The following is a 57,671-nucleotide window of genomic DNA, read 5'->3' as shown; positions in this document are numbered from 1 at the left end:
ATTGTGTCGTTGTCCCAGCTAATTTAGCGCGCACTTTTAGCGTTTCATTGAGCATATTTGGTAAACGTAAAGCCTGAGATTCTTGTAGGTTAAACGTTCCACTTTGCGCGCCGCTAAATTCAAAGTGCAGCTGTGTTTCACTGCTTGGTCGTTCTATTGCCGCCATTGCCAACAGGTCGCTATGTTCCGCTAAGTTAACTTCACCCAACTCGACACTGCTCTCTGTGCTAGTAAATCGCGCAGCTTTCAGGCGAAAGCTTAAGTCTCTGTTTTGATGTGGTGTCCAAGTAGAGGCATTACTAGAAGAAAGCAAGACACCAACTTGATACGGCTGGCTGGTAACCCAACCGCTGTTTCGGTCAAATTTGCCGAGCTCCGCAATAGCCACTTCATGCGTCGCATCATCACTCAAAACAACAATTGCATATTCCTGACCTGCATTTAGTGATACAGGCGCAAACTCAAATAAAGTCGGCCCACTGGCCTGTAATTGACTCACAGACAAAGATGTTTCAGCAATTACCGTATCATTTGGTAAACCAAGGTCAGTTTCTCGGATCTGAACTCGAACAGCTTTCTCGCCTATTTTCTTAAACCACAGCTCTACGCCAGCAATAAAGCGTAACTCTGGTAACGTAAAGGTTTGCGCAAGTGGGTCAAAACGCCACTGCAATACGTTATTTACTCGACGTACTGTTTGCGTACGGATTGTGCCACTACCTGTATAAGTGGCCTCCCCTCGTGAGCCTTGTGCACCAGTAAAGCGAACAGACTTACTGCCCACAGGCACATTGCTAGGGATATAAAATCGGCCAGATAATCGGCCTTGCGCATCGGCTTTTATGGTCATTGTCCCTCCGGAATAACTGTGATGCCATCAAATGTGAGTTGCTCTAATGCTTCGTCCTTGTCAAACCCTGAAATGGAGAAGTTAACCCAGCGTCTTCTTAAGAATTCAGCTTGGCGTGTTGAACTGCTTACTACTTGAGTTGTACTCACAGTTTGAGTTCGAACCCTAATACCTCGCCCGCCCCAGAATCTACGCGTAATTGAACTGGCTACATTCGTGTGCGTTTGTGTCCAATGATCTACGCTTGGGGTAAGACGGACGTCTGCCGGAATTGGCTCAAATGCCATATATGGATTAATCTTCATACTGCCCGTCTGCTTAGGCTGCTCTAAGATATCTTCCAGTTCATAGGGCAATGTCAGCGCGCGTCCATTAGGCACTTGTAGCTGGAATATTTCGGCTTGTAATGGAAGCACCAATTCTCCATCTACAACTGCTGCTGTTTGCTCAATGCCCGCATCTCGCATGTCATCATCAATAAACGGGTCAACAAAAACACCATATTTACTTGCAGGGTCTTGGCTATTGGCATCATTGCGTAAACGCTCAATAGCGAGCAGCTGATACAAATCCCCAATCTGAGTCTGCATATGCTCCAGCTGAGACATAGAGACAGCTCTTACAGCTAGGTTTTCAATCAAGGGCGCTTCACTACTTAGCCACGACTGCGTGACTTGAGCTAATGCCAAGTGATGGGCTGGCGCTTTTGGAGCAATTGGAAACTGATGTGCAGCCTGACCTTTGATACGTTTGATTTGGCCAAACCTATCAAGCACGATGAGGTCTACTCGCGGCCTATACCATTGATAGTCAATGGTCACTAAGGTGTTATCAACTATTTGACCGCCATCGGGCAATTGTCTATCTAGCTTAAAGCCATGTTCATCAAATTCCACAATGAGCTGTTTACGGTAACGGTAAGTTACTTCATATAAGCTGCCGCCCGCAGGCTCCTCACCACTGAGCTGCCACTGATATGATTGCGTAAAAAGATGAAATCAGCACCTTGGGTATATGTCGTGTCCCCTTGCGTTATACTTAAAATTTCCAGCACAGACTCATCAGGAAGTAAGTCTTCACCACCGGTTAACTGGCCACGGGTTAATTGCGTCACTTTTTCAACAGTGACGTTAACTTCATCAATTGATCTCACCGGAAAGAAATCCGTATCCATACGCATCATGCCCTGATCATCGGCTTGAAAAGTTTTTGGCTCCTCTTTGACTTCACCAACGTCAGGATCATAGTCAAATTCAGTGGTTCGAGAGGTTGCAAAGGCGACTTCATAACCCTCAATATGCGCTTTACCTTCTTCAAGGCTAAAGCTTTGTATATTTTGTTCAGCGCCTCGATAACTTAACGCCATACCCTGTACAACATAGCTGCCACCATTGGCTTCACGGTCATATCGAGCTAAAGCCTGAGTCACAGCATCTAGCTGAGGTGGCGGTTGCTTAATAATTAAAGTGCCTTGTTCTATTCGGTGTACAGGATAAAATGCTTCATCAGGACCCAGAGCATCACTGAGCAAACCCCATTGACAGATTTGCTGCAAACGCGCAGCGCCGGGCTCATCAAAGTTAATCGCATCGACTGCCGGGTCCCGTAAGCTAGGGTCTTGCTCTTCGGTGATCACTTTGTGAGTCAACCATACACCCACATCAACAGTCGCAGACATATCAAGGGGTACAACACCACTCGGTACAGGGCGTACTTGACCGGCCATGTATACATCACCTTCAGTGATCAGAGCACTCGCAGAGTCAGTGTCGACAACCAGTTCACCACCTTTGACTAAGTCACCATCTTTAAGCAAAACATCTGCTACACCTTTTAGGTGATGGCCCACTTGAGATTGTAGGTCGTTTAACTCTCTACTTTGCAGACCTTTTCCAGCTCTGAACAGCAGTCGTTCGTAGCCAGAATCCGCATGAAATTTTTCATAATAATCGTCAAGCATAAAAAACCTCTAAAAACTCACGACAAATTCAAAGCTCTCTCTCACACCTTCTTCTCGTACGAGTGGTGCACGGTGCTCAAGCAATAATAAAGTACCGGGAGATGCCACTTGATCGGGCTGCAAATAAGACAATCCATCAGGTAGTTCTGGGAGTTGTTGCGTTCCAGACATCAAACCTAACTCTCGAACCGTCTCGCCCACACCATCTGCAAAGTCAAAAGTGAATTCGCAGTACAAGTGCTGAGTTGGTTGATCGGAAAGACTAAAACGCCCCCCTTGAATATGAATATCGCCTTGATCATCAGGGTTACAAAAAGCAACTTTTCTCGCCTTACGATAGCCAATAGGTGCCGCTAGCTCAGTCGCAATAATGGGTTCAGCCGGAGGAGATTGCCACGATGAATCACCGCGTCCCCAAGCCAAATAAATAGGAGTTTGTGCAATAGATTGAGCAAACAGTGTTCGCCCTGCACGAGTCAGAATAGCCAATGTATTTCCTTGTTTTACTTAACTCGATTTAACTTATTCATGTCTTCACTAAGTAATAAGAGCAATTCAACAAGGCTGAAACTTCATATACAGCTATTGGGGTTTACCCCTGCTATTAAATTTATTTAGTGGGAGATCTGAATATTCAAACCGAATTTAGGTTAATTTATGAGTAATAATTGAATTAATCAGCGTAGCGCCTGATGAAAGGTGATGACCTGAGGGTATCTTGTTTCAGACCACGCTGACGACTGCCAATGACCAAACCACTGAGCTTGGCCAATAGTGTATGCGCGACTTGTTTGACGGCTATGTGTGTTAGCCGACTGAAAGCTATGCACGATTGAATTACTTAACTGCATAGTGCCAAGCACTTGAGAAGAGTAACTTTGCCAGCTACTATGTTGCTTGCGCTCACGCGAGCTGGTAGCTGAACCTGGTGCATCAATAATTGCTTCATGTTCGCGGCGTGTACTAATACGTAGTAACTTGCCGTTTTTAAGCCGGTGTCGATAGCCTGAATGATCGCTAAGCAATGTGCCAAAACTGCTTGCAGATAACTTAAGCTCTCTTAAATCAAGTCTATATGTGACACGCACTAACTCACTTCGCGCTGGTGCACTTAGCTCCGCTAATTGAGCCATCCGTTCAACATCATTTAGGTCAGGCATCTGATTTAAATGACACTGATAGCGATAGAAATGCCGATAGGACGTAGACTCTTCAACATCTGACAGAGAAAAACCAAGCCAATCAAAGGCCATTTCTAAGCTTTTTTGTGTACCACGGATCCTTTGCCAAGCGAGGCCTTGCTGTAAGACTTGATCTAAATCGTCGAGGTAAGGAACCAAGGCACCTAAACCGTATTCCCAAATAAGCCATGGAAGTAGGGATTGTTTAGGGTGGGACTTAAAGCCACGCAGCAATTGCACTCCCTCACCTAAAACGGCTTCAAGTTGGCCATGCTTTACAACAGCTGATTGAAGATCTGTGTGATTAATGGGGAGTAATGCGTCGCTATCAGTTTTTAAGTGATGAGACATAATTGAATTTGCCCTAGTTGAGCATATTGATTGGAAGCTATATCAATCAAAGAGTTAGGTGTATGTATTTCTACATGTTTAACACCTTCTACATGGAGTTGAGCACTAAGCCAACTCGGCGTCATCGCAACACCAAGTGCCATCGTCTCCTGCCAAGCTTCACGTAATTTGCCTTCTAATTGAGTAAACACCCAATTTGGCACATTATCTTGTAGATAAATATCCGCTTTGACATCAATCGACACCTCTTCAGCGTGATTAACCTCGACCTGATCGGTTAACACTTTAACCTGATCGCTCAATATGTGGTTTCTCACTTGCTGCAAGAGCACATCTGCATGCTCTTTGACTTGAAATAGAATTGAGACGCGTACACGCCCCGGAGTTGGACTATCCACTTCAACATCTTGGATAGTGTTAGGTGCAGCAGATAACGCTGCATTTCGGTAATGATCTTTACTGCCTGCAGTACTGGACGCCAATGTTTTTTGCCGAATGCGAAGACGGTAGTTACCGTCTTCTTCACCCTCGGCACGCGCTAGACCATAAAATACACCAAGCTGATCTAAATCACCGCCTTTAGCCGTTGCCAATAAGTTAGCATAGGCGGCTTCGTTAATTCGCTGACGCAACAATAGCTCTCGATAGCTTTCAACTTGCAGACATACTGTCAGTGGATCGCTTTCAAGCTCTAATGCATCAGCGTATTGCGGAGCGAGTGATTTAAACCTTTCTTTACGCGCTTGATATATAGTTTCATAGTCCAGAGATTCAATGATGTCCGGCGCAGGCAGCGCAGAGAAATCAAAGTACTGGGAGTTCATAGTGGGTTCTTGGGTTAGTTAAAATCTTTAAGGTTTGATGATATCGGCTACACCCTGTGCGCGCGTCGAAATTTCATCATATACACGAGTAATGTCTTTGTGTTGATAAGGGAATGTCAACTGATTAGCCAAGTGCTTATCTAACAAAGGCGCAAACATATCAGCTGATGGTTTTGCAGCTGCTTTTACTTCTTCAAGTGATGTAGCAGCCACAATTGCTTTGCTTAATTTGGCAAATTCAACGAGAAGTATATGTACTGTGTCCGAAGTTGTACCAAGTAAAGAATCAGAGTCTGCAACTGCATAATGGATACGGCTGCGTTGCGCTTCTTTTTCATATACGACGGAAGTATCTTTGAATTCAGATTCAATATTTTCAGTCATGCTTCACCTATGCTGGAATTCGAGGGTAGTTAACAACGCGGTCAATCGCAAAATTACAACTGCCACCAAATTGAATGATGTTTTGAGGCTGTTTATCACCAGGCTCAGAAACTCCGTCAGACACAACGTTGACCAATCGAACAAATAAACTGCTGTAGGTATGCAACCCAGAGATTTGCATAGAAGGAATATCTCTCACGGAAGAGCCATTCCACCAACCGCCGGTAAGTGAGACATTAATATCAACACCTTGAGATGCAATATTTTCATTGATTTGCTCGCTGGTTGCCTCAGAGTTAGTCAGAATAAACTGCATATATGTGCGGCTCCAGTCTCGCGCATACTGTACAGGAGATTCGCTATAGCCCGGCGAATATGAGTAACCCGCGACAGTATGTACTTTGGTCATTTTATTTGCCGCAGGATAAGTATGAAAGCCGCTCCAATCTCCACCATTTGGTACCCTAACCCAGATTGACTTGGACTCGTCATTAGGGTCTGCTACCAAAGCATTATCTTGTACTAAAGTATCTTTCGTATGCACTTTGCGATCATAATAATTGATACGCATATCCGCATGACTCTGCGCCAAGTTCAAAATCGCTTGGCTAATGCGACTATCCGCTGTAGAAATAGCAGTATTTACGCCAGCTTGCGCATTAGTAAGTGCCGCATCAATCGTGCCCATCTTGTCAACAACTGTACTCGTCAGTTCATTATTAGCTGTAACAAGTTCACCATTAGTGGCGTGCAGCTCGGTAATTAGCTGTTCAAGCGTTTTTGCTTGTGTAGACATCAATAAGTTTCCTTTTAAATTGTATTTTTGTTTCAATCCAAAGCTAAGCAACTCTGTGCAAGCGTTTGCTTTGGACAAATAAGGGAAAGAGAAAAGTAGCCGCTATGATGGCTCTTTTGGCCATTCAACGTCTTCGACAGATGAATAAGTTTGCGGTATTGCGCGTAGCGCTTTGCGATAAAGGGACCATTGCTGCTTCATATCATCAGAAAGGTCGATATCTGACATTTGTGTGAAATCAGACTCAGCAAGTAATTGGTTTCTTTTGGTTCTAATCGAGCTCCATTTAAGCTGATCAATTGCCTTTTCGGTTGCGGCAGAGTCGAACCCCAAAGATTTCAAATACTGGTAGTCTTCTTCGCTGTTGATTACACCAAAAACCGTTTGGCCACAAATAGTAATATCCATAAAACTATACTCCTAAGTAGTCACAACATGTAAGCTATTAAATACAGTGTGTATTTGGTTAGAAGACTCAGAGTAAGTAAATACTCCCTCAGGAAAAGTGCTTTGCCAGTTGTTTACAAAACAACTACCCGCATACCGAGATGCAAAGGCAGTTACTTTTTTACCTGCTGGTGCTTCGGCATTCTTCAACCGAAAACGACTCAACGAAATTGAAGAAATACCGCGCGCACTCGTGTAACTCCCTTGCATTAAGGTCAGGTGAGCATTGCCGGTTATATCCAAAAATGTTGATTCGTATCCACCTATATGAAGGTTTGCGCCCGCCTTTGCATACATCAGTGTTTTATTACTGGACATCGAAATGCTACCAGATGCTCCACCCCAGTTAGAAAACTGCAAGCTACCGTGGGGGGCGCAATTAAATACCGTTGTAATTTTGTCATCTAGATGGATTTCATTACCAACGAATCTAATCTCAACAGCTCTTCGGCCTAAATCAATTAGTTCATCGATCACAAATGGCGTGCTCTTGCCGTCTGGTATCAATTGAATCGTGCAAACGCAATTTTCAGGTGTGCTTTCGATTGCGCGTTTAATCGACTTAAATGGCTTTGCGCTAGTACCATCAGCTGTCACATCATCTCCTTGATGAGATACATAGTGATGAGCATCCATCATGCCATTGACTCTGCTTGGTAAAGCTTTAAGCTCTGAGTGCATGCTGTTGAGCACACTTGAAACTTCTGACGTTAGGCTGCTGACATCTAAACTGAGTTTGGTATTTGAGCTTGTTAGCTCAGCCATTCTTTGCGTAATACCAGCCATGTTAAGCTCCTACAGCCAGTAGACGTTCATTGAACTGTATTTGCCTATGATTGGATTGAACTTGAGCCGTGGCCATCTGCACCTGTGCAATTGTCATCGCTGCAAATTCATCAGCATAATAGAGGCTCAAATCGCCTGTTACATTGAAATCAAGGCTATCTGGCGGAACAGCCGACAGTAATAAATCAAACCCTTGTACAATTTTCGCTATCGGAGTCTGATAAAAAAGCACATTTTCGGGGTGAGACCACACCGCAAATAATGTTCGCTGACTTTCGTCTGCATGATCATTGAGATAGAAGCCGACCTCTTTGACTGCATATTGCTTATCATCAGTGAACTCAGCAGTCACATGAAACTGGCCGTTACCGACAACTTCTGCACCAGATACTGGTGCCGTGTTTTTTGGGCTTTTCAAAGCAGTTTGGTTTCTATCAGGTGTATAGCCTGAATCACCGACTGCAATATGACCAATTTGGATTTTAACCCCTTGTTCAAGGGCACTCACCGCTGCATTTATCCCTTGCTGGGTAACAACGGGTGTATATACATTCATATATGTACCTCAGATTAAAAATTAAGCGTAATATTTTGAATTGAAACGGTGTACGCACCGCTTGCTATCGAACTGCTAGTTGCAAAGTTTGATGTAGGATTATCTCGCATTTGAGTTTGCGACATATGTGTCGACATTGCTGTCGTAGATACAGTCACCAAGTCGGTAAAGTTTGCACTTGGCGCATCTTGAAATAGATCTATCGCCACTTGATTTGTGTGACCGCAAGTGAATACTTGTATATCGCTTAGATTGAAATCGATGCTTGGATTATCACTAAAACGTGTGACTTGTAGGTTGTTGGAATGGGCACTGGCCAAACTGCCGACATTTACAGGAGCAAAGTTAAAAATAGGTTCATCTCTATTAAGCGCGACTTGAACCGTAGCACTTTGAGCACCCCCAATCACTTGAATGTCAGCACTCAGGTTAACGCCAATTGTAAAGTCAACTTGGGTCCGCTGTGGCTTGGTCGCGACGACTGATTGCCACATTTGTGCCTGCAATTTGGGGCTTAAAAACGTATTGCCGTTGCTGTCTAGATTTTCATTCGCAATCGCCAACAACTTAGCGCTATGCGGAACACCTCCATACTGCCACCACTCCTGCAACTCAACTTTTGCGTTGAGGACATTAAGCGAATTATTAACTGCATTCACAGTCCCTTTGTATCTATGGCGTGGCACGCTATCCGCGATGACTTTTCGCTTCACGTGTTCTGGCCAGTTGCTATCCCAGACATCCACGCTCAGTGCATCAGCCAACCAAGGGAGAAAGCTCGCTGGACATTGAAATGGGTCCCATAATTGGTGGATATTCACTGGGGTCTGTAATATGCGATCACTACAATGCTCTAGTGCAAGCTCAAGTGCAGTCGTATTTCCCAGCAGAGAAAAGTTAGACATGCTCTTCCCCTAACTCGATATTGACTGAAGAGCAAAATGCCGCTTGGTGTTCTTTTATTGATATATCCCACTGCGGAGAGTGTAATTCAACTCGCTGTACCCCTTCCTGATGAAGTACCGCATACAAACCTGACAGTGAAATATCATGGCCTAGCTGATGATGTTGATTCAGCCAAGCAGTTAAACTTTGCTTTGCTTCATTGACCAATGCTGCGCCATCCATCCCAGGATAAATATGCAACGTTGCATCGAGTGCAAATTCAACGATCTCTGCCGATTTGATGTGAACCCTGTCGGTAAGCGGGCGCACATTGTCTTTATTCAGCTGCGCCTGAACTTGCTCAATAATCCCTTCCGTTGCTTGACCATTTCCTTGGTCAGTTAACAGCGTTATTGCGACATCACCGGGCATTGGCTCTGGTGGTATTGCTCCTGTCAATACATCAGGTGTTAACCCTGCATCGTTTGTACACACAAGTAGCCTTGCACTTGGGGGCAGTAAATTATTAACTTGTTCAGATAAATCAACGTATGCAAATTGCGGCGCGTCGACGAATACATCTTTAACGTGCTGCGACCCCTTCATCGCATGAAATGCATAAGCGCCTGCGGGCCCCGCGGTACTAAATCCCTCCAAAGCAAGTGCGATACGCTCGCGAAACCTCTCGTCACTCTCATACTCAGCCGTCTGAGGTGGTATTTTGCTATCGTCTGCGGGGACCAATAATACGCGCTCAACCCCAAAACGATTCCCAAGATAATCCAGTTCGCTACTTGTTGCATTTGCTAAAAGTACACTGTGGGCGCTCTCGTTAATCCGTTGACGCAGCAGTAACTCACGATAAGTAAAAGACTCCACCAGCTTTATGACCGGGTCGCTCACTAAATTCAACTCAGCGTTTGGGAATCGCGTTTTAAAATCATCTAAAATCTCAGCCCTAATCTTTTCAAAGCTTAAAGGTTCAATGAGGTTTGGCGCCGGCAAACGGCTGAGATCAATGGCGCTAAAGTTTGTCAATGACATAACTAAGCTCTTAATTAAGTATTGAGAAATACCTGACTAAATCCTAGTCAGGCACATGGGGAAGTTTATAAATTATGACTTTGGAAAGCTTGCTTTCACACTGGCTCTTGCATCTAGCCAAGCCTGTTTCGCGTCAATGGTGGCCTGCGCATTGTCACCAAGTTCAGTTAAATTAGCCATATAGTCAATAAACAAATGGTCGCTTTTTTCTTTGTATTCAAATAATCTTGATTGGGTTATTTCTTCTTCGGAATAAACAACTTCGTAATCTCCATCTGCATACCCTGCCAGCTCAGCAACTTCTTTTGCTGACTGCATGCTATGAATACCGCTCGCAACAATTTTACCTGTCGAAATTTGTTTTAATACTGCCATGTTTACTATCCCTAGCTTGCTTCTTTGACGTTGTTATTGAAAAACTCTGTAGCGTCTGTATGTGAATATGGGTGACCCACGTCGTTTGCCCAAATCATATTGTTACCATGATCACCCGTACCAACATAAGGTAAACAGATCGCGACTTTCATTCGCCCTTTGCCTGAGAACAGTGGAGAGTGGTTTCCACCCCAACCAGTTCTTGTTGAATGCTTATAAATCCAGCCTTTCCCTAAGTCACTCTTATCAACTTGAATGTTTGCTACACGGTTTGCCGCAGGATAAAAGTTGATACCATCAGAACATTCCAAAACGTTAACCCAACAACTAGATTGAGTTAAAAACTCACCACGACCCCATCCAGTGTAGGTGTCAACACCTTGACTTAAAACGAAGAAATGACCTTCATTAGGATTACTATCTCTGCCCTTGATAATCTCGACATCAAACAGTAGCACCTTGAAATTACTACCATAAAAGTTGTTTTCAGTGCGTTCGCTACCCAGCGCTCGAGTTAAAAACTCCCCTTCAGGTTTTAAACCATTTTCAGCTAGCTTGCCTACTGTCAGCTTAGTCACAGTACCCGACGCCTCAACGCCATAATCAATCCAACAGCGCCATGGTTTGCTATGTGAAGTGACCATATCTACGGCTACATTATCTTCGCCTATCCCATTAAAATACTTGGTATCAACCAATAAGTTTGGCGCTAAAGGTAATGCCTTTTGAAACTCACTTATCTTTGCATCAACCGCTTGTTCCTTAGCTGTTAAACGGCTCTCCAAAACCGCATTTTTTTGGTCAATCTCAATGGCTTTCTGTGCCACTCGATTATCAATATCTTCAATTTTTGTATCCACCACATCACTGAGCTTTTCTGCAGCTTCAACGACGCGGGCAATGTCTTGCTCTAAGGACATCACTTTACCTCCGTTTTAAAATAAAAAAGCCCACCGAGTTGGTGGGCTGAGTTTGTTTATAATTCTGTATGCTGATTAAATTACAGCGTATTTGTCTGCATTATTTCAGCAAATTGCTGACGCCATGAGCACGCGTTAGTGCTTCATCTAGCGCTGCTGTTTGACCTTTTATTTGATATGGTAATTCAACCTCACCACTGGCAACTTTTCCTTCAATTGCGCCAATGACATTTTTCAATGACTCTGTTGAGGCGCGCATTTCAGCTAGGGAGTTAGCTTGCGATAATTTGTTTACAAAGATGCTTAACTCATGGAGCAGAATATGGGAGATATCTGACGTTGAACCCAGCAAACTGCCTTCATCTGCAATTCGGTTGGTAATTTTTTGCCTCTTTGTAATTCGCTGATTTCTTTCAAGGATTTTTTGTTCATTTTCTGTCGACAACTGGTTTGCAATCATATTATCCATCATTATTGTCCTTATAATTATAGTTCTAATTCTGTGCTTTCAATGACTTCGATATCACCAGGTTTAAGTACCGTGCCATTTCCTACATACATGGAATCTACACTGAGGTTTAAATAGTATTTATCTTCGATAGTTAGTCGCAGATATATGTGACTGTCAGTGCCAACATATGAAAATGGCTCATGCGTCCCAAGTTCTTGCTTGAAACCAAGAATATTCCCTTGGTTATAGCAATACCCAACAAATGTTGTGTCCACCAGTTTGCCTTTGTGGAATTCATAGCCATTTACTTTGATATGGTACATATGATTGTCTCTATCTAGCCGATAAGGCAGTTTTAAATGAATATATGTACCACCAACTGCAGCTGAGAAATACCGAGCAATATCAATACTTCGAGTGCCTCTTCCACCGTCGCCGATAATTTGTTTACTTTCTAGTGCCTCATTCACTCGTGACACTTGCTGAGAAATTGTTGAATTTATCTCAGCCACTTTGCCATTCACCGTGCTGTTAATATCTTCAATTTTTGTATCCACAATGCCAGTGAGTTGCTCTGCTGCACTGACTACATTTGCAATGTCTTGCTCTAAAGACATAAATTACCTCCAAGTAAAAAATAAAAAAGCCCACCAAATGGCGGGCTTTACGTTTAGGTTTAAGAATGAAAATTCAAAATCAATAAGGTGTGCTCAAGACCCTATTGATACTTAGTTACTGCGCTTTAAGGACTGCATCAACGCCATTAGCACGCGCGATAATGTCAGTCATTACGTCGCTTTGACCTTTCGTTTGATAAGGGAAACTAAGTTCACCATTGGTTACTTTTGTTTCCACGCCGCCTATCGCTGTTTTGAGTGATTCCGTAGACGCACGCATTTCTGCCAGCGTTTGAGCTGCACTTAACTTATTCACAAAAGCGCTCAGCTCATTTAGCAATAGATGTACAGTATCCGATGTCGTACCAAGCAATGATTCCGTGTCTGCAACTTGCTGCTCAAGCTGAGTTCTTACTACAGCACGGCTTTGTTGCAAAGCCTCATCGACAGTCAGCTCCACTGAAAATGTACTCTCTTCACCGAAATTTTCTGCCACCAGCTGTGCAACAGCATGCTGCGGCATACTTGCATCAAAAAACTGCTCTGTAGCTTGTCCATTTACAATTAGTTTAGCCATTTAAGTTATATCTCCTTGACCTTATGCAATCACATCATGAGTATCGTCGCCAATATAGGCGAACTGACCCCAAGCTTTATCGATAGGTACATGACCAGTGACAACAGCAGGTAGTGCAACTTGTATCACACCTGTTTGATCTGCGGGTAAGTTCTTGCCTGGTACATATGGATGACAGTGTGTATAGTGATTTCGACTACTATGCCCGATATGCACACCGCATACCTTTGCAGCCTCACCCGCTTTTAACCCGGTACACCAAAACCCTGTAGGCACAACACCACGAATATGTTTCACGATTGCACCCGCCGTAATATGTGTAGGTCTTCTCAAGTATTGGTACATTAAATACGCATCGATGTGGCTGTTTTCACCACCTCGGTTTGGTGCATATTCCAACTCCCAAATATTAAAGTTTTGCGCAAACCACTTAGTATCAGAATTAATCGCTTGTAAAAACTCTCTCGCAAGAGGGGTACGCTGATTTAACTCAATACCCGTTTCGACTTTTTCTAATAAAGTCGCTTTAGTGACAAAACCGCCTGCCCAAGCCTCAGGGAACGAACCTGCTTGGTTTGCAACTAATGCTTGGTTTTTGGTAATTCGAAAATGCGATTGGCGCTCTTCATACGAATTAAGCAGCGCGTCTGCGCTAGCAAGATGCGCATCTACCTTGGTTTTAGTCTCGGCCACAGCCGAGTTCAACTTATTGGTGATCTCACTGATCTGATTGTCAACTGTTGCCGTCAAGCCTTCGGTGGCTTCAACGACGCGAGTTATATCCTGTTCTAATGACATTAAATATCTCCGCTATAAACAAAAAAGCCCACCAATGGTGGGCAAAAGCACTATCAAAAAACTAATTAGTCATGAAATTTAGGATAACGAGCTTGCACAGCCTTTCTAGCAAAAAGCCACGCTTGTTTCGCTTCATTTGCTTCCAAGCTTTGCTCACCATATTCAGCTTTGGCAGCTAAATATTTAAATGCGAGGCCATCGCTTTGCTGTTGATAACCTAAAATTCGCGCCGCTTGACACTGAGCTTGTTGCTGCAAAACCTTCGCTTCTTGCATCAATTTCAACGCTTCTTCTGCGAGCGTCTGTGCACGCAAGTTATCTTCTTTTTTCATAGACCTTCCTTACAAAATTCCTTTGTCAATTAATGCAAACTTTTGTTTTAAGTGACGATACATATTCATGATTTGAGAGCGAGCCATTTTGGCAAGCTCTGGCGCGATTAAGATATTAAAATCTACGCCTTTATCGATAATGGTAATGGCATCGCCAGGCACACCCGTCAAAGTAAGGTCAAACGCCAACAATAAATCTATGTCATTAGACTTATAAGCAATTGGCTCGTTTGCCGAGTAAACCGCAAACAATACATGACGCACTTGGCCATTAACTTCTTCTTCGGTATAAAAACCAACTTCATTGACGAAGAAGCCATCACCAGCAACTTTTGAGTCATCTCGAACAGTCAAATGTAACTGTTTTTGATCCTCAAAATACTCTGCATGGTCGATATCTAGGCGATACTTTTCATCTTTTAGGTTCGTGGTGTTTTCATCAACTTGATGAACACCAGAGCCTATTCCTATTTTTGTGATCTTGGCTTTAAAACCTTTTTGCTGTGCTCTGAACACAGCAGCAAGCCCCGCTGAGGTGATCACCGGCTGTAAAATCGTGCTCACTATTGCACTCCTTGTTTTCGAAATGTTTAGGTTGCAGTAACTGCATTTAGATACAAACGACGCACGGTCGTTTGCTTTGCACTTTTCGAGATTGCGCCAGCCATCTGGCAACTAAACTCAATAAAGCGCGAAGGCATGGTTTGCTCACTGCGAATGTATGTTCTGACAACTTGTCCGGAGCCCGTTGACAACGCAGCGCCAAAACCCAGTTTTGCGCGTGCATTCAAGCTGCGTACATTCGCAGTGCTCACACGCTGGCGACTAATCAAAGGCACTTGTTTTCGAATGACAAGGGCGCATCCTGGCTGAGATTTTGCTGTAATAGCTCGCTCTGATGAAGATGCTGCATAGTGGCGGGAAGCGGCTGTGCGATGCCCAGAGATGGCACCAGCGAGTGAGAGTGTATTGCTGCCAGCACGACGCTTCTCATGCGGCATAACTTTGGCATAAAGTCGATTACTTGCAAATCCGTGCGCTGAACTGGCAACGACGGCTTGCGACGACATTTTCATACCAACTAAAAAATCAAAATGTGCGCGCTGTGGCTTTGTCTGATTGGTCACTCTGTAAATGGCATCATAGAGTTTCTGATCTAACACCACTGCGCGGCTGGTGTAAGGTATTTCGTTTGCCCAAGCGATAAAGGTAAAAGTATAAGGCTCACCACTGTGATGTGGTGCAAGATATACGTCATCAATATCCTCAAACCATTCAAAGAATTCGATTTGCAAACCGAGCGATTGTAGGGCCCTTTTAACGGCCCCAACTGTCCCTTTGTGTTTATGGATAGAAACTGAGTGAGCAATCATTGACCGCTTAGTTTCTACTGACCATGTTTCATCCCATTCATCAACCGAGAGCGCCCACGCCAACCATGGTAACAATCCTTCTGGGCAAGTAAGCGGGTCCCACTGTGAGCCAATACTCTCGGGGATCACCCGTTCGGTATTAAATTGCGTTCTGTTTAACGCGAGGCTCTGTTCTAATTCACTTTCCAGTCGTGTTTTATTCACTGGCAATAATGACGGATTTCTCATCTTTTATGCCTCTTCAGGAAAAACTAGATCAAGGGTCAGGCGATACGCCTGATTTACACTGGGTTGCAGATCTTCTGTCGGTGTTAACAGTTTTACTTTGCGTACCCCAGGTTGATGAAGTGCATCAATGATACCCGAGTGTGGTACCTCGGCTCCGAACTTGAAATGGTTCAGAATAAATGTATCGAGCGCTTGCATGATTGCTAACTCTACCTGCGCCTTGTTAGCCCCCACATTCAAGTAAACTTGCGCAGATAATGGGATTAAAGTTGGCATGACCAAATTGACGATAACTTCATCGGTGATTGGCCTAATATCCTCATCATTGAGTCGCGCTTCTATATCACCTTTTACTTCATTCGCCTGTGCCTCGCTCATCGTATCTAACAAAGCATACACATTGACTCGACCGGGTTGTTCAGAGTCAACATAGACATCATGTACTAAATGACTGGCTGAAAAAGTATGGTATTCGTACGCCCCACGAGTACCAGCCATGCTATAGCTTTCCAGTGACATAGGGATCCGCTGTCGGTAACGCTCGTCTTCTTCGTGTTCATCCCTTGCAATACCAAACAATGCACCTAAGTGATCTAAATCATTTCCTGCGGCAAAAGCCAACATCACTGATTTGGCGGCATCGTTAATACGCTGACGTAACAGTAGCTCGCGATAAGCAGCTAACTCCAATAGCTTTATGGCGGGATCTGAAGCCAATAAACTGTGTGCGGGGATTTTTTCTAATAAAGCTTGCTCAATTTGTTGATAAATCTCCTCATAACTAAGCGCTTCAATAACCTGAGGAAGTGGCAATTTAGCTAATTCTATAGCAGTACTCAAAATTCGTCTCCTTGCTAAATTTTTTGCACACGAACGCACACTCGACTCTATCAATTAGTGCCGACTATCTTCAGTGCTTAATTACAAAGTTGGAAAAATGTAGGCTCCGTAAGAGGTTTACAGGCCGTTACGTTTGGCGCTTAATAAGGCATCAAGCTTTTCATCAATAGAGTCCAAACGTTTCTCTATACGCTTTTGGTCTTCTTTACGAATTTGTTTTAAATGTGCAAGCTCTTGCTTGTTGGACGTAATCCGTTTATCCAAATCATTTAAATACAAAATTCCAGAAACCACCAAAGCAATCGTCGTTAAAATATGGGCTAAATTTAACTCCTTTTTCATTTGCCAATTGTCAGGCTGTCTCACTTAGCGACTCCTTTTATCTTCTCAATCGTTCTCAAACCTGCTAAACCAAGCATGCCCAAGGTCAATTCAAGCATCACATCAAGTGGTAACTCTGGTGCGCCATATTGTGGCAGTACCCATTGCAAGATGGGGTTTATTACAAATGCAAACAGAAAACCTAAACCGCAAACCCACATCAAAAATGGTCTCGCCCCTGCGACAAATGCACTACGATGGCCCGCTTGGACTGAATTGATTTGCGCTTGTATTTCACTTTGCTTTGCCAGCATGCGCGCCTTTAAAACTTGCTGCTCAAGCACCTCTTCTTCACTGGTGTACAGATCGTCAATAATATTTCCGACAATTTGTAGTGGTTCGCGAACATCACTTACAAATAAGCTGGCTAACCAACTCATGACTGCCACTCTCCAGTTAACATTTGTTGAGCTAACTCTTGTGCTCGATTAGGCACTTGCTTCGCCCAACGGCTGTCCAGCATTTCTAACGCCGCTTCTTCGAACTTGCCATGCTCGACATGCCCTAACATCTTTTTAAACCCCATTACACCTTGCAGCCCAATATTGAAGGCCATATTGGTCAGAACAGCGAGGCGGGCTTCATTACAATGACTTACATTTATGCGGCGCTTAACCCCAGCTAGCGCGTTTTGTACATCTTGAGCAAGCAAATATTCTGCTTCTTCCTGATCAACGCCTTTGCTATCCAAGTTTCTGCCATACCCGATGGTCAACTTACCACCCGTGCAGTAATACGGGTAGCGCCGATACCCTTCATGCTTTTTTATTTGCTCCACTGTATTCATAATTGACATTTATTTTCCTATTCTAATAACTAAGCTCCAGCATTAATGCTCTTTCAGCTTTAATTAACCAAAACTCGGCCGAACGTTTGGTATCAAAGCCAAGCATTTTTGCGGCTTGACTTAGCTCCATGTCCAGTAAGTATTTGGCTCGTATTGCACGAATACACTCTGGTCGCAACTTAGCTATTAATTGTCCTATGAGTTCAATTTCCTCAGGGACACTCATCATATCGCTAGAAAAGTAATTACTTCGCCCACCGCCAGTTTGCTCTGTAACAGCTTGACGGCTAAACCCTTTACCAAGTTCGCGTTGACGCCAAAACTTTCCCCAACGTCTAAGTGCACTTCTGATCTGTTTAATGGTTATCTGAGTTGCTATCATTTAGCTTTCCTATTACTTCTAAAATATCTAATGAGTAAACATCTTCTACTAAGCCAACTACATCATTCCACTTAGGGCTGTATTCCTTATTTTCCCAGCGCCGCAATGTGCGTTCTTCGATACCGTAGCTAGCTGCAGACTCTGCTTGAGTGTATCCACGTAAACGTCTTGCAAAACGGAGTATCTCAGCCCCAAGTGGAGCTCTTCTTTGCTTAAAAATCCTATTTGGTGAGTAACTTAACTGCATCATTGCTTTCCTTACCGAGTTTTCCAAATGAGCTTATAATTATTATTTTTGTCGCTTTATAATTGATATTTTCCGTCTAAAAAGGTTCGAAAATAACCTCGTACTTGAGACTATTAAAAAATTTTTCTGATTTATATGATGAGGTGTTTAATTATTAAAGGTACATTGATTAACGAGGCGGTTAACAACTGCCCCCTTCGTTTTGTAAATAAATTTGTGGAAGAGTTCATTCTATAAAATGTAACAACTTTACTTCGTAGCTTTGCCGAGCATAGGTAAATAATACCGTTTTTCTGGGATTAAAACAGGTCAAAAATGCCCTAAGAACAATGAGCTAAGAAAAATAAGGAGTTGGAATAAAAATTCCTCCTTTAAGTGTATTAGTTACAAATCAATACAACACCATTCTAATTTTCGCCACATCCCTTTCCAATAAAGGGACGAAGACCGTATAAATCGTGTACATTCATACTCATGAAATTAGCAAATCCGTATCACGATATCTCTTTCGCCACGTTGAATGCTTATTAAGTTGTAACTACAATAGCGGAAATCAAAAAATTAGTTGGACTATATAGATGGCTCAATATATTTATACAATGTCGCGGGTGAGCAAAGTTGTTCCACCTAAGCGTACAATTCTTAAAGATATCTCTCTGTGCTTTTTCCCAGGCGCAAAAATAGGCGTGCTGGGTTTAAATGGCGCAGGTAAGTCTACCCTGCTGCGCATTATGGCTGGTGTAGACACAGAGTTTGAAGGTGAGGCTCGCCCTCAACCTGGTACTAAAATCGGCTACTTGCCTCAAGAACCAGTACTGGACGAAAGCAAAACGGTGCGTGAAACCATCGAAGAAGCGGTAAGCGAAGTAAAAACGGCGCTGACTCGTCTGGATGAGGTGTATGCAGAATACGCAATGGATGGTGCAGACTTTGACGCTTTAGCCAAAGAACAAGGTGAACTGGAAGCGATTATTCAGGCGCATGATGGTCACAACTTAGATAATGCACTAGAACGTGCTGCTGATGCACTACGCTTGCCAGAGTGGGATGCTAAAATTGAGCATCTATCGGGTGGTGAAAGACGCCGTGTCGCCATATGCCGCTTACTGCTTGAAAAACCAGATATGTTACTACTGGATGAACCAACCAACCACTTAGATGCTGAATCTGTGGCTTGGTTAGAACGATTCCTACATGATTATGAAGGGACCGTCGTTGCTATTACCCACGACCGATACTTCTTAGATAATGTAGCAGGTTGGATATTAGAACTTGACCGAGGACATGGTATTCCTTGGGAAGGCAACTACACATCTTGGTTAGAACAAAAAGACGCGCGTCTTAAGCAAGAAGAGAAATCAGAAAAAGCACGCCAGAAGTCGATTGAGAAAGAACTTGAATGGGTCCGCTCCAATCCAAAAGGCCGCCAAGCTAAATCAAAAGCACGTATGGCACAGTTTACTGAGCTTCAACAGTCTGATTATCAAAAGCGTAATGAGACCAACGAACTATTCATTCCACCGGGTCCTCGTTTAGGCGATCAGGTCATTGAAGTAAGCAACCTTAAGAAAGGGTTTGGCGATCGCGTACTAATAGACGACTTGAGCTTCTCGATGCCCAAAGGCGCGATTGTTGGCATTATCGGTGCCAACGGTGCTGGTAAGTCAACCTTATTTAAAATGCTGAGTGGCGAAGAGCAGCCTGATAGTGGTGAGATTAAAGTAGGTGAAACAGTAGAACTGGCAACTGTTGAACAATTCCGTGACAATATGGATGACAGTAATACCGTTTTCCAAGAAATTTCTGACGGACAAGACAATCTTAAAATTGGTAACTTTGAAATTCCAAGCCGAGCTTATGTTGGACGCTTTAACTTCAAAGGCAATGACCAGCAAAAGTTTGTCAAAGAGCTATCAGGTGGTGAGCGCAATCGACTGCACTTAGCGAAACTACTTAAAGCTGGTGGTAATGTTATCCTACTGGATGAGCCGACCAATGACCTAGATGTAGAAACATTACGCGCGCTGGAGAATGCTATTTTAGAGTTCCCTGGTTGTGTAATGTGTATTTCGCACGACCGTTGGTTCCTTGACCGTATTGCTACGCATATCTTGGATTACCGTGACGAAGGTCAAATTAACTTCTTCGATGGTAACTATACTGAGTATGAAGAATGGCTGAAGAAAACGTATGGTGCAGAAGCGGCTGAACCTAAGCGTATCAAATACAAAAAGATTGGTTAATTTAATGCCAAGCTGAATGTGAAGCCCTGAACGAGTTCAGGGCTTTTTTATATCTGGTTAGTCTGCAAAAAAATGACTAAACTTTAGATAACGAAATGACGAGACCCCCTTATGAAAGAACGCAGAAAATTTTCCCGAGTCCTATTTTCAAATCAAGCCTCATTAATGACGACAACCGGGGACTATAATTGCGAAATTATTGACTTGTCATTAAATGGTGCATTGATCACTATGCCTATTGGATTAACCCCGCTTCAAGGACAACCCGCGAGTCTGAAATTCAATTTGCCCGGAAGCGATGTAGAAATTTGTATGGAAGTGGAAATACGACATATCGAAGAAGCTCACCTTGGCCTGCACTGTGCGCAAATCGATCTAGACAGCGTAACGCACTTAAAACGATTAATTGAATTAAACATTGGTGATGATGATATACTCCACCGCGAATTAGAAAATTTAACACTACACGAATAATGAAAAAGGAAGCTCGATGTTATTGGAATCTTTACAAGGATTTATTCCTTTTATTGCCTATTTCGCCCTGGGTTACTTACTCATTCTAACCTTTTTATTTGTCTACACTAAAATTACCCCCCATTGTGAGTGGCGGTTAGTCAAAGATAATAATCCAGCAGCAGCTGCCGCTTTTTGTGGTACGTTAATCGGGTTTACACTCCCTGTCGCCAGTGCTGCGGTCAACGCTGTATCTTTGATTGATTTTGCATTGTGGGGCGTGATAGCAGGCGTAATGCAGTTAGTTACATTCTTTTTAGTACGTTTATACATGCCGTTACTTTCACAAAAGATTGAAAACAACCACATTAGTGCGGGTCTGTTTTTAGGTGGCGCATCTCTGGCAACAGGAATCCTAAATGCTGCCTGCATGACATATTAAGGAGTCAATATGAAACGCAGCAAGCATATCAAACTGACCTTAATGATGGGCGCTGGTGCTGGTCTTGTCGGTTGTGGTGACAGTGATGAGTCGGCACTACTGTTTAAAAATGTTGATGAGTGTACTTCTTTTGGTATTGAAGAAGACGCCTGTGAGTTTCAGTTTGAGCAAGCGCAAAACAGGCATCTCTCAGAAGCGCCAAAATACGCAACAGAACAGCTGTGTGAAAGCGATTTCGGTTACGAGCAGTGCGATAACAATGGCGGAATATGGCGGCCATTAATGGCCGGCTTTATGGTAGCAGCTCTAGCTGAGGCCGTTGATGAAGGCCTTGATGCCATGAAAAAACGCAAGCGAAAGAAAGCGGCATTCTTGAGCGGCAAATACTATTCGGGTGCAAAGCCTTTATATCGAAGTAAAGATGACTACTTTAAGTATCGCAATGCTCAAAATACCGTCGTTGCCAGCACAAGCGCCACTGGAACAACTATGGTAAGCTCTTCGGCCATTAATTACCGGGCTAAATCTAACAAAGTCGTCACAAAGACCAAAAGCCGAGGCGGCTTCGGTCGTAGTGCCACCAGTCGCAGTTGGGGTGGTTAGCCCCTTCTTGATTTCATATCTTACATAAACAAACACCGTAACCAGCGGCATAACCATAATGATAAAAGTCCCCATTCAGGAACGCTCAAACTGGCGAGCGCAAGCTCAAGCAATCGGGTTTAAATTTCACACTATGCATGGAGAGCCCTACTGGGATGAACAGGCCTACTATCAGTTTTCACTCAGGCAAATAGAGCAAGGCATAGAAGCGCCAACTGCTGAACTGCATCAAATGTTACTGCACATTGTCGACAAGGTGTGTGATGACGATGAGTTAATGCAGCGTTTTGCTATCCCCGAGCCATTTTGGCATATGATCAGACGTTCTTGGCTAAGACGGGACCCTCATCTGTACGGCCGTTTTGATCTTTGTTATGACGGTAATCACAACGCAAAACTACTGGAGGCCAATTACGATACGCCCACCTCTTTATTCGAGTCGGCATACTGGCAATGGATATGGCTTGAGCAACAAGTCTCAGCTGGGTTGCTACCCAGACAATCGGATCAATTCAACAGCCTACAAGAGCAGCTCATTGATCGTTTTAGACATTTGCACAAACTGAACCGCTCCAAGCGCTTGCATTTTAGTTGCTGTAAAGGCACAGATGAAGATAAGGGAACCGTAGACTATTTAAAAAGCTGTGCCATTGAAGCTGGTATCCGAAGTCAGTTTGTTTATATCGAAGATATCGGGGTTGATGAAAAGCGTCAATTTACCGACTTAGAAGATACTTTAATTAATTGGTGTTTTAAATTATATCCATGGGAATTCATGTTTGAAGATGCGTATTCAAGTGCCCTCCTACACAGCAAAACAGCTTGGTTGGAACCTTCTTGGAAAGCCTTATTGTCAAATAAAGCCATACTCCCGCTATTGTGGCAGTACTTTCCAAACCATCCCAATTTATTGCCAGCATTTTTTGCAGATAAAAAGCACCTTTTACCAACGCATCTAGGGGTTGTAAAAAAGCCGATTTTTTCTCGTGAAGGTGCCAACATTGAAATATGCAAAAATGGCAAAGTGATTGCGCAATCCTCTGGAAACTACGGAGAAGAAGGGTTCATCTACCAAACCTACAGCCCACTACCCAAATTTGGTGACGAGCATGTAGTTATAGGCAGTTGGGTAGTCGGAGACGAGCCTGCAGGTATAGGGTTAAGAGCAGACACGAGCTTAATAACACAAGATTTAAGCCGTTTTATCCCGCACGTTGTTTTGGGCTAGCTCGTAATGCATAAAAAAAGCAGCTCATTGGCTGCTTTTTTCTTGTTACGATTTCTTCTGATAAATAATGCCGGGATTACATCTCAGCATTTCAAAATCATTACTCAAACCAGCCATAGACTCAGATGCACCTAAGAACAGATACCCATTCGGATTGAGCGCTTGGGCAAACTGAGAAATTATCTTTGCTTTCACTTCTGGTGAAAAATAGATAAGCACATTGCGACAAAAAATCACATCAAACTTACCCAGTAATGCATATGAATCCAGCAAATTTAAGTGTCTAAAATTTACCATTTTGCGAATAGGGTCAACCACTTTCGCCATGCCATTGCCACTATCCATAAAGAATTTTTTGCGCCTTTCTGGCGACAAGCCTCGTGCTAGGGCTAATGCGTCATATTCAGCATTCTTACACATATCAAGCATCGTGTTGGAAATATCAGTGCCTACAACCTGAGCGCCCATTTTTAGTGCACCTGGGTTTTGAGACTGGTATTCACTTGTCGACATTGCAATTGAATAAGGCTCTTGACCCGAAGAGCTTGCTGCAGACCAAATTTTAACAGGTCGACGCAAGTCTTTAAATTCAGGGTAAATTTTCTTTTTCAGTAATTCAAACGGATATTGGTCACGAAACCATAATGTTTCATTGGTTGTCATCGCATCCACAACGGCAGCTCGTAGCTGGCGTTCATGCGGACTCAGAGTTTTGCTCACCAATGACGAAAGAGAATCTACATTGAATCGAGACATCAAAGGCGCAAGCCGACTCTTCACCAAATATAGCTTGTTATCACCAAGCACTATTCCACACTGCTGCTCTAAAAACGTGCGAAATTGATCGTACTCGCTTTGCTCAAGATGTTTATTTTCCAAAGTTATACCGCCACTTATCAATCACAATGAACCCATTTCTTCACAGCCGACGCCAGTTCATCAGGGTTAAATTTAGCGATAAAGTCGTCTGCACCGACCTTTTCGATCATAGCCTGATTAAACACACCACTGAGAGAAGTATGTAATATAACATGTAAAGGTGCTAATTTTGGATCCGCTTTAATTTCTGCCGTTAATGTATACCCATCCATTTCAGGCATTTCAACGTCAGAAATTAACAGACCAACACGTTCAGTGATGTCATTTTGACAGTCTACTTCTGCGATCTCTTTTAAGCGTATAAGCGCTTCTTTACCATTTTTAGCCAACTCAGTTTGGACCCCGAGCGGTTCAAGCGCTCGTTTAACTTGGTTTCTTGCCACAGCAGAATCATCAGCAATAAAGACGATGCGCTCACCAAGATCTTTTTGCATCTCGCCATCAGCAACGATGTCTTCACTTACTTCTGTGTTTATTGGACAAATCTCATTTAAGATTTTTTCGACATCAAGAATTTCGACTAATTCTTCTTCAATTTCCGTCACGGCAGTTACATATGAGTAGCGACCAGCGCCAGAAGGTGGAGGCATAATGCGCTCCCAATTCATATTCACAATTCGCTCTACAGCGCCAACCAAAAAGCCCTGAACTGAACGGTTGTATTCAGCGATGATGACAAAGCAGTTTTTGATATCCTCGATTGGCGGCCCACCGACAGCCAAAGACATATCTATAACAGAGATAGTCTGTCCACGAATGTGTGCTACGCCCCTAACATACGAATTAGATTTTGGCATAGCCGTTAGAGGTGGACACTGGAGTACTTCTCTTACTTTAAAAACATTGATCCCGAAGCGTTGGCGACCCTTCAAACGAAAGAGTAATAGTTCAAGTCGGTTTTGACCCACCAACTGAGTTCGTTGGTTAACTGAGTCTAAAATACCTGCCATTTCATTCTCCTACTCAAAATACAGCTTATCGGAACAATGTTTGCTTGTTTATTAGCATTCAAAGTTGCCCTTGAAGCGGTGAAGCAATTCACGCAAAATCTTTATACCTTGTTTCACCCCATAAGCATAGTCGAAACATCATGAGTTTGTTAAAAAATACAGTTGCAGTTCAATTCTTTCTTATTTTGGCATATTTTTTAGCCATGTCATCCGCTTATGCTCAGACCTATGAGTCAGAGCAAATTCAGGAACTCGCAATAAAGTATGTAGAAAAACATGCAATTCAAGAGTCTAAAGGAGAAACGAATATCAGTGCACTCCCTTTGGACTCGCGCTTACCTAACAGGGCGTGTTTATCCCCTTTAAAGGTTTCAAGCAAGACGAGGCCCCCATTTACTCGGCAAGTTACAGTGCAAGTCCGTTGTGATAGCAGAGAAAAATGGGTACAATTTGTACACGTAAAAATTGAGGTATTATTTCCGGTTATTGTCAGTTCACAGCAGCTGGATAAAGGCGTGGTCCTACAGGCGGAAGATCTCAAAATCGCAATGCGACCCAAACACTTTGTTCGAGCTTCCAGTATTGATGATATTTCAATGTTGATTGGCAGCAAGACAAAGCGTCGCATCCAAGCAGATAAAGCGATTAGTATGAGACACATTTGCATGGTCTGTAAGGGAGATACTGTTATAATTTTGGCGGGCAATGAACATTTTGCCATAAAAACACAAGGGATAGCCTTGCAAGACGGCAACTTAGGTGAACAGATCAGAGTTAAAAATACAAAATCTGGAAAAACTATACGCGCACGAGTAAAAGATGTTGATTCCGTAGCGGTCAATATTTAAAATTTTTGCTAAAGTAAATAAAGGAACGGTCGATATAAAGACTGAATCAACTTTTTTTAACGGGTCAGAATCATGGTTAATAACATTAACGGTCAAAATCAGCCGAACAATGTTGCTAATAATGTTAAGCAACAACGTGCTGAATTGCAAAGAAATGATGCAAATAATCCTGCAACAAAACCTGCTGCCCAGCAGAAAGCCGCGGCAGACTCTGTTAGCTTGACGCCTCAAGCTCAGCAACTTAAAGGGTTGCAAGAAAAAGCACAGCAAGCACCAGCATTCGATAGCAAAAAGGTCGAAGAACTGAAAAAAGCCATTGCTGAGGGCAAATATCAAGTAGATGCAGAAAAGTTAGCCAAAAATATAGCCGCATTCGAATTCGATTTATATGGATAAGACAATTGAGCTGTGTATACAGCAACTAAACGCTCAGATCTCCTCATTAGAAGCTTTGACCCAGCTTCTTGACGAGGAGTTAACCGTGCTCAGCTCAAGAAACGGTGATGGCTTAAAAGAGATAGCTCGGCAAAAAATTACCTACCTTAATACGATTCAAAAAACTGATAAAAGTTTGTCTTCATTCCCGGCAGAATTATTTAAAGACCCAGATGTAGTTCCGCTTACACAAGAGATAAACGACCTGTTGTACAAGTGTAAAAACCAAAATGAAGTTAACGCCAAAGCCGCGCACTTGGCTAATATGACAGTCAGAGAATTGAAAGAAATTCTTATTGGTACGCCAACTTCAACAACGTACACAGAGGAAGGAAGTGTTGTGGAAAATGTCGGTGAACTTGTGAAAAACTTAAAAGCTTAATATCGAAAGCAATTGAACAAGTATACAGCTAAAGCACGCATCAATAGAGCGTGCTTTAGTTTTTGGTCATCTCCGACCAAATTAATAGTACGTCACTCTTTGGATTTTCTTAGGCTTAACTTGACCTATATAAAGATCATAAACAGTCTTCATATCCAACTCTAGCTCCGTCGTATAAATGTCCCCAACTGCGTATGATTTTAATACCCGTGCTCCACGGATCACACCTTGCACTTGGCTTCTCAAACCATCATTTTGGGCGATAACACCTCTTACGGTTGTCGATGCATTGAGCTGGTGACCATACACCTGCTCAGCAAGTTCGCGATATGCTTCTAGTTTGGAGACCTTAATAGCCATCAGCATTTTTTCACTGTCTGTGGTGCCTGGCTGAGCATCAAGAGGGGCATAACCAATTGCTTTCAGAACAGGATAGCTATCGGGCTGCACATAGCTATACTCTACATGTTTGTCGATAATAGAACTACACCCAGAGAGACCAAGCACAAAACTTGCAGCAAGTACTTTGCCGATTTGATAAAACTTTCGCATTTGCTATCGACTCCTAAAAAACTAATTTATGTCTAATAAAGCATATGCACAAATTGAGCCAATACTATTGGCATAAGACTTGCGTTATTGGGGTTAGATAGATTTTTATATGGTGTAATTGCTCAATGAACAAATTAAGTTGTCTAGCACTTGTTACAGGTGCCCTTAGCCTTCCATGCAAAGCTGAGTGGTTTGAAGTTACAGGTTATGCAAATGCCTACACTTCTGACAGAGCAGCTGCCAGACAAGAGGCTGTGCAAGATGCCATAACGCAAGCTTTGATATTCTCAGGCGCGACGGTCTCTAGCGTGCAGACCTTAGCTGACGGCGTATTGGCACAAGACCATATCAAAATAAAAAGCCATGGAGAGATCCAAGAGATTAACCTTGTCTCAGAAAATACCAAAGACGGGGTTATGAGTGTGACTCTGCATTTGGATATTTTTCCAAAGCAACAAAAGTGCCCTGAAGAGTCGTTTAGTAAACAAATTACGGTTACTCAGAGTCAGCTTATTCAACCTCATCAAGCTCGCTTAGGTCAAATTTTTGACATTCATAAATCTTCAAGTGAAAGGTTATATCAAACGCTGATGCAAAGAAATATGACGGTTAAGCCCATACCGTTTATTGATAAAAGCCTCAATGTCAGAGCATTTTTTTCGCAAAACTTCGACTATGACAAGCAGCTTATTGAAAGCTTAACGGCAACAAGCAACAGCCAGTACGTTTTGCTTAGTCAAATCACTGATTTAGCGAGTACACAACAACTCAACAGCGACTATGCATTCTGGCAAGATGACGAGTATGTGCGCAGCTTTAAAATCGATTTTGTTGCGTTTGATGCCCTCACCAAAGACAAAGTATGGCAACAACACTACAGCGTGACAGGTATTTGGCCGTTCGAGAAAACCAAAATCATCGATGTTTACAGTGACACCTTTTGGCATACCGACTATGGCAAGCGTATTCAAAGCGTGTTTAATAGCCTAGCTCAAGATTTAGACCAAGCTTTTGCATGTATGCCCACCAAAGGAAAAATTCTCCACAAAGACCAAGATCAGCTGGTGATAAACCTTGGCAGAGCACATGGTATTAAAGAAGGACAAGTCCTGAGTGTGGCACATCGCAGTGACGTGGCAGGAGAAAGAAACCAGTTTTTCTCGCGCAGTATTCAAACCATAAACCGCGTTAAAGTGACGCAGGTCAACGCGCAAAATGCCATTGCGCAAAATATACAAAGCAGGCCGATGAACAACATTCAAGTTAACGACATCGTCGAATTAATTATTACCCCACCAGAAGACTTTGCCTTGTAATTGAAATGCTGCTTGTACATCAGCATGAGACAGAGATGATGAAACACTTTGAACTGGCGTCCCCGGTAGGAATCGAACCTACATCAAAGCCTTAGGAGGGCCCCGTTTTATCCATTAAACTACGGAGACTAGCTGAATCGCCTTATCTTTTATTATATATAACAGCTTAAGATACTAAAACACAAGCATATTTCACGTATGCCTTGGATGACGATATCACCGCCTGCCAACATATGCTGAAGCCACCAAGTCATTTTAATTTTCGTATAACGTTTGGCGTAAGCCGGAGGCTGGCATTTATTCACTACCATCAATAAATGCCATCACAGTATCAGTATGTAGTGGTTGCGTGAGGTCCAAGAATAAAATAGGGGATCATGACATTACTGCTCGCGACGACCAGTCGATTATCGAAGTCTAATAGACGCGTATTTACCTCAACGCCTCTGTCTCGGTAAATCATGGTACCGGTTAAAACATGGCTAGGCGCTGGCTTTTTAGGTAATTGTTTGGCATTTCTCGACAAAATAAAATCACCATTGGCGGTTACAGCAATGCCGCGGTGAGACTTAAAATCCAATGCAGGATAGCCCATTTTTTGGAACTGATGGATCATGGATTCAGCCAGCTGATTACCAAGCTGGTTACTGCGACGTAAACTATTGTCAAAGCTAACAAAGCTTGTAATCGCAACCGCACTAGGAGAGACACCAGACAAAGAGTCAGAGAGCTCCAATGCTATTTGCCCAGCATAGCTTGAAATTTGCTTATTATGTGTGTAACTGATAAACCCAAGGTCTTTATATTCAATATCGGCTGCACTATCTAATTCACGGGAAAGCTGCGTTAATTGCCGTGCTTGTTGCGTAGCACTGGACTCAACTTGCTGCTTCGGCACGATTTGCGTGTGTGAAGACGACTCACAGCCACTTAGCACAGCAAGACAACTCAAGAATAAGCCATGTCGTTTCATAATGATTACCTACTTGCTCGCTCTAACCGAATACCATCGTGGCCGATACCATCTCTAAGCGCATTAACAACAGCTTGCGGTAGAAAGCCTTGAGCGGTTCCAACTACAGCTTTACTTTTAACACCAACAATACGTGCATTTATTAATACGCCGCCCTGATGGTTAGCTAATGTGCCTGCAAGAACATAGTTAAAAGTATGCTCATCAGATAGCTCTAAGAAGTCTCGACTAAAGATGAAGTCGCCTTCTTTGGTGACACGCATAAAGTCCGTCGTTTTAAAATCAACAACCGGCACACCAAAGTTATGCAGCTCATGGATGAAACTTTCCGAAAGCTGATTGCCAAGCAAAGAACCATAATTGTAATCTTCGTCTAGAAATACAAAAGTAGCCACTGCGATGGGCGTACGATCATTCACATAACGCAAGTTACCAACCATATCCTGCATTAAGTTTTGCACATAGTGCGTGACATTACGACTCGCCATTTGCTGTGAAACTGTCATACCGTGCATACCACTGGGGTGCGCTTGAAATTGACTCTCGGGCGTCGCAAAAGCGTTTTTCTCTACCACAATGGCATTGCGGTTACTGCGGTCATCTTCGGTAAGTGTGCAACCAAACAAAAGCGGTAAAATAAGCCCGAATGCGTACTGTTTCATATTTTTCTCCGTCAATATTGGCCGCGATGAAGTAAGCCATCACGCATTTGCACCTGCTCTTCTCCCCACAAAGTGGCTTTAGGCAAGCTTATAGACGCTGCTGACATGGTTTTATTGTTCACCATATCAATCAAACGTGCATGTATCGTATAAGAATTGAAGCTTTCACTGACAGTGCCCGTTAACACCAAGTCAAATTTATGGCGCTCTTTCAGCTTATCTATATCACGGCTAAGTATGTTATCGGCATCATCCGACAAACTTATAGCTTTTTGCATACGAAATTCGACAACCTGCAAGCCCATCTGAGTCATGTAGGTAATGAAACTCTCTTGAACTTGATTACTCAGCCCTTCACCTTGGCTGTGTACGGTGTCCATACCAAGCTTGCTGTCTTTATAAAAGCTCGTTACCGCAACGGATGCCCCCGGTTTCAAAGGTTTGCTGTACTGACTTAACTGACTAGCTAACTCACCCACATAACTATGCACAGTACGCGTGGGTGGTGTATTTTTTGCTGTAGATTGGTTATTTTGGTTCATTAACAAACTAGAGCTACACCCGGAGATCAAGCCAACCAACACCAATAATAAAATACGCATATTCTGCACCTCTCATTCAATAAATCAGGAAATGCAAAAATCGAACCAAGTTGGGATACAACAACGCCTGTTTTAATGCCTGATGGCCCGAGTTATTGGTAGGTGTTACCTCTAAGTCGTATTAATGATCGAGTGTCATTTCCTTTACTTCGCATTTTATTTTTTTATGTGTGAATTTCAGGCAAGCTTTTGCCGCCTCTTCAATGTGCGCATATACTGAAAAGCCCAGCAAGTAATCTTGACGGTGCCTGTCATATACATAAAACGGCTTTGATTGAAACAACCTAGGTGACTTTCGAGTCAGCATCAAGGCATAAGTTTTTAAGATTGAGAGGGAGCCAAACCGTCCTCCGCTGGCAATAACATGCTTGTGCTGTTCTAGCTGCTCAACGGTTAGATCAACGTCAAGCAGCACATCACCTTCGTTTGACAGCTCCACTTCCACCTTGCGTCTTTGCATAAACTCATCATCTAATGCTTTCTTTACGCGTGCTTCGTATCGACCCGGGCGAATATTACTAAATACATAGTAGCCATCAAATGCTGATTTTGACTCAGCAACTACATTGTTCTTTCCATCCACCAGCTCTATGGTCACGTATGGCAAGGGCGAGTTACTGCCATCATGGTGTTTTTTATACGCGACTCCCTCTAACTCCCCAGCATGTACAACAGGGTATTCCAAGTATGTAATGAATCCTCGACGTGGTGTTACAGAGCGTCCATCATGGGCTGGAATAAAAAAGGGGTCAGGTAAGGAGTCTATGTCTAAATGAATGTCTGTTTTACGTTCTAGTGGCATATTGGTGAGTAACGCAATTCCATTACTATCGGTATGTGCCTGTCCAAAACTTTGCACCGATTTAATTCGTACCCCTTGCAACAGTTCATCACCTGTATCAAATAGGGCGTTATTGTTATGATCTAAAAATACTTTAACGGCCACAGTGCCAGCACTTGCGAGACGCTTATCGGTCATCAGCAAGACTGCTCTCGTATTGGGGTAGCCCAAACTAAACTGGCTTGTGACACCGATTTGCCACTCATCATTTTGCTGATAATTAAAGTCTCCGGTTAAACGCAACCTATCATTATGCCAGCTCAACCCAACTCCCAGCTCATAGCCATCGTCTAGCAGTGATTTTGAATACGCCAGTTCCACATCTAAATCAGGTTGAATAGATTGACTGACTTGCAGTTGATAGTCAGTGAACTGTCGATTTGGTTCAAGCTGGTAGCCTAAGCTAAAACGGCCATATGCTTGCCCCATACGCCCCTGCCAACGCAGGCCGCCAAACAACTCTTTGCCTTCATCATTACCGTACTCAAGATAATTAAGCTGGTTACTAAATGTGCCCAATCTTGTTGTCATGGCCAACAAGTTTGTCGCCATAAAACGGCTTTGTTGATTTGACCGCTCTACATTAAGCGTGCTTTGATAATTAAGTCTCATTGAGCCAAAATTGTAAAGTTTGCCAGAAGCGCGCAAATACAGCTCTTGAGTGTGTGTTTGGGATATACTTTGTGGTGTTAAAATGCGCTTGCGATCATTATAGGATGCACTCAGAGAGTGACCACTTACCTCTGTTCTTCCTAGGAGCTGAGCTAATTGATTACCAAGCTTGTCGCGGCTTATGTCCAAATTCACCAAACCTCGATTCCACACATCAAAGCTGATGCCCGCCGACATCTGATATTGGTTAAGCTGACTTTCTAAACCATAGCGCAGGCCCGAATAAACAGCTACATCCTCACTCAACCCGTAATCATAACGTGTTAACACATTCCAACCAGAACTCGCTGAATTAATGTGCTCATCATTCAACAATGTGCTCCCAGTATCCACAATTGATGTATCAAAATAGTGCTCACCTGCGGTTACCGAGTTACCCGTGACATAATACGAGCGCGCATCTTGTACTATCTGACCTTGCGGTCCATACATCAAAATCTCAAATGCGTTACTCCCAAAATACAGCTCTATGTTATTAAAATCATAGAGCCCTGACTGAATATTGAGTTGCTGTGCAATCATCAAACCATTGTGATAAAGCTCAACATCCCAACCTACTTGTACACTGCCACTTATTCTGACTTGTTGGCTATCAACCTCTTTATATACGGGCCTATTGGTTACTCTCGCTCCCCGCGCGTGGGTAGACTGGTGATCTCTACCAATATGTGTGCCGATCACATCTCCTAGCTCTAGTTGCGTGATTTCCAAAGGCCCCCAGAAACTTGCATCAGGATATACTCGACTCGCTTGCAGACGACTTTGGCTTATCAGGTTGTGTTCATCGCCTCGCACAAAGTATTGGGTCCCCCAATAGGCAACGTCCTGACTCCCCTGAATGACATAATCTAATTGCGTTTCATCACCTGTTGCTTTAAGACCGAGTTGAAAGTCCAGCAGTGGTGCACTCCATTTTTGATAAGGGCTCGATTGCCATGGCAATACTGGTTGAGGATGAGTACCCCGTTGCGAAAAAGCGCGGTTTTTTCGCGCCAGCCGTTGCTCGATTGGCAACATTTGTTCACTCATTACCTGCACGCTTAAATCTTGATAGTGGAAAATGAATTTGAGGCTAAACCAAGATGCCAACAAAGCTGCATCGACATACACCTCCTCTCCACGTTGACGCCACTGTGTGTTGTCAAAACGCTCAGCACGCCCTGCTACGAAGGCCTGCTGCTGCTCGAGATCAAGTAAAAATGATTGTTTTGGGTCGATAAACCAACCCATATAGTCAATAGAAGCAGCGGCTTGCTGCGCAGATATGGCGAAATCCAAACTGGAAAAAAGGCTTTGCAACTCAAGTTCAGCCCCTTGCTCAGTTTTAATGGCAAAAATTTCTGAAACGTACTCTTCATTTATATACAAGGATAAAAGCAGTTCCTCACCTATCGGAATTCTTGCCTCCTGCGAGTGCACAGCGCCAGCTTTAAATGCTGCAGAAGCAGCATGAAGTTCGGTTGCTTTAACGGCTGTTAACCCAAGCAACGCAAAGCATACATAAACAGTATAAAAGTACCGCAACACTGTCTCGCTGGTGGCTAGGGCTTGAGCGCGATAATCTTATTTACAAATTCCTTGTCAACGTACTCTTCCTGTCCGGTATAGCTCACCCTGAGCCAACCTGTATTTTGCAACTCGTGCTCTGCTAAAACGTTTAGTTCAATCACTGCATTTTGTACCTCTGGGTAAATCGCAAAATTATTTGCCACAGAAACACGCTGCCACGGTTGCCCCTCACGGCTTTTCCAGTCCACTTGAATTTTGCCGAATGTGCTTGCATCCCCCAAGCGTTGCAAGCTCACCTGAATAAATTGCTTCTTGGCTTCATTTTTTATGATTTGGACATCGTTTAATTTCACCATGGGAAGTGCGGCGTTTTTGCGATACAAAACAGGAATGCTATAACTTAAAATCATATTCAGATTAATCCCTATAGCTTGTGAAGTCGTACTCTTCTCAGTTGGCAGAGCCTGAAAAAATAAATGAGAACGATACTCCCCTACCGCCATTCCCTGCTTACGCCTGAGCGCCAATTTAACTAATTGCCTTTCTCCCGGTGCTAAATGTACTTGCTTTGGCGTCATTCGAATCAAATGACTCAAACGCCAAGGCCCGACCTCGTCGGGAGTTAAGTCTCTATATCCACCGGTCGGCAAAGCGTGTTTCTCTTTCCAACCCAATCTATACGTTTTTTCTTCTTGGCTATTATTGATCAAAAACACCTTCGCTGTGCGTTGGCGCTCGTCAAAAACAACCCGCGTTGGGGAGATCATTAAACTGGCGTGAACCAAATTACTCAATAGGCCAATAACCATTAGACCAATAAAAACAATAGAATTCTTCATATGTGACTAGTAACTCACTTCTATGCTTGCCCACACTCGATAGGTACCATCCGGATATTGATTGGGACTACTTTTAATCTCAATCGTGCCACCCACTTCGAATTGTGCATTACCAAACGAGTCACTGAACACCCTGTCCACATGCTCAAGATGAATTAGATTTATACCCGAAACAGCCAAATTGCTGTGTGACAATTGCGGGGTAATGATGTTAGTGCTAATGGCAATATTTGTTTGAGCTGGTAAAGAAGACAATACAATGCTTGCAGCTTGCGCGCCCGATACTAAATGCACAGGTCCATTCGTTGTGCTTTGGCCATTGGTTCGAATTTGCACCCGGCCAACTTGGGCATGATCCGAGATTAAGATTGTGCCAAAATTTAATGGGCGCTCTACGAGCACACGAGTATAGCCATAGAAACTAGGCACAATACAAAACCCTGCTACCAATGCGGTTAGCGCAACTGATTTGCGGTAGGCCCATTTCTCTATGGCACTTTTCAAAACAACTACAGCCTAGTAACTGACTTCGATAGTAAATGTGCCGCTGTAGTTACCATCTAAATAATTAGCTGTGCCACCCGTGGTAGTTTTAAGTGTCGCCCCGATATTAAAAAGTGCTTCACCTTTGTCATCTACCTGTATTTTATTCCCCGTTACATCTTGTTTGCTCAAAGCACCTGTTTCAATGTAATAGGTAAAAGTGTCCATAGTGAACCCTGCTGCATTAGGGTTGCCGCCCGCAAGGACAATATTCGTTTCAACTGGATCTGTAATTGTCAATGTTGCAAAAGGGACAACGCCTGAAATCTTAAACTGCGCAGGTGCGCCTGCTTCTAGAATCGAAATTTCAGCATTGCTGATATTAGTAGATGTTACACTGGCAGCTTTGCCAGTATCTGCAGGGATAACTAAGGTCGCAGTATCACTACCTGTGGTATCAGCCCTTGCTCGGATTGTGCCAAACAAAAGATCGGATTGCTTCTCTAATTCAAACGCATTTTTTACCGTTACTTTAGCTTCAAATGTTCTTTGCTCACCCGCGTAAGAAGCACTCGTTAAAATTGTGAGAGCGGTCACAAGGGCTATTTTGCTCATTTTATTTTTCATTGTGTTATCCTTTAGAAACCACCATAGAAGAAGTTAAAACGCAAATAACTTCATCTTGCCAAACCAACAAGAGCATATGCTCTAAAAAATTCCCAAAGCGCCTTCTCTGGCCCAATACGGCTTATCAAGACATATTAGTAATCATTTAATTTACAGACGTTTTATAAATAGGTACATCTTTTTGCGATGTTTGTCATTGCTTTGCAAAACACTTCAGCTTCCTCCTTTGAGGTAAAACCTTTCGCAGTGACATAGTAAAGATGCTGTTGTTCACTAGGTTCAATCAATTGCGCATGCACCGTTCTAAACACCAGATGGTATTGCTGCTTGACCATACTTAGTCGCTTATCAATATGCTCAACCTGGCGTAAAGCATGGTCTCGCTTTATATGAATACCCAGCACTAAGTCAGGGAGTACCACCTCCACATCACTTTTGATATTTGTTGTGGCTGCGGTTTGAAAATCACCTGACTGCGGCTCGATAAAGTCAGTTGCCGTATGCACTGTCGTTTCCTGCACTGGGCTAACATGATTTTGCACCGTTGTTACTTCAGCTTCGACGGATAAAACTGCAAGTAATTGGCTTAAATCACCTTCCATTTGCGCAAGGCGTTCAATACTCGCTTTATTTTTATCATAAGACGCAATCATGCTCTTGTGTGCATGTATGGCTTCTTGTTGAGCTAATTTTTCCTCAAGTGATAGTTCCGTGTTTGCGCAACCAAACAACCCTAACAGAGGCAATACTGACGATAATTTTTTTGGCCACAAAGAGGTAGGCATACTGCAAGACCCAAGCTAAATTAATTTATATGACATTCCCGTCCTAATATAGGTCTTTAGACTGACTAAAAATGACTTAATTGTCCATAAAAAAGGATAAAACTCTTACTCTTTGTTCAAAAAACAATCTAAAAGTATATTTTTGGATGAAATACAACATACAATATTTGTATTTATAGCAGGAACTAACAAGATCAAAAAAGCAGCACTTCGTGCTGCTTTCTTATTTTTAAACCGAGAAAGGATATTGAATGGCGTCGTGGTGTTGGTAATTTGTCACCTCAAAATCATCCAAAGTCACCCAGGTTTCTAAATCTTCAAAGGTCTTTATATCCGGATTAATATGTAACTGAGGCGACTCAAAAGGAGTACGTTTCAGCTGTACATCACGCATTAATTCCAGCTGGTCTTCATAAATATGTGCATTAACGATCTTATGAAATGCCTTGCCGGGTTTAAGCCCGGTAATTTGTGCAACGAGCTTGAGCAGAGTGAACACTTGAATCGCATTGAAGTTACCGCCCAGCGGCACATCTTGGCTACGCTGATAGCTATTTAGATATAATACACCATCTAAAATCGAAAATTGGTGCTGGAACATACAAGGGCGTAAACAACCAAGGTGAAAAGAACCTGGGTGATAAAAGGTAATTATCTCACCTCTGTTATCGATCCCCTTAGACAGATCATCAATTACTTGCTTGACTAGATCCACACTGCCACCGTCTGGTTTAGGGTAGTTTCTGGCAACTGCGCCATAAACAAATCCCATATCATCTTCACCTTTTCGATTCGGATTATTTAACCAGTCTTGGTTGTCATTTGCATTGGCATTCCATGTGTTACAGCCAATTTCTCTGAATTGTGCAGCACTGTCATAACCACGCAGATAACCGAGTAATTCTGCAATCGCCGCTTTCCAATAACTTTTCCGAGTGGTCACTAATGGAAATTCGTTTTTATCAACATGATAGGTAAGGTCAGCATTAATCACGGTGAGACATCTTTTACCAGTTCTGGTGTTCTCTACCCATTTGCCCTCGTCTACGATACGCTGGCATAAGTCCAAGTATTGCTTCATTTATGTAACCCTATCACTAATCTAAACTGTACTGAGCGCTATCATACACTGCCTCTGTGAGCGAAACCACAGTGTCCGTATGCGTTTATTTAAAGTAAATGAGCATTTAACTTTTCCACTTCACTTCAATCGACACCCTTTAAATATTAAATTCCAACCGATACAAATAAAATAATTAACATATTCAAAAACAACTGATAAGTTAATTTAGGTATTACAATCAAGTCATAAGGAAAATAAAATGAAATTATCAATCAAAAAAAATACGCTAAAACGTCTTTCTAACGACAAAAAAATGGATCTAGAAATTACCAAACGCATCGCTGGTGGAGAACCCGACATGTGTCCTACATTCGGTAATGCAGCTTGCATCGCTGCTGAAAACAACAGCGGTTGCTTTACTGCTCGTGAGCAAGATTGCCCTGTTGAGTTTTAAATTTAGAAGTAAGAAGCAATGCATTGGCTGCATTGCTTCTGTCCCTTGATTTACTGTTTGGAAGATAAAGTTCGATTGAACTGCGCTACTTCACCTCGTTTAAGCACGCTATATGCTGCGGGTAATACAATCAGCGTCAGTAATACGGCACTACTCATACCCCCGACCATAGGCGCAGCGATACGACTCATAACCTCAGAGCCTGCACCTGTTCCATAGAGAATAGGCAGTAAGCCAATAATAATAGTAGCAACAGTCATCATTACGGGCCTTACGCGTAAACCTGCACCATCTAACAGTGCCTGACTATATTGCGCCGCCGATATGGGCATAAAGCTATCACGAGCTTGCTGTTTTAACTCATTTAAAGCTTGATTTAGATACACAAGCATAATAACGCCGATTTCAACAGCAACACCAGCCAAGGCAATGAATCCGACTCCTGCGGCCACCGAATAGTTAAACCCTTCTATATACATCAACCACAAGCCACCTATGAGAGCGACAGGTAGCGTCACTATGATAACGGCCACTTCACTGATGGCTCTAAAGTTCATATACAAAAGTATTACGATGATAGCCATCGTAAGTGGTAGCACATAAGCGAGCTTTTCTTTTGCCCTTTCCATATACTCGTACTGGCCTGCCCAAGTAATGGAATAACCCGCGGGTAACTCCAGTTCGGACGCCAAGTAAGCTTTGGCATTATCGACATAACTACCAATATCTACCCCATCTATATCAATAAACGTCCATCCATTTATTCGCGCATTTTCACTCTTAATGCCCGGCGGCCCATTTTCGATATATATATGGGCGACGTCTCCCAGTGCGATGCGCTGCCCTGAAGGGGTTATTACAGGTAACTTCGCGAGTTGTTCAGGTGAATCTCGATAGTCCTGAGGGTACCTCAAATTGACAGGGTAGCGCTCTTGTCCCTCAACCGTTTGAGTCACGTTCATGCCGCCAATTGCCGTCGACACAACTTGCTGTACGTCAGCAATGTTTAAACCAAAACGGCTCGCTTTTTCCCGAGCAATATCCACCTTGATATAGCGCCCACCTGCAACCCGCTCAGAGTATACTGAGGCTGTTCCTTTAACGTTTGGTAAGATGCGTTCAATTTCCTGTCCAATTTGTTGGATCACATCTAAATCAGGCCCCGCAACCTTAATACCAACAGGCGTTTTAATACCGGTTGCTAGCATGTCAATTCGCGTTTTTATCGGCATTACCCAAGCATTGGTTACACCGGGAAACTTCACCAATTGATCTAACTCGGCTTTAAGGCTTTCCGTTGTCACACCATCTCGCCACTGCGCTCGAGGTTTGAGTTGGATAAAGGTTTCTATCATCGTCAGGGGTGCCGGGTCCGTCGCCGTTTCCGCACGCCCCACTTTACCAAATACATTTTCAACCTCCGGCACGGTGTGTATCAGCTTATCCGTCTGTTGCAACAGCTCTCGTGCCTTGCCAATCGAAATGCCGGGATAAGTGGTCGGCATATACATCAAATCGCCCTCGTCTAGTGGTGGAATGAACTCACTGCCGATCTTGTTTGCGGGATAAAAACCCACAATGGTGATCAATGATGCTGCCACTATCGTGGTTTTAGGGAACTTCAAGACTTGTCTCAATAAGGGGAAGTAGAGTGCAATCAGGAGTTTGTTTAGTGGGTTTCTATCTTGTGACACCACTTTTCCGCGGATGAAATACCCCATTAAAACAGGTACTAAGGTAATCGCTAGCCCCGCTGATGCCGCCATGGCATAGGTTTTTGTATAAGCTAACGGCGCAAACATTCTGCCTTCTTGCGCTTCTAGGATAAATACGGGTAAAAACGACACAGTGATTATCAGCAAACTAAAAAATAGCGCGGGACCCACTTCAGAAGCCGCCTTGGCCACTACCTGCCAACGATTCTCATCAGTTAAAGGGGTTTTTTCCATGTGTTTATGCATATTTTCTATCATAACAATCGCACCATCGGTCATCGCACCAATGGCTATGGCAATGCCACCTAGAGACATGATATTGGCATTGATACCTTGCAAATGCATGATGATAAAAGAGACTAGGATCCCAAGCGGCAATGTCACGACAGCAACAATTGACGAGCGTAAATGGAATAAAAACACCACGCAAACCAAAGCAACCACGGCCAGCTCTTCTAGCAATTTACTCCAGAGATTTTCAACAGCCCTTTCAATCAGTTGAGAGCGGTCATACACCGGCACAACTTCAACACCATCCGGCAGCGAATTTTGAAGTGATGCGAGCTTTTCTTTAACTCCCTCAATCGTCTGCTGCGCATTCTCGCCAAAACGCATCACCACAATGCCACCAACGGCTTCACCTTCTCCGTTCAGTTCAGCAATGCCTCGTCGCATCTGTGGCCCTATTTGTACATTTGCCACATCCCCGATAGTTAAGGGTGTCCCTTTGCTATTAATACCTAATGGGATCGCTTCAATATCCTCGATCGATTGAATATACCCCGTTGCAGTCACCATATACTCTGCTTCGGCCATTTCTACCACCGACGCTCCCGTCTCTTTATTGCCTTGTTTCAAAGCAATTTCAATCAAACTAAGGGGGACATCATAGGCTCGAAGCTTGTCAGGGTTCACTTCTACTTGGTATTGCTTGACCATACCTCCCACAGCAGCAACCTCAGACACACCAGCCACGGTTTGCAATTCATATTTTAAAAACCAATCTTGAACGCTGCGCAGCTGGCTAATGTCGTGCTGACCGGTTCGATCTGTTAACGCATAGATATACACCCAACCCACACCAGTCGCATCAGGCCCCAGTTGTGGTTTTGCCGTTTCGGGTAGGCTCGCTGATACTTGACTCAAATACTCTAGTACACGGGTGCGCGCCCAATACAAATCGGTGTCATCGTCAAAAATAATATAAACATAAGAATCCCCAAAAAAAGAGAACCCTCGTACCGTTCTTGCGCCAGGCACTGAAAGCATTGCCGTAGTCAACGGAAATGTTACTTGATCTTGGACTACTTGAGGCGCTTGACCCGGGTAGCTTGTTTTAACAATCACTTGTACGTCAGATAAGTCTGGAATGGCATCGACTGGCGTATTTTTAAGTGAATAAACGCCGCCTATTGCAATCATCACAGTTACCAGTAAAACAAAAAAGCGATTGACCAGTGACCACCTAATAATAGATTCAATCATTTTGTCTCCTTACTGATGACTGTGGCTGTGATGCGCATCATCGACAACCTGATGTAATGTCATCTCTGTCACGATTAAGTCATCCCTTACTTCAAAGGTAAACTTGACCGCATCACCTATTTGAAACTGTTTAAGATCAATCCCCTGTGCAGCAACAAAATCCATTGTCGCGGCCTGACGATGCCATTGTTCGATCGCTTCTCGGCTGATGTTTAGCACCCGGCTTTCAATATTGATTTGATTGATCTCCCCAAGTACCGTCGCAGTTGGAAATGACGGCTCTGAAACAATATGGATTTCAGAAACCAAGTATGCGCCAGACTCGAGCTGTTCCACTTTAAAATGTAATTCTTGACCAACTTTGAGTGTCGCGATATCAACCTTGTCCCCAATGTCAAAGTCCATTGTCATTTCAGGCCAGCCCCATGCCGTGACAGGGCCATGCGTAATATTGGCAACTCTCTGAGACACTTGTACACCATTCAACTGCCCTTGCATCCACACAAATGTCGGCTTTTCATCAACACTCATGCGTTTAAAATCGGAATTCTTGCTCGATTCTGAATCAATGAGAAATTGAGCCGAAGTCACAATTTCATCCCCAGCGTTAAGCCCGCTTAAGACTTCAATATACTCATTGGTTACACGGCCAATGGTGATGTCTATAGATTTAAACTGTCCATTACCTACAACGACTACGACCCTGTCTTGTTGTCCCGTGCGGATCACTGCTTCTTTAGGAACCGTGATCACATCATCCACGGGATCTGAGTGAATGGTAACCTGCGCGAACATATTGGGTTTTAATGCCAAGTCTTGGTTACTAAACCTCAGCCTTACGCGTAATGTCCGATTTTGAGCATCAAGGCTTGGGTAAACGTAATCCACTTCACCTTGCCAAGTCTTCCCCGGTAGATAGTCCAATTTCATCGTCACAGGCAAGCCAGCTTTTACGAGTGCGGCTTCTCGTTCAAATACTTCAGCCTCAACCCACACTTGCTGCAGCTGACCAATACTCATCATTGTTGTATCAGGTTGGACGTAAAACCCTTCCCGAATATTTAAGTTTTCTACTACACCAGATTGCGGCGCGTAAAAAGTGACGGTTTGACTCACGTCTTTCGTCTGCACCAGATGCTCTATGAATTTAGGTGACATTTTAAGCGCTTTCAAACGCTTGCGCGCTGCACTAATCAATTGTTGATCAGATTGCTTTAAAGCGACCAACACCTCTTTTTGTGCATTCACAAGTTCAGGCGAATACAGTTCATATAACGCTTGACCCTGCTCAACTTTCTGTCCCATTGACTTGATGTACAATTTGTCTATCCAACCCGCTACTCGAGGGTGAATATGTACTAGCTTATCTTCATCGTAACCAACGTAACCAACCGTGGTTATCTCTGTTTGTAAGCGCGTAGCTTTAGCAAGTGCAGTTCTCACCCCCAAATTATTCTCAACATGCGGGGAAATGGTGACAACCCCAGGGCCTATGTCTATATCGGCCTGCGACTCTTCATATACCGGCACCAAATCCATTCCCATTGGTGATTTTCCCGGTTTATCCCGACGGTAATTCGCATCCATTGGCGCTACCCAATACAGTGGCTTTTTCTCTTCAACGGCGTTATTCATGCTTGGGGTTTCGCCACTTTGCAAACCATAGAAGCTAACTAAACCTCCACCAATAAGTGCACCTAAGAGTACACCTATCAGGTTGTTTTTAATCGATGACATCATTACACAGCCCCACCTTTATTTCCCATGACCTGAAATATATAATCTAGGGAGCCAAGGCTAATCTGCCTCATTGGGCTTAACCGCAAAAAACATACTCGAAAACAGCTTTGAAAGCCGATACACGTTTTAAAAGTTACATGCTCAACACTCATCAGAATTGCTCCTCATAACGTTTTACTTCTGCATATACTGAGTGGCTACCATCCGCCTTTAACAACAGAACTTGATATGGGTGAAAGCGCTTGCCAACTTCCATTCCAGGAGAACCCAACGGCATGGCAGGCACAGATAAGCCAATTGCCCCTTTAACCGGTGCCTGCAAAAATTGCTTGATAAACTTTGCCGGTACATGGCCCTCAAACACAAACCCATCCTCACTAACACCGGTGTGACAAGATTGATATTTAGGTAAAATATTCAAACGCTTTTTAATTGCGCTCAAATCAGCTAAATCGAAGGCTTTATGAGATACATTTTGATCCGCAAGATGTTTCAGCCACTTACCACAGCAGCCGCAAGTAGGCGTTTTATAAACGTTTAAGACAGATAGTGCTGAGTTTTGATCAGCATAAGAAAAACTTTGAAAAATCATCCCAGCGGCAAGCAACAGCCACTGAGGTACTAATTTGAAATATTGCATTCTGACACTCTTACAATTTTTATCGATGTTGGAACATCTGAGGCACACTCAAATCCTCAATAAACCACAAAGGTTATGGAACAGATCAGTATGGCTTAGATGAATTAATAACCAAAAGCCCAAATTTTGGGCACAATAAGCCTGTGCTAGGCCAGAATGGGGGGTTTATAAACGGAACTAATGGTGCTTTGTGGTGTCCCTGAGGAACATGGAAATGATTGCTCTGCAAACCCGTTTCGGTTGTATAACAAGCTTGCACCGCCAACATAAAGCGAAAATGGCGCGCACATGTTTGTTGGGCAACTACAGTCTGTTTTGCAACAGTCCATATCACCATACATCGACATTTGACTATGTTTTTCTGATGCGACCATGTGCTGGTGGTCATGATTTTCAGTCTCTATATTCATTGACATATGCCCTGAGGGCATAGTGTGAGAACACACCATCTCTGCTTTAGCAGCTGGTTGCACAATAAACATAACCATTACAACTGCCATCAGCATAAGCTGAGCAGCCAAAGTGGTAGGTTTTGCTGTGCGATATGTTTTCACGGTAATTTATGAATCGACTAACTGATATTTGGCTTTACTATAACGTCAAATGACGACTTAGCAAAGCATCAATCAAAAAGAGTGACGCAGTAGTCACTCTTTTTTGGCGCATAATGGTATAGATATTGCCGTATTAAGCTGTGCGTACAGCCTCTCGACGATATGCCCAGATCATTAGACCTAATCCACCGATAACCATTGGCAAAGATAGAATTTGCCCTTGAGATATCACACCAGCGTATAATCCAATATGCGCATCGGGCTCGCGGAAGTACTCAATCGCAAATCTAAAACACCCATAACCTAGCAAGAATAGACCGGCAATACTGCCCGCTGGGCGTGGTTGCTTGCGGTACCAAACCAAAATCAAGAACAATACTAAGCCCTCAAAAAACGCTTCGTATAACTGAGATGGGTGTCTCGGAACGCCTCCAGCATCGGCACCTGGAAATATAAACGCCCAAGGTACATCTGTTGCACGCCCCCACAGTTCACCATTGATGAAGTTCCCTATACGGCCAGCTAAAAGACCCACTGGTACCATAGGCACAACAAAGTCGCCAACGGCAAGCGGTGACTTATTAGTACGCCAAGCGAATACAAAAATCGCGGTAATGACACCTAATGCTCCACCATGGAAAGACATGCCGCCTTCCCAGACCTTAAATAAGGTAATAGGATCAGCCAAAAATTTGTTGAAGTTGTAGAACAGCACATAACCTATGCGTCCACCAAGAATAACCCCAAGCATGCCATAAAAGAGCAAGTCACTAACCTGCTCCTTAGTCCACCCAGAGTTGGGCTTTTCTGACTCTTTGTTTGCCCACCACATCGCAAACGCAAAGCCAATCAAGTACATAAGGCCGTACCAACGCACACTTAACGGACCAATTGAAAAAATAATCGGATCTATTTCTGGAAACTGCAAAGCCATCGCTTTCCCTCAATAAAATAACATTTTGCCTGCAATCATGACCAGTATGAATGCAAACACCTTTTTAATTGTTGCGACAGGTAAATACAGCGTCGCTTTCGCACCTAATGGCGCGGTAAACCATGAAGTCAGTACAATGCCAAATAGCGCTGGCAAATAAACATAACCTGCAAAACCGTGTTGCAGTGACAGCTTCTCACTGCCAGAGACAATATAACCAATACTACCGAACAAGGCGATCACTATGCCACTGACCGAGGCACAACCAATTGCCTTTCGCATATGCACTGAAAAAAAGCCCAGTAGCGGCACAATCAAAACCCCTCCCCCAATGCCTATCATCGCACTAAGCGCCCCCATTACGATTGTAATAACGCTGATAACGGGACCACTTGGCAATGTTCTGTGCTCAGTATTTTCACTGCGTTTACTTGAAATCACCATATTAATGGCTATCAGCACAACACACACTAAAAAAATCCACTTGACGATTATTGCAGGAATTAATGTTGTAAAAAAGCCACTTATCAATGCGCCAGTGGCGACACCAACCATAACCCAAGGCGCTATGTGCCAAGGAATGTTGTTGTTTCGATGATGCGCTAATGCTGAAGACGTTGAGGTAAACAAGATAGAAGCCAATGAGGTAGCAATAGCAACCACAATTACTTGATCTGCGGGCAAAACTGAAAAGCCGATTAAAATTGCAGATAAAATAGGAACAATGATTAACCCACCACCAATACCAAGTAACCCAGCCAAAAAGCCAACGGCACAACCCAGCATGGCACAACTCAAAATTAATGATGTGCTGAAAAACATATTTATGCTCACCGCTTTAGTTGTGCGCTATGTTAACGTATTTGAATTTCGCCTGCACCCCAAGATTAAAAGCACCGCTCTTTCTTATTGAGCTGTTTTCTATGCGCTCTCTCAGATATGCGCTATTTGCCTTGCTTGGCAACTTTCGGTGATTGATTTGCTTTAGACATTCTGTAGGGTTAAGCACGGGTAATAATGGACATAGTAAACCTGCGTCTTAGCAATGATTAGCGGGTATATTTATCCTAAAGCATAAGGCATCGTAATACTTGAATTGGTTGTATTCTCAGCTTGATAGGGAGACGACTAAATGGTGTTCAAAAAAACTAATTAAGACATTAATGTTTATTAGTTAGAGGTAGAGTGAGTATACAGTAACTCAGCCAATTCATGGTGAATCAAAAACTCTCTAATTAAACGATGTACTTGAATAGCACTCGATGCCGAAAGGCACTGCGCTAACAATGCTTCCATGTCTTCTACTCTCAGCCGCCTTAAGACCCATTTCACCTTATGCAAAGAGGAAATATTCATACTTAAGCGCCTGTAACCCATAGCCACTAACAATATCGCACCTTCGTACTCACCGCCTAGCTCACCACATAAACTGAAGGGTAATTCCAAGCTTTGGCAATCGCGGGCAATTTTATACAGCGCACGCAAAACACTTGGGTGGTATGGTTCAAATAATTCAGCGACACGCGCATTGGCTCTATCGACTGCTAGCAAGTACTGGGTTAAGTCATTGCTCCCTACCGAGCAAAAGTCAACTTTGTCAGCCCATTCAGGTAACAAAAATAAGCTCGACGGTACTTCTAACATGACCCCTATTTCAGGTTTGTCTATTTGGTAAAACTGATCAGCCCACTCTTCTTGTAATTCAAAATATGCTTGCTCTAGCAATAACAGTGCATCATCCACTTCTTCCGTGTGGCTCACCATAGGCAACATAATTTGTAAATTACCCAAACCTGCATTGGCCTTTATCATCGCCTTTAATTGATCCAAAAACAGCTCGGGGTGGTCCAAAGTCACCCGTATTCCGCGCCACCCTAAAAAAGGGTTTTCTTCTTCAATGTCAAAATAATCAAGAACCTTGTCACCACCTATATCTAGGGTACGCATAACCACAGGTTCTGGATGGTAACGCGACAGTACTTCACGATAGCACTGCTCTTGCTCTGCCTGTGAGGGGAATTGTCCCCTTTGCATGAACCATGATTCAGTACGATAGAGGCCAACCCCATCGCTGTATTTTGCACTCATATGCTCTGCTGAGAGATCTAACCCAGCATTGAGTAGCAGACTGATCCGCTCACCATCTAACGTCACGGGCGGTAAATCGTACTCCGCTTCAAATTTGTCATTTAGCTGACTGTCTTTTAGCTTTAATGCCTCATATTCTTGTGTGAGCACTTTTGACGGTGAAATATAAACGCGACCCGCGTAAGCATCCAATATAATTGGTTTATCCTCGAACTGGAGTAACGGTACATTCTCAATACCCCAAATTGCGGGTATGCCCATCGCTCTCGTCAATATTGACGCATGTGAATTTGCTGAGCCATGTACACTGACAACCCCCACCAGTTTGCTTTTTGGTACTTCGGCTAACATCGCTGGCGTTAACGTATCTGCAATGATGATCGTCTGCTCATGGTAAGATTTTGCAATACTCTCAGTACTTACCAAATGATGTAAAACTCTTAGCCCTAAATCTTTCACATCTACAGCACGCTCTTTGATATAGGGATCTTGCATAGCTTCAAATTGCGCAATGAGCTCACTGATAACATGTTTAAGTGCCGACTTTGCATCCCACCCTTTATCCAACTCTTTATCTACTTTCTCGCCGAGACTTCTGGCATCGAGTAATTGCTGGTATACCTCAAAAACGGCCAACGCTTCTTTAGGCAATGATGCAGACAAACAATTTGCAAGAATATGAAACTCCTGCCGAGTAGCAGCCACAGCTTGTCGGAACATCTGCCTTTGCCCCGCAACATTGTCACTCTTAGTAGACTCAATACTTGAAAACGCTAATTTAGGTAGCACCACATACGCTTTTCCCAGCGCGATACCAGGCGCACTAGGTACACCTTTAAGAACGGAGGTTTTATGGGTAGATGCATCTTGCTTAAGAATTGTCTGAAGCTCAACATGTGCCAATTGAGACGCGAGTTGGGCCGATAAGGTAATTAAGAACGACTCTTCATCATCGCTGAAAACACGGGTATTTTTTTGTTGGACAACAATAACGCCCAAGACCTTTCTTTGATGAACTACAGGCACTGACAAAAAGGCATTAAAGCCCTCTTCGTTCACTTCCGGAGCGTGTTTAAAGCGCGGGTGGCTCTGTGCGTGAGCAATATTAATAGGCTCTTCTCGCTGCGCAACAAGCCCAACAAGCCCCTCTGTAAAGCCAATACGAAATTGACCTACTGCATTTGGGTTAAGGCCATCGCTGGCCATAAGAACAAAATTGTCTTTGCTGTAATCCGCAAAGTAAATGGAGCAACATTCTGTCTGCATGGCATTTTTGACCATAGTCACAAATAAGTTCAATGCGTTGTCTAGGTTATCTTGTTGAGATACAGCTTCTGCAATTGACCTTAATGTTGCTAACACTTTAATTCCTTACCTATCGTCTGCGCCAATGATCTTTATGGTTATGCTCTTTGCGATTAAAGGGCATCGCAAACGGCGCAAACTCTTTCATCACTCTACGATAAACATCTCTTTTAAACGAGACTACCTGTCTAACTGGGTACCAATAACTAACCCATCTCCAGTCGTCAAATTCTGGGTGGTGCGTTCTGAGTAAGTCCACCTCTTCATCTTTGCATCTTAGCTTAAGCAAAAACCACTTTTGCTTTTGCCCAATACAGACTGGGCTGGAGTCTTTACGAATTAATCGTTTCGGTAATTTGTACCGCAGCCAGTGTTTAGAGCTCGCGACAATCTCCACGTCTTCAGGCCTTAAGCCAACTTCTTCATGAAGCTCCCGATACATGGTTTGTTCAGGTGTTTCTCCTTCGTCCACACCCCCTTGAGGAAACTGCCAAGAGTGCTGACCATAACGTCTAGCCCAAAATACTTGCCCTTGGTTGTTACATATTACAATTCCCACATTGGCACGAAATCCTTCGGCATCAATCACCTTAGCGCCTCATTCTTATATCAATTTTACTTGATTGTTCCATATCTAAGAGACATCAGCAAACATTATTCCCGCTTTTGCTCAAGTTACCCACAGCTTGTGCATAACTTTTAACTAACGCGCCCAATTTACAAACAAATCCACAGAAACAGAGCAAAAAAGCTAACTTCTCCACAGAAACTGTGGATAATATTGTTCATATATCTGTATTTATCCAAAAATACGACAAAAGTGGCTGTGAAGAAGAATGCAAAAAACCACTAAACCTCTTTATTATCATTACGTTACACTATTCACACCCATCATCAAGAGTGGTTAATCTTCCACCACAAACAACTAGGTTAAAAAACACACAGGCAGGACTTAATCCACACGCAGCCACTTATCTGGTAACATTGGCAGACAATAATTAGGTATACGAGTCATCTACGTGCAACGAGTTTCTCCTCCACTTTCCATATCAGAATTAATGCAACGCGTTGAAGCCATTGCAGGCACCACACTTGGTGAGTTAGCTGCTCAGTTCAAATTTAAAAGTCCAGAGGATCTACTCAAAGAAAAGGGTTGGCCAGGACAGTTAATTGAGCATGTACTGGGAGCAAGCGCTGGTTCAAAGCCCGTACCCGACTTTGAGCATATTGGCGTGGAGTTAAAAACACTGCCGATTAGTTATCAAGGAAAGCCTTTAGAAACCACTTATGTCTCAATAGTACCGCTCACAGAGCTGACTGGTTTAAGTTGGCATCAATCAAGCGTAAAGAAAAAGCTCACCCATGTTTTGTGGTTACCTATTTTAGCAGAGCGTGATATAGCCCCTGTAGACAGAACAATAGGCACTGGATTTTTGTGGCAGCCTTCGGTAGAGCAAGAAGCGCAACTTAGACGCGATTGGGAAGAGCAAATTGAACTTATCGCGTTAGGCCGCATTCAAGAAATTTCAGGTCATTTAGGAGAGGTGATGCAAATCCGCCCAAAAGCGGCAAACAGTAAAGTGTTGACCGATGCTATCGGCCCAAATGGGGGACTCATTAAAACATTGCCAAGAGGGTTTTATCTTAAAACCCAGTTCACACAAACTATTTTGGTCAATCAGTTTGCCAATTAAACAACGTCTTGACCAAAAAGCAATCACCTGACAATAGCCGGGTAAGATGATTACGTTATTATGATTTATTAATGCTAAAGTAATATAAACCTTTTGAAACAAGTGAACCCCAATCGCCTGAAGGGCAGCTGGATTCATTGTTTTCAAACCACATTGTCACAGTTTTTTCAGCCGTCATTGCCGCCAATAACGCACTATACATCGCTTGACAATACTCACTAGTATGGCCATCAGGACCGCCTTGCAAATTACACACAACAGAGTTTGTCATTCTTAAAGGCCTACTTCCAACACCACTAAATGACGCAGCAACGTTACCTTTGGGCGACAGTTGTACATTGGATACGGTACCTTCGCAGTGATGCTTATTCGCAGCGGCATTGAAACTAAGCGTCGCACCTAGGCATAAAAAGGCAATGGTAGATATTTTAGATGCCATTAATTATGAACTCCTTTTTTATTATTTAACTTTTTTCAGCGTCAAGAATTCTATCATAAAAAACATAATGATAGCCTTTTCTCAAGTCATAAAATAGCCTTCTTTAAGAGTAAAAAAATCCGCTGCACCTACATGCAGCGGATTTTTAAGGCAATAGTATGGTTTAATTACTACTGACCTTTAATTTCTGAACGACCGTTGTAAACCGCTTTTTCACCTAGCGCTTCTTCGATACGAAGCAGCTGGTTGTACTTAGCAACACGGTCTGAACGACACAGTGAACCCGTCTTAATTTGACCAGCCGAAGTACCTACCGCCAAATCAGCAATTGTCGCATCTTCAGTTTCACCAGAACGGTGTGAAATTACCGCTGTGAAACCTGCATCTTGTGCCATCTTGATTGCATCAAGTGTTTCAGAAAGAGAACCAATCTGGTTGAACTTGATTAAGATAGAGTTACCGATGTTCTCATCGATACCACGCTTTAAGATCTTAGTATTAGTAACAAATAAATCGTCACCTACAAGCTGAACTTTCTCACCGATTTTATCAGTTAAGATTTTCCAACCAGCCCAATCGCTTTCATCTAAACCATCTTCGATAGATACGATAGGGTAACGTGCAGCAAGATCAGCTAGGAAATCAGCAAAGCCTTCAGAGTCAAATGCTTTACCTTCACCGCTTAGGTCATATTTACCATCTTTGTAGAACTCTGAAGACGCACAATCTAGCGCTAAAGTGACATCTTTGTTCATTTCATAGCCCGCAGCAGCAACCGCTTCAACGATAACTTCTAACGCTTCTTCGTTTGACTTAAGATCTGGCGCAAAGCCACCTTCGTCACCAACAGCAGTATTTAGGCCACGCGCACTTAATACTTTTTTCAAGCTGTGGAAGATTTCAGCACCCATACGTAGGGCTTCACGGAAACTAGACGCGCCAACAGGCTGAACCATGAATTCTTGAATATCAACGTTATTGTCAGCGTGCTCACCACCATTGATGATGTTCATCATAGGTACAGGCATTGAGAATTGGCCTGAAGTACCGTTAATGTCAGCAATGTGCTCGTAAAGTGCGACGCCTTTCTCTTGTGCAGCAGCTTTAGCCGTTGCTAGAGAAACTGCTAAAATTGCATTTGCACCTAGTTTTTCTTTATTTTCAGTACCGTCTAGGTCAAGCATGACTTGGTCAACAGCGCGCTGTTCAAGTGCATTCTGGCCTTCTAGTGCCTGTGCAATTTCATTGTTTACAAAGTTAACTGCTGTAAGTACACCTTTACCTAAGTAACGAGACTTATCACCATCACGTAATTCAAGTGCTTCGCGAGTTCCTGTTGATGCACCAGATGGCGCACATGCGCGGCCCCAAGCGCCAGAGTCTAAATGGACGTCGGCTTCAACAGTAGGGTTACCACGTGAGTCCATAACTTCACGGCCAATCACTTTTACGATTTTTGACATCTTGATTCCTCTTTTCCCAAAGTGGTGAGTGTTTTTATTTCTGCTTAATTCGCATTGCTATACAACCGATAATGTGTGTTCAGTCGCATAGCGATGCTGCCAGCAATTACAGCATAAACAAACAAAAAAGCCGTGCACTCGTGCACGGCTTTCTCATTTAAGAGTTTTCTTTCTGGTGACTAAATGCTGCACCTACAAACCCTTCAAACAATGGGTGACCATCACGCGGGGTTGATGTAAATTCCGGGTGGAACTGCGCCGCAATAAACCAAGGGTGATCTTTATTTTCAATGATCTCCACCAGCTTTTTATCTTCAGACAAGCCAGTAAATGCAAGGCCAGCTTGCTCAAGCTTTTCAACGAAGTTATTGTTCACTTCATAACGGTGGCGGTGACGCTCTGTAATTTCCGCGTTACCATATACCTCACGAACTTTAGAACCTTCAGCTAAATGACATAGCTGTGCGCCAAGACGCATTGTACCGCCTAAGTCAGATTGCTCTGTGCGCGTTTCAACATTGCCATCTGCATCCAACCATTCAGTGATCAAGCCAACAACTGGGTTTGGTGTATTCACATCAAACTCTGTTGAGTTCGCATTTTCAAGACCAGCAACATTACGAGCATACTCAATCAATGCCACTTGCATCCCTAAGCAAATACCTAAGTATGGCACTTTGTTTTCACGTGCATATTGAGCAGCAAGAATTTTACCTTCAACACCACGGTTACCAAAACCACCTGGCACCAAAATAGCGTCTAGGTGAGCAAGTAGTTCAGTGCCTTTACTTTCGATATCTTGAGAATCAACATATTCGATATTCACGGTTACTCGATTTTTTAAACCAGCATGTTTGAGCGCTTCATTCACTGACTTATACGCATCTGGTAGTTCGATGTACTTACCAACCATACCAATTGTTACTTCACCCGTAGGGTTAGACTCTTGATATAACACCTGCTCCCACTCAGACAAGTCCGCTTCTGGACAATCTAAATAGAAACGGCGACATACTAAGTTATCCAACTCTTGAGACTTTAGCAGTGCAGGGATTTTGTAGATGCTATCTACGTCTTGTAGTGAGATAACCGCTTTTTCTTCCACATTTGTGAAAAGTGCGATCTTCGCTCTTTCATTTGCCGGTAACTTACAGTTAGAACGACATACAAGAATATCAGGCTGAATACCAATTGAGCGCAGCTCTTTTACTGAGTGCTGTGTCGGCTTAGTTTTAACTTCACCCGCAGCGCCAAGGAATGGAACAAGCGTTAAGTGCATGAACAATGCATGCTCACGACCTAGCTCTGTACCTAGCTGACGAATTGCTTCAAGGAACGGTTGAGACTCGATATCACCAACAGTACCGCCAATCTCTACGATTGCGATATCATGACCTTCAGCACCTTCGATAACGCGACGCTTAATATCATTAGTAATATGCGGGATAACCTGAATAGTTGCGCCTAGGTATTCACCCTTACGCTCGCGACGAAGTACATCTTCAAACACTCGACCCTGCGTAAAGTTGTTACGGCTAGTCATCTTGGTGCGAATAAAGCGCTCGTAGTGACCAAGGTCAAGGTCTGTTTCCGCCCCGTCTTCAGTTACGAAAACTTCACCATGTTGAATCGGGCTCATTGTGCCTGGGTCAACATTGATATAAGGATCCAGCTTAAGAATTGTCACATTAAGGCCACGGGCCTCTAAAATCGCAGCCAATGATGCAGCTGCAATACCTTTACCCAAGGAGGAAACTACTCCGCCCGTTACGAAGATAAATTTTGTACTCATGCGAACCCTAGAATATCAAGGAAAATGGAATTTAAATAAGAATCAAGACGGGGCAATAGTATAGCAAAAGCCCAATTAGCAATCCAGCAAAATTATTGGGCGAATGATGTTTAAACTTTAGACTGTTGTTTTATATGCTCCCACGCAGCATCCATTTGCTCTAGGCTAGCTTCATTTAAACGAATATTTTTCTCTGCTAGTACAGATTCTACCTGTACAAACCGATTGGTAAATTTATTGCTTGCCTGACGCAATAATTGCTCGGGATCTCGTTTAGTGTGACGGATCACATTGACCGTCGCAAATAGCAAATCGCCCAACTCCTCAGCACTGTGTTCTGAGTAAGGGTCTTCGGCTAATGCCTCATTGACCTCTTGAACTTCTTCTTCCACCTTTTCAAGTGCGCCGTGATAACTTGGCCAGTCGAACCCCAGAGATGCAGCGCGTTTTTGAATTTTTTTAGCCCGTGTCAGTGCGGGTAAGCTCGACACAATATCATCACCAAATTGTCGTGATTTATTATCGCTCTCTCGCTCAGCCTGCTTTATCGCTTGCCACTGTGCGTCAAGTTCAGCTTCTGACAAAGAAACTTGCTGCTCAAAAACGTGAGGATGTCGACGAACGAGTTTTTCATTCAAACCAGCCATGATGGCATCAAAGTCAAACAATCCCGCTTCTTTACCTAGCTGTGCATAAAATATAACTTGAAACAGTAAGTCTCCAAGTTCGTCTTTTAACCCAACAAAATCTTCTTTTTCAATGGCGTCTGCAACTTCATGTGCCTCCTCTAAAGTATGTGGCACAATCGTTTTGAAACTCTGCTGCTTATCCCAGTCACAACCTGTTTCTGGATCTCGTAACTTGGCCATAATAGCGAGTAACTGTTGTAGATTTTGGCTCATAATTTTACCTTAGTGCTGCCTTTTCGCTTCAAACACACCTTCCGTTTGCAACAGCTTTGTAAGCAATCGGTTCATGGCAGATAAGTCCCCTACTTCAATTTTCATCGTGAAAATAGCGACACCCTTTTCATGTTGTGTTTGCACATTCATATTCAACACATTGACTTTTTCATTGGCTAAAACCGCACTAATGTCACGGATCAACCCTTGCCTATCATTGGCTTCAATACGAATGGTTATCTCGTAAAACGATTGCACATCTTCGGACCAACTAACTGCAATTTCTCGCTCAGGGTTTTGCTCAGTGATATGTGCAAATGCATCACAATCAGCACGGTGTACAGCAATTCCCCGTCCTTGTGTGATATAACCCACGATGTCATCACCCGGCACTGGTTGACAGCATTTCGCAACATGGCTCAGTAAGCTACCCACGCCTTCCACCACAATGCCATTTTTATCACCTTTGTGCTTTTTACGTGTGCTGAGCTTTAACTGTGGCTCAACTTCAGGCTTGTCTTGGATAAAGTTCAAGAACTGATTAATGCGCACATCCCCTGCGCCAATTGCGACCATCAAGTCGTCTAACACCTTGAAGTTAAAGCGCTCGATGGCTGGCTCCAACTCCTTATAACTGATGTCCAGCTTTTGCAGGTGGCTATCCAGTATCTCTTTACCGGCCTGCAAGTTTTTATCTCGGTCTTGTTGTTTAAACCAATGGTGGATCTTGCTACGAGCGCGCGAAGAATGAATATAGCCCAAAGACGGATTTAACCAATCTCGACTCGGAGACGGGTTTTTCTGCGTGAGTATTTCAACTTGGTCGCCCGTAGAGAGTTTGTAAGTGAAGGGCACTATTTTGCCAAACACTTTGGCACCAATGCAGCGGTGGCCAACATTTGAGTGTATGTAGTAAGCAAAGTCCAAGGGGGTAGAACCCAAAGGCAAATCAAAAATATCGCCGCGAGGAGTGAAGACATATACTCTATCTTCCACAACTTGATTTTTGAGTTCTTCAGCAAACTCACTGCCATCCACGACTTCCTCTTGCCACTGAAGCAGCTTTCTCAGCCAGCTGATTTTCTGCTCATAACCCGAACCACGACCAGGCAACGCGCCCTCTTTATACATCCAATGGGCGGCAACCCCCATTTCAGCGTCTTTGTGCATGTCGTGTGTACGTATTTGGATCTCCACAGTTTTGCCTTCTGGGCCAAAAACCACCGTATGTATAGACTGGTAGCCGTTTGGCTTAGGCGTTGCCACATAGTCGTCAAATTCTTTGTTTAGATGACGCCAGTTGGTGTGCACAATACCAAGGGCTGCGTAACAATCTTGTAATTCATCCACCACGATACGCATAGCACGAATATCAAACAGCTGCTCGAAAGCATAGTTTTTCTGTGCCATCTTCTTGTAAATGCTAAAAATGTGCTTTGGCCGCCCATACACTTCGGCTTTGACATTGGCATCCGACAACTTTTGCTGAACAGACTCAACCATATTAACCATGTAGGCTTCTCTGGCTAAGCGCTTATCAGCAAGCTTTTTTGCTATCGTTTTATAACTGTCTGGGTGCAAATATCTAAAAGAGAGATCTTCAAGTTCCCACTTTAACTGACCAATACCCAGTCGATTTGCTAAAGGGGCAAATATATTGGCAGTTGTTTTTGCTGCTACCACACGCTCTTCTTCACTAGCATCTTTAACACTGCGCAAATAACAAATTTGTTCTGCCAGTTTAATCACCACCGCACGCACATCTTCGACCATGGCCAGCAACATGCGACGAATTTTATCAATTTGTACATTGCCCTTGCTTTGGTGTGCCAGCGTACTGATTGACGCCATTTGATCGACGCCCTTTAACAACAGCGAAATGTTTTCGCCCAGTGATTTTTCAACAGCGTCAAAATCGAGCTGCTCAGCAAGAAAGTAAGGGGTCAAAAAAGCACTTGCGAGCGATTCGGCATCAAAATTAAGCTCGGCCAAAATCTCCACCATCTCAATGGCCTTCTCAAGCAGATCAGTATCCGCTTCCATGGGGCATAACGCGTACGCTTCATTGAGCCGAAGCGTCTTATCTTCTGACAAGTTGAGTAATGCCAGCCGCGCATTAAAATCTGCGGGAAGTTTTGCGTGATGAGATTGGCGAGTCGCGACCATGTTTGACTACCTCCTTTGGAACAGCGCCATAGTTTCAATATGCCCCGTGTGCGGAAACATATTCATCAAAGCGATTTTGCTCAGGGTAAATCCAGCGTTAACAATGAGCGCACTGTCTCTTGCCAACGTAACAGGATCACAAGACACGTAGAGGACTTGGTCAAACTGCTCAAGCGGTAACTGCTTGAGTACTTCATAAGCACCGGTGCGTGAGGGGTCTAACACCAGGGTGTTAAACTCTGTGTTAAACCAAGTTGCTGACACCATATCTTGCGTCAAATCGAACTGGAAAAACTGAGCATTATCGATGCCATTAGTGTGCGCATTTTGAGTGGCCATTGCAACAGAAGAAGCAACACCTTCCACACCAATTATCTGCTTTGCACGTTTTGCCATCAATAATGAGAAATTACCGATCCCGCAAAACAGATCCAGTACCTTATCCGTTTCTTTTAACTGCAACCATTCCATTGCCTGTAGTAACATCGCTTCGTTGACCGCGGCGTTGACCTGAATAAAATTACTGAGTTTAAATTGAAAG

The 57,671-nt window shown here is 43.3% G+C and carries 63 protein-coding genes, 1 tRNA gene and 1 pseudogene (2 of these 65 cut by a window edge); 11 read left to right on the top strand and 54 right to left on the bottom strand.

Features of this window, described 5'->3' with window-relative positions; genetic code table 11:
- The 27 genes and pseudogenes from A7985_RS22540 to A7985_RS22410 all read right to left on the bottom strand — a co-directional run.
- Positions 1 to 850 carry the 5' portion of a hypothetical protein gene (locus tag A7985_RS22540; protein ID WP_065792674.1) on the bottom strand. Its footprint begins 338 nt before the window's first position, so the window shows 850 of its 1,188 coding nt (coding positions 1-850); its start codon is at positions 848 to 850; its stop codon lies beyond the left edge, outside the window.
- Positions 847 to 2,810 (bottom strand): annotated as a pseudogene (locus A7985_RS22535) (DUF4815 domain-containing protein). The gene A7985_RS22540 and the pseudogene A7985_RS22535 overlap by 4 nt, the downstream one beginning before the upstream one ends.
- Before the next feature lie 9 nt (positions 2,811 to 2,819).
- A complete protein-coding gene (locus A7985_RS22530) occupies positions 2,820 to 3,299 on the bottom strand; it encodes a hypothetical protein (protein ID WP_065792673.1) in 480 nt (159 codons plus the stop codon).
- 188 nt (positions 3,300 to 3,487) lie between these two features.
- Positions 3,488 to 4,342, bottom strand: a complete 855-nt coding sequence (locus A7985_RS22525; RefSeq protein WP_065792672.1) for a phage tail protein — start codon at positions 4,340 to 4,342, stop codon at positions 3,488 to 3,490.
- Positions 4,327 to 5,166: a baseplate assembly protein gene (locus A7985_RS22520; protein ID WP_065792671.1), complete on the bottom strand. Its 840-nt coding sequence runs from the start codon at positions 5,164 to 5,166 to the stop codon at positions 4,327 to 4,329. Before A7985_RS22520 ends, A7985_RS22525 begins: the two co-directional genes overlap by 16 nt.
- Before the next feature lie 27 nt (positions 5,167 to 5,193).
- Complete coding sequence (locus A7985_RS22515) at positions 5,194 to 5,550, bottom strand: hypothetical protein (RefSeq protein WP_065792670.1); 357 nt, start codon at positions 5,548 to 5,550, stop codon at positions 5,194 to 5,196.
- Between the two features lie 7 nt (positions 5,551 to 5,557).
- Positions 5,558 to 6,346: a hypothetical protein gene (locus tag A7985_RS22510; RefSeq protein WP_065792669.1), complete on the bottom strand. Its 789-nt coding sequence runs from the start codon at positions 6,344 to 6,346 to the stop codon at positions 5,558 to 5,560.
- Between the two features lie 102 nt (positions 6,347 to 6,448).
- On the bottom strand, positions 6,449 to 6,754 hold the full coding sequence (locus A7985_RS22505) for a tail fiber assembly protein (RefSeq protein ID WP_081225465.1): 306 nt from the start codon (positions 6,752 to 6,754) through the stop codon (positions 6,449 to 6,451).
- 12 nt (positions 6,755 to 6,766) lie between these two features.
- Entirely contained in the window at positions 6,767 to 7,579 is an 813-nt protein-coding gene (locus tag A7985_RS22500) for a hypothetical protein (RefSeq protein ID WP_063372376.1), read from the bottom strand.
- Between the two features lies 1 nt (position 7,580).
- Positions 7,581 to 8,135 carry a phage tail-collar fiber domain-containing protein gene (locus A7985_RS22495; protein ID WP_065792668.1) on the bottom strand — a complete coding sequence of 185 codons (555 nt, stop codon included), beginning with the start codon at positions 8,133 to 8,135 and terminating at the stop codon, positions 7,581 to 7,583.
- A 14-nt stretch (positions 8,136 to 8,149) separates the two neighbouring features.
- Complete coding sequence (locus A7985_RS22490) at positions 8,150 to 9,040, bottom strand: phage tail protein I (protein ID WP_065792667.1); 891 nt, start codon at positions 9,038 to 9,040, stop codon at positions 8,150 to 8,152.
- Positions 9,033 to 10,064 (bottom strand): baseplate assembly protein, encoded by a 1,032-nt coding sequence (locus A7985_RS22485; RefSeq protein WP_065792666.1) that lies wholly within the window; start codon positions 10,062 to 10,064, stop codon positions 9,033 to 9,035. The genes A7985_RS22490 and A7985_RS22485 overlap by 8 nt, the downstream gene beginning before the upstream one ends.
- 72 nt (positions 10,065 to 10,136) lie before the next feature.
- On the bottom strand, positions 10,137 to 10,439 hold the full coding sequence (locus A7985_RS22480) for a hypothetical protein (RefSeq protein WP_065792665.1): 303 nt from the start codon (positions 10,437 to 10,439) through the stop codon (positions 10,137 to 10,139).
- A gap of 11 nt (positions 10,440 to 10,450) precedes the next feature.
- Positions 10,451 to 11,359, bottom strand: a complete 909-nt coding sequence (locus A7985_RS22475) for a hypothetical protein (protein ID WP_065792664.1) — start codon at positions 11,357 to 11,359, stop codon at positions 10,451 to 10,453.
- Positions 11,360 to 11,459: 100 nt separating this feature from the next.
- Positions 11,460 to 11,831, bottom strand: coding sequence for a hypothetical protein (locus A7985_RS22470; RefSeq protein WP_141685421.1), 372 nt, complete (start codon positions 11,829 to 11,831; stop codon positions 11,460 to 11,462).
- Between the two features lie 14 nt (positions 11,832 to 11,845).
- Positions 11,846 to 12,427, bottom strand: coding sequence for a hypothetical protein (locus A7985_RS22465; protein ID WP_065792663.1), 582 nt, complete (start codon positions 12,425 to 12,427; stop codon positions 11,846 to 11,848).
- Between the two features lie 115 nt (positions 12,428 to 12,542).
- A complete protein-coding gene (locus tag A7985_RS22460; RefSeq protein ID WP_081310681.1) occupies positions 12,543 to 13,004 on the bottom strand; it encodes a hypothetical protein in 462 nt (153 codons plus the stop codon).
- A 21-nt stretch (positions 13,005 to 13,025) separates the two neighbouring features.
- A complete protein-coding gene (locus A7985_RS22455; protein WP_065792662.1) occupies positions 13,026 to 13,802 on the bottom strand; it encodes a hypothetical protein in 777 nt (258 codons plus the stop codon).
- 65 nt (positions 13,803 to 13,867) lie between these two features.
- The gene (locus tag A7985_RS22450; protein WP_063359593.1) at positions 13,868 to 14,134 is read right to left on the bottom strand and encodes a hypothetical protein; all 267 of its coding nucleotides are present in this window, start codon (positions 14,132 to 14,134) and stop codon (positions 13,868 to 13,870) included.
- A 9-nt stretch (positions 14,135 to 14,143) separates the two neighbouring features.
- Complete coding sequence (locus A7985_RS22445) at positions 14,144 to 14,698, bottom strand: phage tail-collar fiber domain-containing protein (RefSeq protein WP_065792661.1); 555 nt, start codon at positions 14,696 to 14,698, stop codon at positions 14,144 to 14,146.
- A gap of 26 nt (positions 14,699 to 14,724) precedes the next feature.
- The gene (locus A7985_RS22440; RefSeq protein ID WP_065792660.1) at positions 14,725 to 15,735 is read right to left on the bottom strand and encodes a phage tail protein I; all 1,011 of its coding nucleotides are present in this window, start codon (positions 15,733 to 15,735) and stop codon (positions 14,725 to 14,727) included.
- Between the two features lie 3 nt (positions 15,736 to 15,738).
- A complete protein-coding gene (locus A7985_RS22435) occupies positions 15,739 to 16,575 on the bottom strand; it encodes a baseplate assembly protein (RefSeq protein WP_065792659.1) in 837 nt (278 codons plus the stop codon).
- 117 nt (positions 16,576 to 16,692) lie between these two features.
- Positions 16,693 to 16,941: a hypothetical protein gene (locus tag A7985_RS22430; RefSeq protein WP_141685420.1), complete on the bottom strand. Its 249-nt coding sequence runs from the start codon at positions 16,939 to 16,941 to the stop codon at positions 16,693 to 16,695.
- On the bottom strand, positions 16,938 to 17,336 hold the full coding sequence (locus tag A7985_RS22425; protein ID WP_176716788.1) for a 3TM-type holin: 399 nt from the start codon (positions 17,334 to 17,336) through the stop codon (positions 16,938 to 16,940). The genes A7985_RS22430 and A7985_RS22425 overlap by 4 nt, the downstream gene beginning before the upstream one ends.
- Entirely contained in the window at positions 17,333 to 17,752 is a 420-nt protein-coding gene (locus A7985_RS22420) for a glycoside hydrolase family protein (protein ID WP_065792657.1), read from the bottom strand. The genes A7985_RS22425 and A7985_RS22420 overlap by 4 nt, the downstream gene beginning before the upstream one ends.
- A gap of 13 nt (positions 17,753 to 17,765) precedes the next feature.
- Positions 17,766 to 18,125, bottom strand: coding sequence for a hypothetical protein (locus tag A7985_RS22415; protein ID WP_065792656.1), 360 nt, complete (start codon positions 18,123 to 18,125; stop codon positions 17,766 to 17,768).
- Positions 18,100 to 18,375, bottom strand: a complete 276-nt coding sequence (locus tag A7985_RS22410; protein WP_065792655.1) for a helix-turn-helix domain-containing protein — start codon at positions 18,373 to 18,375, stop codon at positions 18,100 to 18,102. Before A7985_RS22410 ends, A7985_RS22415 begins: the two co-directional genes overlap by 26 nt.
- Before the next feature lie 575 nt (positions 18,376 to 18,950).
- Between A7985_RS22410 and ettA the strand changes: the two genes are divergently transcribed.
- From ettA to A7985_RS22385, 5 genes are all read left to right on the top strand, one after another.
- Positions 18,951 to 20,615, top strand: coding sequence for an energy-dependent translational throttle protein EttA (gene ettA / locus A7985_RS22405; RefSeq protein ID WP_065792654.1), 1,665 nt, complete (start codon positions 18,951 to 18,953; stop codon positions 20,613 to 20,615).
- Positions 20,616 to 20,726: 111 nt separating this feature from the next.
- A complete protein-coding gene (locus A7985_RS22400) occupies positions 20,727 to 21,089 on the top strand; it encodes a PilZ domain-containing protein (RefSeq protein ID WP_065792653.1) in 363 nt (120 codons plus the stop codon).
- 16 nt (positions 21,090 to 21,105) lie between these two features.
- Positions 21,106 to 21,510, top strand: a complete 405-nt coding sequence (locus A7985_RS22395; RefSeq protein ID WP_065792652.1) for a DUF350 domain-containing protein — start codon at positions 21,106 to 21,108, stop codon at positions 21,508 to 21,510.
- 9 nt (positions 21,511 to 21,519) lie between these two features.
- Positions 21,520 to 22,113, top strand: a complete 594-nt coding sequence (locus A7985_RS22390; protein ID WP_065792651.1) for a DUF1190 domain-containing protein — start codon at positions 21,520 to 21,522, stop codon at positions 22,111 to 22,113.
- A gap of 58 nt (positions 22,114 to 22,171) precedes the next feature.
- The gene (locus A7985_RS22385) at positions 22,172 to 23,341 is read left to right on the top strand and encodes a glutathionylspermidine synthase family protein (RefSeq protein ID WP_065792650.1); all 1,170 of its coding nucleotides are present in this window, start codon (positions 22,172 to 22,174) and stop codon (positions 23,339 to 23,341) included.
- Between the two features lie 45 nt (positions 23,342 to 23,386).
- Here the strand turns inward: A7985_RS22385 and A7985_RS22380 are convergent, their stop codons facing one another.
- Positions 23,387 to 24,220 (bottom strand): CheR family methyltransferase, encoded by an 834-nt coding sequence (locus A7985_RS22380; RefSeq protein ID WP_065792690.1) that lies wholly within the window; start codon positions 24,218 to 24,220, stop codon positions 23,387 to 23,389.
- Between the two features lie 17 nt (positions 24,221 to 24,237).
- Positions 24,238 to 25,170, bottom strand: coding sequence for a chemotaxis protein CheV (locus A7985_RS22375; RefSeq protein WP_063372352.1), 933 nt, complete (start codon positions 25,168 to 25,170; stop codon positions 24,238 to 24,240).
- Between the two features lie 140 nt (positions 25,171 to 25,310).
- Here A7985_RS22375 and flgA point away from each other — a divergent pair, with 140 nt between their 5' ends.
- The 3 genes from flgA (at position 25,311) to flgN (ending at position 26,835) form a co-directional block, all read left to right on the top strand.
- Positions 25,311 to 26,018 (top strand): flagellar basal body P-ring formation chaperone FlgA, encoded by a 708-nt coding sequence (flgA, locus tag A7985_RS22370; protein ID WP_065792649.1) that lies wholly within the window; start codon positions 25,311 to 25,313, stop codon positions 26,016 to 26,018.
- A 72-nt stretch (positions 26,019 to 26,090) separates the two neighbouring features.
- Entirely contained in the window at positions 26,091 to 26,414 is a 324-nt protein-coding gene (flgM, locus tag A7985_RS22365) for a flagellar biosynthesis anti-sigma factor FlgM (RefSeq protein WP_063377889.1), read from the top strand.
- Positions 26,407 to 26,835, top strand: a complete 429-nt coding sequence (flgN, locus tag A7985_RS22360) for a flagellar export chaperone FlgN (RefSeq protein WP_065792648.1) — start codon at positions 26,407 to 26,409, stop codon at positions 26,833 to 26,835. The genes flgM and flgN overlap by 8 nt, the downstream gene beginning before the upstream one ends.
- 81 nt (positions 26,836 to 26,916) lie before the next feature.
- Here the strand turns inward: flgN and A7985_RS22355 are convergent, their stop codons facing one another.
- Complete coding sequence (locus A7985_RS22355) at positions 26,917 to 27,387, bottom strand: LPP20 family lipoprotein (protein WP_065792647.1); 471 nt, start codon at positions 27,385 to 27,387, stop codon at positions 26,917 to 26,919.
- A 125-nt stretch (positions 27,388 to 27,512) separates the two neighbouring features.
- Between A7985_RS22355 and A7985_RS22350 the strand changes: the two genes are divergently transcribed.
- Entirely contained in the window at positions 27,513 to 28,703 is a 1,191-nt protein-coding gene (locus A7985_RS22350) for a flagellar assembly protein T N-terminal domain-containing protein (protein ID WP_065792646.1), read from the top strand.
- A gap of 54 nt (positions 28,704 to 28,757) precedes the next feature.
- Here the strand turns inward: A7985_RS22350 and A7985_RS22345 are convergent.
- The 10 genes from A7985_RS22345 to A7985_RS22300 all read right to left on the bottom strand — a co-directional run bounded on the left by A7985_RS22345 (position 28,758) and on the right by A7985_RS22300 (position 37,777).
- Positions 28,758 to 28,832, bottom strand: a tRNA-Arg gene (locus tag A7985_RS22345).
- A 202-nt stretch (positions 28,833 to 29,034) separates the two neighbouring features.
- Complete coding sequence (locus A7985_RS22340) at positions 29,035 to 29,676, bottom strand: FlgO family outer membrane protein (RefSeq protein WP_065792645.1); 642 nt, start codon at positions 29,674 to 29,676, stop codon at positions 29,035 to 29,037.
- Between the two features lie 5 nt (positions 29,677 to 29,681).
- Positions 29,682 to 30,338 (bottom strand): FlgO family outer membrane protein, encoded by a 657-nt coding sequence (locus tag A7985_RS22335; protein ID WP_065792644.1) that lies wholly within the window; start codon positions 30,336 to 30,338, stop codon positions 29,682 to 29,684.
- An 11-nt stretch (positions 30,339 to 30,349) separates the two neighbouring features.
- Entirely contained in the window at positions 30,350 to 30,940 is a 591-nt protein-coding gene (locus tag A7985_RS22330) for a FlgO family outer membrane protein (protein ID WP_065792643.1), read from the bottom strand.
- A 121-nt stretch (positions 30,941 to 31,061) separates the two neighbouring features.
- The gene (locus A7985_RS22325) at positions 31,062 to 33,977 is read right to left on the bottom strand and encodes a SpaA isopeptide-forming pilin-related protein (RefSeq protein ID WP_141685419.1); all 2,916 of its coding nucleotides are present in this window, start codon (positions 33,975 to 33,977) and stop codon (positions 31,062 to 31,064) included.
- A 17-nt stretch (positions 33,978 to 33,994) separates the two neighbouring features.
- Positions 33,995 to 34,801, bottom strand: a complete 807-nt coding sequence (locus A7985_RS22320) for a fimbrial biogenesis chaperone (RefSeq protein ID WP_081310680.1) — start codon at positions 34,799 to 34,801, stop codon at positions 33,995 to 33,997.
- A gap of 6 nt (positions 34,802 to 34,807) precedes the next feature.
- On the bottom strand, positions 34,808 to 35,305 hold the full coding sequence (locus A7985_RS22315) for a DUF4402 domain-containing protein (RefSeq protein WP_065792641.1): 498 nt from the start codon (positions 35,303 to 35,305) through the stop codon (positions 34,808 to 34,810).
- Between the two features lie 12 nt (positions 35,306 to 35,317).
- Positions 35,318 to 35,911: a DUF4402 domain-containing protein gene (locus A7985_RS22310; RefSeq protein ID WP_065792640.1), complete on the bottom strand. Its 594-nt coding sequence runs from the start codon at positions 35,909 to 35,911 to the stop codon at positions 35,318 to 35,320.
- Between the two features lie 161 nt (positions 35,912 to 36,072).
- Positions 36,073 to 36,696, bottom strand: coding sequence for a hypothetical protein (locus A7985_RS22305; protein WP_065792639.1), 624 nt, complete (start codon positions 36,694 to 36,696; stop codon positions 36,073 to 36,075).
- Positions 36,697 to 36,925: 229 nt separating this feature from the next.
- A complete protein-coding gene (locus A7985_RS22300; protein ID WP_063359567.1) occupies positions 36,926 to 37,777 on the bottom strand; it encodes a thymidylate synthase in 852 nt (283 codons plus the stop codon).
- Between the two features lie 241 nt (positions 37,778 to 38,018).
- Here A7985_RS22300 and A7985_RS22295 point away from each other — a divergent pair, with 241 nt between their 5' ends.
- Positions 38,019 to 38,213 (top strand): hypothetical protein, encoded by a 195-nt coding sequence (locus tag A7985_RS22295; RefSeq protein WP_065792638.1) that lies wholly within the window; start codon positions 38,019 to 38,021, stop codon positions 38,211 to 38,213.
- Between the two features lie 50 nt (positions 38,214 to 38,263).
- Here the strand turns inward: A7985_RS22295 and A7985_RS22290 are convergent, their stop codons facing one another.
- The 8 genes from A7985_RS22290 to rppH form a co-directional block, all read right to left on the bottom strand.
- On the bottom strand, positions 38,264 to 41,413 hold the full coding sequence (locus A7985_RS22290) for an efflux RND transporter permease subunit (protein ID WP_065792637.1): 3,150 nt from the start codon (positions 41,411 to 41,413) through the stop codon (positions 38,264 to 38,266).
- A gap of 9 nt (positions 41,414 to 41,422) precedes the next feature.
- Complete coding sequence (locus tag A7985_RS22285; RefSeq protein ID WP_065792688.1) at positions 41,423 to 43,150, bottom strand: efflux RND transporter periplasmic adaptor subunit; 1,728 nt, start codon at positions 43,148 to 43,150, stop codon at positions 41,423 to 41,425.
- A gap of 154 nt (positions 43,151 to 43,304) precedes the next feature.
- Positions 43,305 to 43,793: a DUF411 domain-containing protein gene (locus A7985_RS22280; protein WP_065792636.1), complete on the bottom strand. Its 489-nt coding sequence runs from the start codon at positions 43,791 to 43,793 to the stop codon at positions 43,305 to 43,307.
- Between the two features lie 146 nt (positions 43,794 to 43,939).
- Positions 43,940 to 44,281 carry a hypothetical protein gene (locus A7985_RS22275; protein ID WP_141685418.1) on the bottom strand — a complete coding sequence of 114 codons (342 nt, stop codon included), beginning with the start codon at positions 44,279 to 44,281 and terminating at the stop codon, positions 43,940 to 43,942.
- 199 nt (positions 44,282 to 44,480) lie between these two features.
- Positions 44,481 to 45,281, bottom strand: coding sequence for a prolipoprotein diacylglyceryl transferase (gene lgt, locus A7985_RS22270; protein ID WP_065792634.1), 801 nt, complete (start codon positions 45,279 to 45,281; stop codon positions 44,481 to 44,483).
- A gap of 9 nt (positions 45,282 to 45,290) precedes the next feature.
- Positions 45,291 to 46,103, bottom strand: coding sequence for a sulfite exporter TauE/SafE family protein (locus A7985_RS22265; RefSeq protein ID WP_065792633.1), 813 nt, complete (start codon positions 46,101 to 46,103; stop codon positions 45,291 to 45,293).
- A 348-nt stretch (positions 46,104 to 46,451) separates the two neighbouring features.
- Complete coding sequence (ptsP, locus tag A7985_RS22260) at positions 46,452 to 48,731, bottom strand: phosphoenolpyruvate--protein phosphotransferase (protein WP_065792632.1); 2,280 nt, start codon at positions 48,729 to 48,731, stop codon at positions 46,452 to 46,454.
- 13 nt (positions 48,732 to 48,744) lie between these two features.
- Positions 48,745 to 49,263 (bottom strand): RNA pyrophosphohydrolase, encoded by a 519-nt coding sequence (gene rppH / locus A7985_RS22255; protein ID WP_063360376.1) that lies wholly within the window; start codon positions 49,261 to 49,263, stop codon positions 48,745 to 48,747.
- A 430-nt stretch (positions 49,264 to 49,693) separates the two neighbouring features.
- Here rppH and mutH point away from each other — a divergent pair, with 430 nt between their 5' ends.
- On the top strand, positions 49,694 to 50,368 hold the full coding sequence (gene mutH / locus A7985_RS22250) for a DNA mismatch repair endonuclease MutH (protein WP_081310679.1): 675 nt from the start codon (positions 49,694 to 49,696) through the stop codon (positions 50,366 to 50,368).
- A 58-nt stretch (positions 50,369 to 50,426) separates the two neighbouring features.
- Here the strand turns inward: mutH and A7985_RS22245 are convergent, their stop codons facing one another.
- From A7985_RS22245 to rlmD, 6 genes are all read right to left on the bottom strand, one after another.
- On the bottom strand, positions 50,427 to 50,807 hold the full coding sequence (locus A7985_RS22245; RefSeq protein WP_065792630.1) for a hypothetical protein: 381 nt from the start codon (positions 50,805 to 50,807) through the stop codon (positions 50,427 to 50,429).
- A 170-nt stretch (positions 50,808 to 50,977) separates the two neighbouring features.
- Positions 50,978 to 52,270 carry a phosphopyruvate hydratase gene (gene eno, locus A7985_RS22240; protein ID WP_065792629.1) on the bottom strand — a complete coding sequence of 431 codons (1,293 nt, stop codon included), beginning with the start codon at positions 52,268 to 52,270 and terminating at the stop codon, positions 50,978 to 50,980.
- 157 nt (positions 52,271 to 52,427) lie between these two features.
- On the bottom strand, positions 52,428 to 54,062 hold the full coding sequence (locus A7985_RS22235; RefSeq protein WP_063359557.1) for a CTP synthase: 1,635 nt from the start codon (positions 54,060 to 54,062) through the stop codon (positions 52,428 to 52,430).
- Positions 54,063 to 54,172: 110 nt separating this feature from the next.
- A complete protein-coding gene (gene mazG, locus A7985_RS22230) occupies positions 54,173 to 54,964 on the bottom strand; it encodes a nucleoside triphosphate pyrophosphohydrolase (protein WP_065792628.1) in 792 nt (263 codons plus the stop codon).
- 9 nt (positions 54,965 to 54,973) lie between these two features.
- Entirely contained in the window at positions 54,974 to 57,130 is a 2,157-nt protein-coding gene (gene relA / locus A7985_RS22225) for a GTP diphosphokinase (RefSeq protein WP_065792627.1), read from the bottom strand.
- Between the two features lie 6 nt (positions 57,131 to 57,136).
- Positions 57,137 to 57,671, bottom strand: the final stretch of a protein-coding gene (rlmD, locus tag A7985_RS22220; protein ID WP_065792626.1) for a 23S rRNA (uracil(1939)-C(5))-methyltransferase RlmD. Its footprint extends 770 nt past the window's final position; 535 of the gene's 1,305 nt are visible here — the last part of the coding sequence; its start codon lies off the right edge, out of view — the gene reads right to left on this strand; the stop codon is at positions 57,137 to 57,139.

Origin of the sequence: Pseudoalteromonas luteoviolacea (assembly GCF_001696455.1) — a bacterium.
Classification (GTDB): domain Bacteria; phylum Pseudomonadota; class Gammaproteobacteria; order Enterobacterales; family Alteromonadaceae; genus Pseudoalteromonas; species Pseudoalteromonas luteoviolacea_C.
Note: the sequence above shows the minus strand (reverse complement) of the source record. Positions and strands in the feature narration are given on the sequence as shown.

Bases quoted from the DNA above. Each gene is read 5' to 3' on its own strand.
- A7985_RS22525 (WP_065792672.1), bottom strand. From the start codon at position 4,342: ATGTCTCATCACTTAAAAACTGATAGCGACGCATTACTCCCCATTAAT.
- A7985_RS22520 (WP_065792671.1), bottom strand. From the start codon at position 5,166: ATGAACTCCCAGTACTTTGATTTCTCTGCGCTGCCTGCGCCGGACATC.
- A7985_RS22515 (WP_065792670.1), bottom strand. From the start codon at position 5,550: ATGACTGAAAATATTGAATCTGAATTCAAAGATACTTCCGTCGTATAT.
- A7985_RS22510 (WP_065792669.1), bottom strand. From the start codon at position 6,346: ATGTCTACACAAGCAAAAACGCTTGAACAGCTAATTACCGAGCTGCAC.
- A7985_RS22505 (WP_081225465.1), bottom strand. From the start codon at position 6,754: ATGGATATTACTATTTGTGGCCAAACGGTTTTTGGTGTAATCAACAGC.
- A7985_RS22500 (WP_063372376.1), bottom strand. From the start codon at position 7,579: ATGGCTGGTATTACGCAAAGAATGGCTGAGCTAACAAGCTCAAATACC.
- A7985_RS22495 (WP_065792668.1), bottom strand. From the start codon at position 8,135: ATGAATGTATATACACCCGTTGTTACCCAGCAAGGGATAAATGCAGCG.
- A7985_RS22490 (WP_065792667.1), bottom strand. From the start codon at position 9,040: ATGTCTAACTTTTCTCTGCTGGGAAATACGACTGCACTTGAGCTTGCA.
- A7985_RS22485 (WP_065792666.1), bottom strand. From the start codon at position 10,064: ATGTCATTGACAAACTTTAGCGCCATTGATCTCAGCCGTTTGCCGGCG.
- A7985_RS22480 (WP_065792665.1), bottom strand. From the start codon at position 10,439: ATGGCAGTATTAAAACAAATTTCGACAGGTAAAATTGTTGCGAGCGGT.
- A7985_RS22475 (WP_065792664.1), bottom strand. From the start codon at position 11,359: ATGTCCTTAGAGCAAGACATTGCCCGCGTCGTTGAAGCTGCAGAAAAG.
- A7985_RS22470 (WP_141685421.1), bottom strand. From the start codon at position 11,831: ATGATGGATAATATGATTGCAAACCAGTTGTCGACAGAAAATGAACAA.
- A7985_RS22465 (WP_065792663.1), bottom strand. From the start codon at position 12,427: ATGTCTTTAGAGCAAGACATTGCAAATGTAGTCAGTGCAGCAGAGCAA.
- A7985_RS22460 (WP_081310681.1), bottom strand. From the start codon at position 13,004: ATGGCTAAACTAATTGTAAATGGACAAGCTACAGAGCAGTTTTTTGAT.
- A7985_RS22455 (WP_065792662.1), bottom strand. From the start codon at position 13,802: ATGTCATTAGAACAGGATATAACTCGCGTCGTTGAAGCCACCGAAGGC.
- A7985_RS22450 (WP_063359593.1), bottom strand. From the start codon at position 14,134: ATGAAAAAAGAAGATAACTTGCGTGCACAGACGCTCGCAGAAGAAGCG.
- A7985_RS22440 (WP_065792660.1), bottom strand. From the start codon at position 15,735: ATGAGAAATCCGTCATTATTGCCAGTGAATAAAACACGACTGGAAAGT.
- A7985_RS22425 (WP_176716788.1), bottom strand. From the start codon at position 17,336: ATGAGTTGGTTAGCCAGCTTATTTGTAAGTGATGTTCGCGAACCACTA.
- A7985_RS22420 (WP_065792657.1), bottom strand. From the start codon at position 17,752: ATGTCAATTATGAATACAGTGGAGCAAATAAAAAAGCATGAAGGGTAT.
- A7985_RS22415 (WP_065792656.1), bottom strand. From the start codon at position 18,125: ATGATAGCAACTCAGATAACCATTAAACAGATCAGAAGTGCACTTAGA.
- A7985_RS22410 (WP_065792655.1), bottom strand. From the start codon at position 18,375: ATGATGCAGTTAAGTTACTCACCAAATAGGATTTTTAAGCAAAGAAGA.
- ettA (WP_065792654.1), top strand. From the start codon at position 18,951: ATGGCTCAATATATTTATACAATGTCGCGGGTGAGCAAAGTTGTTCCA.
- A7985_RS22400 (WP_065792653.1), top strand. From the start codon at position 20,727: ATGAAAGAACGCAGAAAATTTTCCCGAGTCCTATTTTCAAATCAAGCC.
- A7985_RS22395 (WP_065792652.1), top strand. From the start codon at position 21,106: ATGTTATTGGAATCTTTACAAGGATTTATTCCTTTTATTGCCTATTTC.
- A7985_RS22390 (WP_065792651.1), top strand. From the start codon at position 21,520: ATGAAACGCAGCAAGCATATCAAACTGACCTTAATGATGGGCGCTGGT.
- A7985_RS22385 (WP_065792650.1), top strand. From the start codon at position 22,172: ATGATAAAAGTCCCCATTCAGGAACGCTCAAACTGGCGAGCGCAAGCT.
- A7985_RS22375 (WP_063372352.1), bottom strand. From the start codon at position 25,170: ATGGCAGGTATTTTAGACTCAGTTAACCAACGAACTCAGTTGGTGGGT.
- flgA (WP_065792649.1), top strand. From the start codon at position 25,311: ATGAGTTTGTTAAAAAATACAGTTGCAGTTCAATTCTTTCTTATTTTG.
- flgM (WP_063377889.1), top strand. From the start codon at position 26,091: ATGGTTAATAACATTAACGGTCAAAATCAGCCGAACAATGTTGCTAAT.
- flgN (WP_065792648.1), top strand. From the start codon at position 26,407: ATGGATAAGACAATTGAGCTGTGTATACAGCAACTAAACGCTCAGATC.
- A7985_RS22355 (WP_065792647.1), bottom strand. From the start codon at position 27,387: ATGCGAAAGTTTTATCAAATCGGCAAAGTACTTGCTGCAAGTTTTGTG.
- A7985_RS22350 (WP_065792646.1), top strand. From the start codon at position 27,513: ATGAACAAATTAAGTTGTCTAGCACTTGTTACAGGTGCCCTTAGCCTT.
- A7985_RS22340 (WP_065792645.1), bottom strand. From the start codon at position 29,676: ATGAAACGACATGGCTTATTCTTGAGTTGTCTTGCTGTGCTAAGTGGC.
- A7985_RS22335 (WP_065792644.1), bottom strand. From the start codon at position 30,338: ATGAAACAGTACGCATTCGGGCTTATTTTACCGCTTTTGTTTGGTTGC.
- A7985_RS22330 (WP_065792643.1), bottom strand. From the start codon at position 30,940: ATGCGTATTTTATTATTGGTGTTGGTTGGCTTGATCTCCGGGTGTAGC.
- A7985_RS22320 (WP_081310680.1), bottom strand. From the start codon at position 34,801: ATGAAGAATTCTATTGTTTTTATTGGTCTAATGGTTATTGGCCTATTG.
- A7985_RS22310 (WP_065792640.1), bottom strand. From the start codon at position 35,911: ATGAAAAATAAAATGAGCAAAATAGCCCTTGTGACCGCTCTCACAATT.
- A7985_RS22305 (WP_065792639.1), bottom strand. From the start codon at position 36,696: ATGCCTACCTCTTTGTGGCCAAAAAAATTATCGTCAGTATTGCCTCTG.
- A7985_RS22300 (WP_063359567.1), bottom strand. From the start codon at position 37,777: ATGAAGCAATACTTGGACTTATGCCAGCGTATCGTAGACGAGGGCAAA.
- A7985_RS22295 (WP_065792638.1), top strand. From the start codon at position 38,019: ATGAAATTATCAATCAAAAAAAATACGCTAAAACGTCTTTCTAACGAC.
- A7985_RS22290 (WP_065792637.1), bottom strand. From the start codon at position 41,413: ATGATTGAATCTATTATTAGGTGGTCACTGGTCAATCGCTTTTTTGTT.
- A7985_RS22285 (WP_065792688.1), bottom strand. From the start codon at position 43,150: ATGTCATCGATTAAAAACAACCTGATAGGTGTACTCTTAGGTGCACTT.
- A7985_RS22280 (WP_065792636.1), bottom strand. From the start codon at position 43,793: ATGCAATATTTCAAATTAGTACCTCAGTGGCTGTTGCTTGCCGCTGGG.
- A7985_RS22275 (WP_141685418.1), bottom strand. From the start codon at position 44,281: ATGGTTATGTTTATTGTGCAACCAGCTGCTAAAGCAGAGATGGTGTGT.
- lgt (WP_065792634.1), bottom strand. From the start codon at position 45,281: ATGGCTTTGCAGTTTCCAGAAATAGATCCGATTATTTTTTCAATTGGT.
- A7985_RS22265 (WP_065792633.1), bottom strand. From the start codon at position 46,103: ATGTTTTTCAGCACATCATTAATTTTGAGTTGTGCCATGCTGGGTTGT.
- A7985_RS22245 (WP_065792630.1), bottom strand. From the start codon at position 50,807: ATGGCATCTAAAATATCTACCATTGCCTTTTTATGCCTAGGTGCGACG.
- eno (WP_065792629.1), bottom strand. From the start codon at position 52,270: ATGTCAAAAATCGTAAAAGTGATTGGCCGTGAAGTTATGGACTCACGT.
- A7985_RS22235 (WP_063359557.1), bottom strand. From the start codon at position 54,062: ATGAGTACAAAATTTATCTTCGTAACGGGCGGAGTAGTTTCCTCCTTG.
- mazG (WP_065792628.1), bottom strand. From the start codon at position 54,964: ATGAGCCAAAATCTACAACAGTTACTCGCTATTATGGCCAAGTTACGA.
- relA (WP_065792627.1), bottom strand. From the start codon at position 57,130: ATGGTCGCGACTCGCCAATCTCATCACGCAAAACTTCCCGCAGATTTT.